The sequence below is a fragment of the Streptomyces callyspongiae genome, from assembly GCF_047200695.1.
Lineage (GTDB): Bacteria > Actinomycetota > Actinomycetes > Streptomycetales > Streptomycetaceae > Streptomyces.
Window position 1 is genome coordinate 229285 of the sequence record NZ_JBJZOM010000006.1, and the last position, 52441, is coordinate 281725.

Below are 52441 nucleotides of genomic sequence, written 5' to 3' on the forward strand. Positions count from 1 at the left end.
CGCCGCATCCTCGTTGCCGCGGTGGAGTCCGCGGTGGCCCTCGGGCAGGTCCCGCGGGCCGCGGATCTCGCGATCGAGCTGGCGAGCTTCTTCGACATGCGCGGCTACTACGACGACTGGCTGCGTACGCATCGGCTGGTCCTGGAGGCGCTGCCGGCTTCCTCGGGGGCGCGGGCCGCTGCACTGCTCCGCAATCTGGGGCAGTTGCACCTGTACCAGGACCGGTACGGCGACGCCCTCGCGGCCTTCGAGCGGGCACGCGCGGTCTTCGCCGGTCTCGGGCACCGCCACGGCGAGGCCGTGTCCGCGCTGGGAACCGGCTCGGTCCACCGGGTGACCGGTGAACTCGACGCGGCTCTCGACGCGTTCGACGACGCGTTGCGGTGTTTCGGAACGGCCGAGGACCGGCACGGCGAAGCGGTCGCGCACAACGCCCTGGCCTCGGTGTGGCTGGAGCGGAACGATCCGGAGTCGGCGGCGCCGTGGCTCGACGGCGCGCTCGCGCTGTCCCGGGAGGTGGGCGACCGGCACCGGGAGGCGCAGGTGCTGCGGCGGCTCGCGGTGCTGCACGAGCTGCGCGGCGACCCGGGTGGGGCGCAGGCGGAACTGGATCGGGCGCTGGCCATCTTCGACGACCTCGCGGACACGCACTGCGCCGCCTACGTGCAGCAGAGCATCGGGGAGCTGTGCCTGCGGCAGGGCAGGGCGGGAGAGGCGTCGGCGCTGCTGGCGGGGGCACTCGTGGTGCAGCGGCAACTGGGCGACCGGCGCGCGGAGGCACGGGTCGCCTGTCTGCTGGGGGAGCTGCACCACGCGACCGGCCGGAAGCAGACGGCGCGCCGGTACTTCCACAGTTCGCTCTCGACCTGGCGGCGCCTCGAGGTGCGCGATCAGGCCGAGTTGGTGAACGCGAAGCTGCTGTCGCTGCGATGACCCCCGGGACGCCGGAGGGCCGGACGGCGCGCCCGGGTCAGGCGATGCGCCGCTCCTGAGCGTCGCCGGCGGCGGCGCGGCGGCGGCGTGCGAGGACGACGCGACGCTCGGCGGCCGTCAGACCGCCCCAGACACCGTACGGTTCGGGCTGGAGCAGGGCGTGTTCCCGGCAGTCGACGAGCACCGGGCAGCGGGCGCACATGCGTTTCGCCTCCTGCTCCCGTGCGAGGCGCGCCGCGGTGGGCTCCTTCGAGGGGGCGAAGAAGAGTCCCGCTTCGTCCCGGTGGCAGACCGCCTCGGCGTGCCAGGGGCCCGCGTCGTCGTCACGGGTGGACACCCGGGGTGGGGGGACGGCGGCCTGCACGGACTGATGCGGCGTTCGCAGCACGGTCTGACTCCTGACGAGACGACAACGGCGGGGTCTGCTGTGCACCTGTACACGCCCCTGTGCGCACGGCAGTTCGCGCTGTCCGCCGTGCGTGGGTCGATGCCCGAGCCTTACCCGCTGTGCGTACGCTTATGCACGCGTGGTCACTCGCCCGGGAGTGCGGGCGGCCCGCCCGTGTCGCGGTCCGTCGCGGTCAGTCCTGGTCGTGGAAGTCGCGCACGCGCTTGCCCCGCTTGAGACGTGCGGAGACGCCGCCGAAGAGGGCGAGCCCCTTCACCGTGACCACGGGGGCGCCTGGGTCGGGGGATTCGGTGGAGCGGACGTCGAAGCCGCCGAAGATGCCGGTGCCGCGCCCGTGCAGCGTGACGTTCTCGGGCACGCGGACGTCGACGCCGCCGAAGATCACGACGGCGTGGATGACGACCTCGCGCTGCGCGAAGACGGCCCGGGTGAGGTCGATGTCGACGCCGCCGAAGCAGGCGAACGCCTTCACCCGGCCGGGGACCCGCCAACGGCCCTTGCGGGTGGCCCCGCTGAAGACGGCCACGGCGACGTCGGCCGGCTGCGGGGCCCGGCCGCTTTCCGGCGCCGGGGCCGGCGCCGGCCGGGTGCCGGTCTGCGGGAGGTCCCTGACCAGGGGTTCCAGCTGGCCCATCGTCTTGGCCTCGTAGAGGGCGTCGAGCCGTTCGGAGTGCTCCTGGGCGTCGAGCCGGCCCTCCGCGAGCGCTTCGCGCAGGATGTCCGCGACCCGGTCGCGGTCGGCGTCCGAGGCGCGCACGTCGGCTTCGGCGGCCGGTCGGGCGGCGGGCTGGTTTCCGGACGAGGGGCGCTTCTCGAGCGGGGAATCGGTCACGTCCTCAGCGTAACCGGACGCGATAGATCGCGACGAGGGCCGGGACGGTCCCCGCATCCCCGGATTCCGGTGCCGGGCAGGGGGCGTTCTACGCTGTGGAGCGCGCTCACCGTCGAGAGGAAGATCCCATGGCCGCCACCCCGGAGTTCAGCTACACGGACCTGCTGCCGCTGAGCGAGGACGACACGCCGTACCGCCTGGTCACGGCGGAGGGCGTGCGCGCGTTCGAGGCGAACGGTCGGACGTTCCTCTCCGTGGAGCCGGAGGCGCTGCGTGCGCTGGCCGCGGAGGCCATGCGTGACATCGCGCACTACCTGCGCCCGGACCACCTGGCGCAGCTGCGGCGCATTCTGGACGACCCGGAGGCCAGTGCGAACGACCGGTTCGTGGCGCTGGACCTGCTGAAGAACGCCAACATCGCCGCGGCGGGTGTGCTGCCGATGTGCCAGGACACGGGCACCGCCATCGTGATGGGGAAGCGCGGCCAGCAGGTCCTGACGGAGGGCGGCGACGAGGAGGCCCTCTCCCGCGGTATCCACGACGCCTACACCCAGCTGAACCTGCGCTACTCGCAGATGGCGCCGCTGACCATGTGGGACGAGAAGAACACCGGGAACAACCTGCCGGCCCAGATCGAGCTGTACGCGACGGATGGCGACGCCTACCGGTTCCTGTTCATGGCCAAGGGCGGCGGCAGCGCCAACAAGTCGTTCCTTTTCCAGGAGACGAAGGCGGTGCTCAACGAGGAGCGGATGATGTCCTTCCTCGAGGAGAAGATCCGCGGCCTGGGCACGGCCGCCTGTCCGCCGTACCACCTGGCGATCGTGGTGGGCGGCACCAGCGCCGAGTACGCCCTGAAGACCGCGAAGTACGCCTCCGCGCACTACCTGGACGAGCTGCCGGAGGAGGGCTCCCCGGCCGGTCACGGCTTCCGCGACCGGGAGCTGGAGGAGAAGGTCTTCGAGCTGACGCAGCGGATCGGCATCGGGGCGCAGTTCGGCGGCAAGTACTTCTGTCACGACGTCCGCGTGGTGCGCCTGCCGCGGCACGGCGCGTCCTGCCCCGTCGCGATCGCGGTGTCGTGTTCGGCGGACCGCCAGGCGAAGGCGAAGATCACTGCGGAGGGCGTGTTCCTGGAGCAGCTGGAGACGGACCCGGCCCGGTTCCTGCCCGAGACCACCGGTGAGGAACTCGCGGGCGGCGAGGAGGAGGTCGTGAGGATCGACCTGAACCGCCCCATGGACGAGATCCGGGCGGAGCTGACCCGGCACCCGGTGAAGACCCGCCTGTCCCTGACCGGCCCGCTGGTGGTCGCCCGCGACATCGCGCACGCGAAGATCAAGGAGCGGCTGGACGCGGGTGAGGAGATGCCGCAGTACCTGCGGGACCACGCGGTGTACTACGCGGGGCCCGCGAAGACGCCGGAGGGCTACGCGTCCGGCTCCTTCGGTCCGACGACCGCGGGACGGATGGACGCGTACGTGGAGCAGTTCCAGGCGGCCGGCGGGTCGATGGTGATGCTGGCGAAGGGGAACCGGAGCAAGCAGGTCACCGATGCCTGCGCGGCGCACGGGGGCTTCTACCTCGGCTCGATCGGCGGGCCGGCGGCGCGCCTGGCGCAGGACTGCATCAAGAAGGTGGAGGTCCTGGAGTACGAGGAGCTGGGCATGGAGGCGGTCTGGCGGATCGAGGTCGAGGACTTCCCCGCGTTCGTCGTGGTCGACGACAAGGGGAACGACTTCTTCACCGACCCCGGTCCCGCCCAGCCGTTCGTGACGTCGATCCCCGTGGGCGGCCCGTCACGCTGACCCTGCCGACCGCTCCGGTCCGGTGACGTGCGGGCCGCCCCTCGGGGCGGTGCCGCCGCACCCGGGGACTGCCCGCACGCGGCGTTATGTTCGGGAGCATGAGCGATCACGTCGAGGACAGCAGTGCGGGATTCCGTGTCGAGTACGACTCGATGGGCGAGGTGCGGGTGCCCGCGGACGCCAAGTGGCGGGCCCAGACGCAGCGGGCTGTGCAGAACTTCCCGGTGAGCGGCCGGCGTCTGGAGCGCCCGCACATCGAGGCGCTCGCCCTGATCAAGGCGGCGGCCGCCACGGTCAACGCGGAACTCGGGGTGCTGGAGCCGGAGCTCGCGACCGCGGTGCGGGAGGCGGCGGAGGAGGTAGCCCGGGGCGACTGGGACGAGCACTTCCCCGTCGACGTCTTCCAGACCGGCTCGGGCACCTCCTCGAACATGAACATGAACGAGGTGCTCGCCACCCTGGCGGCCGAGCGCCTCGGCGACGACGGCTCGGTGCACCCGAACGACCACGTCAACGCGAGCCAGTCGTCGAACGACGTCTTCCCCTCGTCGGTGCACATCGCGGCGACGGCGGCCGTGCTCCAGGATCTGGTGCCCTCGCTGGAGCACCTGGCCGCGTCGCTGGGCCGCAAGGGCGAGGAATTCGCCGACGTGGTCAAGTCCGGCCGCACGCACCTGATGGACGCCACGCCGGTGACCCTCGGCCAGGAGTTCGACGGCTACGCGGCCCAGATGCGGCACGGCGTCGAGCGGCTGCGGGCCTCGCTCCCGCGGCTGGCCGAGCTGCCGCTCGGCGGGACGGCCGTCGGTACCGGCATCAACACGCCTCCGGGCTTCGCCGCCGCCGTGATCGCCGAGGTGGCGCGGGCGACGGGCCTGCCGCTGACCGAGGCGCGGGACCACTTCGAGGCGCAGGGTGCCCGCGACGGCCTGGTGGAGATGTCGGGACAGCTGCGCACCGTGGCGGTCGGCCTGACCAAGATCTGCAACGACCTGCGCTGGATGGCCTCCGGCCCGCGCACGGGCCTGGCGGAGATCGTGCTGCCCGACCTCCAGCCCGGCTCGTCGATCATGCCGGGGAAGGTGAACCCCGTGATCCCGGAGGCCGTCCTGATGGTCTGCGCCCAGGTGGTCGGCAACGACGCGGCCGTCGCCACCGCGGGCGCCTCGGGCAACTTCGAGCTGAACGTGATGCTGCCCGTCATGGCCCGGAACCTGCTGGAGTCCGTGGGCCTGCTGTCGCGGGCGGCGCGCCTGCTGGCCGACCGCACGGTCGACGGGATCGCCGCGGACGCCGAGCAGGCCCGCAGGTACGCGGAGTCCTCGCCCTCGGTGGTGACGCCGCTGAACCGGTACATCGGCTACGAGCAGGCCGCCGCGGTGGCGAAGCGGGCCCTGGCGGAGCGGAAGACGATCCGGCAGGCGGTGCTGGACGGCGGCTACGTGGAACGGGGCGAGATCACGCTGGAGCAGTTGGACGAGGCGCTGGACGTGCTGCGCATGGCCAGGCCCTGAGGCTGCTCCGCCGGGCCCGGGGCCGGCCTGGCGGTGCAGCCGAACGGGTGCCCTCCGTCACAGGCCGCCCGCGCGCTGTGAGGTTCTGGCTACGCTTTGCCCATGACAGCGCGAACGGTGGATTCCCGGCACGGCGGCCGGGACGAGGCGTCTCCCTCGACCGGGCCGGCTTCGGGCCCGCGCTGGTCGCCGGGTGACCACATCCTGTGGCGGTACCGCGCGAACGGCGGGGAGCATCCGCACATCTGCCGTCCGGTGACGGTCGTGCGGGACACCGGCGAGCTGCTCGCGGTGTGGGTGGCTCCGGGCACGCTCTGTGTGAAGCCGCAGCTTGCGGACGGTACGCCGCTGCACCGGGAGCCGCTCGCCACCCGGTACACCAAGCCGCGGAAGACCGCGGTGTGCCGCTGGTCCGGCACGGGCGTCCTCAAGATCGCCCACGGCCGCCGTCCCTGGTCGGTGTGGCTCTTCTGGCATCGGGGGTGGCGTTTCAAGAACTGGTACGTGAACCTGGAAGAACCACGTCATCGCTGGAACGGCGGGATCGACTCGGAGGACCACTTCCTCGATATCACGGTCCGTCCCGACCGCACCTGGGAGTGGCGCGACGAGGACGAGTTCGCCCAGGCGCAACGGGCCGGACTCATGGGCACGGAGAAGGCCGGACACGTACGGGAGGCCGGACTTGCTGCCGTCGACGAGATCCGCGCGTGGGGGTCGCCGTTCCGGGACGGCTGGGAGCGCTGGCGCCCGGATCCGCGGTGGACGGTGCCCTCTCTGCCGGAGGACTGGGACCGGGCTCCGGAGCCTCCGGTGCCGGGTCCCGGGCGGCCCGGCGGGAGCGGGGGACGGCCCGTGTCCGCGGACGGCGGATGATCACGTGCTCGGCACAACCTGCCTCAACCTCTTGTTGCACCCCCCCGCTGCGACCGTAGGATCAACCTCCGGTAGACGCGGCACTGTTCAACTGGCCCCGCTCCCAGGGGATTTGGCAGGCAACGCGAGAGGAGAGGGCAGGTGAGCGGTTCTGAGGCGTTCGGCGCGTACGCCGCCTTCGACCGTGCCCTCGCGGACCGTACCGGGCAGGCGGAGGCATTCGACGCCATAGGCGATCGCTACGACGAGGCGTTCCCCCACAAGGAGGGCCAGATCGCCGGCGGCGCCTGGCTCGCCGAGCAGCTCCCACCGGGTGCCCACGTGCTCGACGTGGCGTGCGGTACGGGCCTGCCCACGGCTCGCCAGCTGACCGATGCGGGTATGAAGGTCACGGGGATCGACCTGTCCGCCGGCATGATCGGCCTGGCCCGGCGGAACGTGCCGGAGGGGGAGTTCCTGCAGCTCGATCTCGCCGACCTGGAGGCCTCGGGGCTCGGGCCGTTCGACGGCGCCGTCGCGTTCTTCGCGCTGCTGATGCTGCCCCGCGCGGAGATCCCGGTGGCGCTGCGGATGCTGCACGGCATGCTCGTCCCGGGAGCGCCGCTGGCACTGTCGATGGTGGAGGCGGACGTGGACGACTTCTCCATCCCCTTCCTGGGGAACACGATCCGCGTCTCCGGATATCTACGAGAGGAGCTGTACGAGGTCGTCACCGATGCGGGGTTCGAGATCGCCGGGGAGGACTCCTACGTCTACGCACCGGCGAGCACGGACGTCCCGCCCGAGACCCAGATCTTCCTCAACTGCCGACGACGCCCGTAGACCGACGGACCCGGCTGCGAGCAGCGAGCGCTGGCGTGTACGACGCACAGCCCGGACGGATGGAAACCGAACGCGTGACGGAGCACGAACCGCCTGCGGCGAGCAGGTCGGAAAGCGAGACGGCGCCCGACAGGGCCGCCTCCGAGGAGGCGCATGCCCCGGTGCCGGACCCTCGTGAACGGGCCGGCGGGCCGCTGCACGGTCCTGCCCCGCTCTCCGGGGCCCGGCAGCGGCCGCAGCACGACGCCGTCGACGCCCCGGACACGCCGGACGACGCCACGCCGCCCCCTCCTCCGGCACCGGGCGGGCCCGCGCCGGCACCGGAGACGGACGCCGAGGCCGCGGAGCGGGCCGAACGGGAGCGCCGTGGCGGCGACCGGCTGCGCTTCGTCGGCGCGGCCACCCGCCGCATCGCGCGGGGCGTGGACCTGGACGAAACGGTTCTCGGCCTGTGCCGCGCCAGTGTGCCCGCCTACTGCGACGCGATCCTGGTCTACCTGCGGGACCCGCTGCCCGTGGGCGACGAGCGCCCGGCGAACCCGGTGGTGCTGCGGCTGCGGCGCAGCGACCGCATCCCCCACGAGCACCCCGGCGAGCAGCTGCCGCTGCTCAGTGCTCCTCCGGCCGAGGGCGCCGGTGACGGCGCAGCCGAACGGGCCGAGGTGCGTCCGGGAAGTCCGCTGTCGGAAGTGCTGCGGGGAGTCCGCCCCGTTCTGGCGTCCGCCGCGGCGACCCGTGAGGCGCTGCCCGAGCTGCTCGGCGAGGAGTGCGCGCTGCCGGACGGCAACCGGGCCGTCCTCGCGCCGCTGCGCGGGAGGCGCCGGGTGATCGGGGCCGCGGTGTTCCTCCGCCGGGCGTCGCGGCCGGCCTTCGAACCCGACGATCTGCTGATCGCCGCGCAGCTCGCGACGCACACCGCGCTGGGCGTGGACAAGGCTGTGCTGTACGGCCGCGAGGCGTACATCGCGGACGAGTTGCAGCGCACCATGCTGCCCGACGAGCTGCCGCAGCCCACCGGATGCACGCTCGCCAGCCGCTATCTGCCCGCCGCGGAGACGGCTCGGGTGGGCGGCGACTGGTACGACGCGATCCCGCTGCCCGGCAGCCGGGTCGCGCTGGTGGTCGGGGATGTCATGGGGCATTCGATGACCTCTGCGGCGATCATGGGTCAGCTCCGCACCACCGCCCAGACCCTCGCGCAGCTCGACCTGCCGCCGCAAGAGGTGCTGCACCACCTGGACGAGCAGGCGCAGCGTCTGGGCAGCGACCGGATGGCGACGTGCCTGTACGCGGTCTACGACCCGGTCGCGCACCGCATCATGGTGGCGAACGCCGGGCATCCGCCGCCGGTGCTGCTGCACCGCGGGGGCGGCGCCGAGGTGCTGCGGATACCCGCGGGCGCGCCGATCGGCGTGGGCGGGGTCGACTTCGAGGTCGTGGAGTTGGACGCCCCGGCGGGCGCGACGCTGCTGCTGTACACCGACGGCCTGGTGGAGTCGCGGCAGCGGGACGTGTGGACGGGGATCGAGTTCCTGCGGGAGAGGCTCGCCGAGACGGCGCGGCTGACCCGGCCGGGCACCGCGCCGCCGCTGGAGCCGCTGTGCGACGAGGTTCTGGACATCCTGGGTCCCGGGGACCGCGACGACGACATCGCGCTCCTCGCGGCGCGTTTCGACGGCATCGCCTCGAACGACGTGGCCTACTGGTTTCTCGATCCGCGGGCGCAGACCGCCGGGCAGGCCCGGAGGCTGGTGCGCCGCGCGCTGTCCCGTTGGGGGCTGGACGATCTCAGCGATGCGGTCGAGCTGCTGGTCAGCGAGGTCGTCACGAACGCGGTGCGGTACGCGGAACGCCCGATCACGCTCCGGTTGCTGCGCACCGACCGGTTGCGGGTCGAGGTGGGGGACGACGTGCCGCAGCTGCCGCGGCTGCGGCAGGCGCGGGCGACGGACGAGGGAGGCCGCGGGCTGTACCTGGTCAACCGCATCGCGCGGCGGTGGGGCGCGACGCGGCTCTCCACCGGCAAGGTGGTCTGGTTCGAGGTGGGGCTGAAGGCCGCGCCCCCGCCTCCCGGCCCGGCGGTGCCGATCATGCTCCCGGACGACATGGGCATGATCTGAAGGCCCGCGGCCCGGGCATGGGCCGGGCCCCTTCGGCTCTTCGCGCAGCACCGGCCGCCCGGTGTCCCGCACGGTGCCGCGTGACGCGTCCGGCCCCCGCGCCGGTCGGTGCGGGGGCCGGATGCGTCACGCCGTCCTGAAGGGGCGCGGGAGGTCAGGCGGTCTGCAGTGCCGCCTCGGCGTCGACAGTGGTGGCGACGGCCTGGACCACGGCGGCGATCTTGAAGGCCTCCTGGACGGTCTCCCGGTCCACGTCGGCCTTCCGGAGCACCTGCTCGTGCGAGTCGAGGCACTGGCCGCAGCCGTTGATCGCGGACACGGCCAGGGACCACAGCTCGAAGTCGGTCTTCTCCACGCCCGGGTTGCCGATGACGTTCATCCGCAGGCCCGCGCGCAGCGTGCCGTACTCCGGGTCGGAGATCAGGTGCCGGGTGCGGTAGAAGACGTTGTTCATGGCCATCACCGCGGCGGCCGACTTCGCGGCTCCGTACGCCTCGGGGCTCAGGTTCTCCTTGGCCTCGGGCTCCAGCTCGCGCAGCACGATCGGCGAACGGGAGGCGATCGCGCAGGCCAGCACGGTGCCCCACAGCTGCTGTTCGGGAAGCTGCGAGTTGCCGATGACCGAGCCGAGGTTGAGCCTGAGGTCCTTGGCGTAGTCGGGCAGGGCCGACTTCAGGTCAGCGAGCGCCATGGTTCTCACTCACCTGCCAGCAGCTTCGCGGCGTCGAGGGTCTCCTCGCCCTTGCTCCAGTTGCAGGGGCACAGCTCGTCGGTCTGCAGCGCGTCGAGGACCCGCAGGACCTCCTTGGGGTTACGGCCGACGGAGCCGGCGGTCACCATGGAGAACTGGATCTCGTTGTTCTGGTCCACGATGAACACCGCACGCTGGGCGAAGCCGTCCTCGCCCTCGACGCCGCAGTCCTGCATGAGCTCGTGCTTGGAGTCGGCGAGCATCGGGAAGGGCAGGTCGCGCAGGTCGTCGTGGTCCTTGCGCCATGCGTGGTGGACGAACTCGCTGTCGCCGGAGACGCCGAGGATCTGGGCGTCGCGGTCGGCGAAGTCCTCGTTCAGCTTGCCGAAGGCCGCGATCTCCGTCGGGCAGACGAAGGTGAAGTCCTTGGGCCAGAAGAAGACGATCTTCCACTTGCCCTCGTAGGTCTTGTGGTCGATCTGCTCGAACTCCTGCCCCTTCTCCAGGGACACGCAGGCGGTCAGGTCGAACTCGGGGAACTTGTCACCGACAGTGAGCACGCGCTCTCCTTGCACAGCGGAACACCCCCTGGTCGAGGCGTTCCATGGGTTGGACGATCACTACGCTGCCACACCACCCATTGATCGCAGAAATAAGGCGATCAACGTCACGCTGATCGTTTCACCTTATCTATCCTGGTGGGAGCGGTGCCGTCATCCGCACGGAGGCGGCTGTGATGCACTCCACGCGCCCGTGCGTTCTGCTCGTGGGGGACCGAACGCCTACTCGCAGGAGTCACCATGCGTATACGGACCTCCCTGGCTTCCCTGGCAGCAGCCGCGCTCGCCGTCGCCGGCGTGGCCGGTGCCGCCGGCACCGCCTCCGCCGACAGCATCGCCGGGGGCCACGCCTCCGGCTCGCCGGGCGTGCTCTCCGGCAACCTCGTCCAGACCCCGATCCACGTTCCGGTGAACGTCTGCGGCAACAGCGTCTCGCTGATCGGGCTGCTCAACCCGTCGTTCGGCAACGTCTGCGTCAACAGGTGACCCGGGCGGCCCGGCGATGAAGCGCGGCTGACGCGCCGCACTCCGACCGGTCTCCCCGGCTACAGTCGGCGGAGACCGATCGGAGGCCGTGATCAGTACCCCGAGGCGCAGTGCCGCGCGCCGGCCCACTCTCTCCCAGCTCCGTGCTTTCGCCGCCGTCGCCGAACACCTCCACTTCCGCGACGCGGCGGCCGCCATCGGCATGAGCCAGCCCGCCCTGTCCGGTGCCGTCGCCGCCCTGGAGGACGTCCTGGGTGTGCGGCTGCTGGAGCGCACCACCCGCAAGGTGCTGCTCTCCCCCGCCGGCGAACGGCTGGCACGTCGCACCCAGCGGGTGCTCGACTGCTTCGCGGAACTGCTGGACGAGGCGGAGGCCGCCCGCGCGCCCTTCACCGGCGTGCTGCGGCTCGGCGTGATCCCCACCTGCGCCCCGTACCTGCTGCCGACCGTGCTGCGCCTGGTCCACGAGCGGTACCCGGAGCTTGACCTCCAGGTCCACGAGGAGCAGACCGCCTCCCTGCTGAACGGCCTCACGGGCGGCCGCCTCGACGTGCTCCTCCTCGCCGGCCCCCTCGCCACGGCGGGCGTCACGGAGATCCCGCTGTTCGACGAGGACTTCGTCCTCGTCGCGCCCGACGGGCACCCCTGTGCGGGGCGCGACGACCTGCCGCGCACGGCGCTGCGCGAACTCGACCTGCTGCTGCTGGACGAGGGGCACTGCCTGCGGGACCAGACCCTCGACATCTGCCGGGAGGCGGGGCGGCCTCCCGGCGGCTCGCTCGCCACAAGCGCCGCGGGCCTGTCGACCCTGGTGCAGCTCGTCGCGGGCGGGATGGGTGTCACCCTGCTGCCGCGCACCGCGCTACGCGTGGAGACCGCCCGCGGTGAACACCTGGCGACCGTGGACTTCGCCGCCCCGGCACCCCGCCGCCGGATCGTGCTGGCGATGCGGACCGGCGCCGCGCGCGGCGGTGAGTTCTCCGCGCTCGCGGACGCGCTGCGAGAGGCGCTCTCCGCACTCCCCGTGACTCCCGTGGCGGACTGAGCACTCGGGCGGAGCCGCCACCCGCACGGCCGTACGGGCACCGGTGGGTTGCGTGACGATCCCGCTCACGCGGGTACCCGTAGAACCTCACGGGTCCGGCCCGGTGGTCCCCTCGGACCACCGGCCTCCTGCTGCCCGCCGCGCGTCCGCATGGCGGCGGGGGCCGGAAGCGGGTCGGCCCGTGGCCACGGAACTCCACACCTCTGCGACAGGAGGCTTCCCCATGACCGGCCCTACGACCACCAACGCCGGCATCCCGGTGGAGAGCGACGCTCACTCGCTCACCGTCGGCTCCGACGGCCCGATCCTGCTCCAGGACCACTACCTGATCGAGAAGATGGCGCAGTTCAACCGGGAGCGGGTGCCCGAACGGGTGGTGCACGCCAAGGGCGGGGGCGCGTACGGCTTCTTCGAGGTGACGAACGACGTCAGCCAGTACACCAAGGCCGACCTGTTCCAGCCGGGCAGGCGGACGGAGATGCTCGCACGGTTCTCGACGGTCGCCGGCGAGCAGGGCAGTCCGGACACCTGGCGGGATCCGCGGGGCTTCGCGCTCAAGTTCTACACCGAGCACGGCAACTACGACCTGGTCGGCAACAACACCCCGGTGTTCTTCGTGCGCGACCCGCAGAAGTTCCAGGACTTCATCCGCAGTCAGAAGCGGCGCCCGGACAGCGGGCTGCGGGACCACGACATGCAGTGGGACTTCTGGACCCTCTCGCCGGAATCGGCGCACCAGGTCACCTGGCTCATGGGCGACCGGGGCATCCCGAAGTCCTGGCGGCACATGAACGGCTACGGCTCCCACACCTACATGTGGATCAACGGCGGTGGCGAACGGTTCTGGGTCAAGTACCACTTCAAGACCGACCAGGGCATCGGCTTCCTCACCCAGGAGGAGGCGGACCGGCTGGCCGGCGAGGACAGCGACGCACACCGCCGCGACCTGTTCGACGCCGTCGCGCGCGGCGAGACGCCGTCCTGGACGCTCTACGTGCAGGTCATGCCGTTCGACGACGCTCCGGACTACCGCTTCAACCCGTTCGACCTGACCAAGGTGTGGCCGCACGGCGACTACCCGCTGATCGAGGTCGGCCGCATGGTCCTCGACCGCAACCCGGAGGACTTCTTCGTCCACATCGAGCAGGCGGCGTTCGAACCGTCGAACCTGGTGCCCGGCATCGGCCCCTCGCCGGACAAGATGCTGCTCGGACGGCTGTTCTCCTACCCCGACACGCACCGGTACCGGATCGGTCCGAACTACTCCCAGCTCCCGCCGAACCGGCCGCAGGCCCCGGTGCGTTCGTACGCCAAGGACGGCCCGATGCGCTACGAGCCCCCGCACACCGCCCGGCCGTACGCGCCGAACTCGTACGGCGGCCCGGAGGCCGACACCGCACGGTTCGGGGAGCCTGCGGGCTGGTCCACGGCCGGCGAGATGGTGCGGGAGGCGTACGCGCTGCGCAGCGAGGACGACGACTGGGGCCAACCGGGCACCATGGTGCGCCAGGTGCTGGACGACGCGGCACGCGACCGTCTGGTGCACAACGTCGCGGGGCACCTGCTCGACGGGGTCAGCCGTCCGGTGCTGGACCGTGCGCTGCAGTACTGGCGCAACATCGACAAGAAGGTCGGCGACCGCATCGCCGCCGAGGTCAACGGCGGCTGAGCCACCGCCCCGGCAGCATCGGGGAGAGTCCCGCCGCGCGTCAGCGTGGCGGGTCCTCCCCCTCGGGACGGTCCGCGGAACGGTCCTCCGGCGCTCCGGGGGTCTCCGGCGTCCCGGGGGCGCTGTCCGTGGCGCCGGTGCCGGGCGCACCGTTCCCGGGCGCGGGCGGCGCGGTGTCCGCGCCGCCTTCCGCTGCCCTGACCGTCGGAGCCACCGCGGCGACCGTCGCACCGTGCGGGCCGGGCCCGCGGCCCGCCGTGGAGCGGCGCACCGCCTCCTCGTGCGCGTACGCCCGCAGGTAGCCGACCGCCGTGTTGGTGACGGCCACCAGCGGCACGGCGACCACCGCGCCGGGGATGCCGGCGATGAGGCCGCCGGCCGTGACCGCGAGGACCACGCCCAGCGGGTGCACCCGCACCAGCCTGCCGAGGATGAACGGCTGCAGGATGTGGCTCTCGATCTGCTGCACGGCGAGAACGACGGCGAGCACCATCAGGGCGGTGAACACGCCGTTGGTCACCACCGCCACCAGCACGGCGAGCGCGCCGGAGGTCACCGCACCGACGATGGGAACGAAGGAGAACAGGAAGATCAGTACGGCCAGCGGGACGGCCATCGGCACGTCCAGGAAGTACAGGCCGATGCCGATGAAGAGGCCGTCGATCAGGGCCACGATGACGGTGCCGCGCACGTAGCCGGTGAGCGTGACCCACGCCCGGGGTCCGGCACCGGCGACGCCCTCGCGGGCGGACGCGGGCACGAAGTTGAGCGTCCATTCCCACACCCTGCGTCCGTCGTAGAGCAGGAACAGCGTCACGAACATGGTGAGCAGGGCGCCGGAGAGGAATTCCAGGACCACGGTGACGCCGGTGATGCTGGCGCTGGTGATGGTCTTGCTGTTGTTCTCGATCCAGTCGCTGACCGTGCCGGCGATATTGTTGATCTGTTCTTCGGACACGTGGAACGGACCGTTGATCGCCCAGCGCTTCAGTTCCTCGATGCCGTCCTGCAGCCGGTCGGTGAGGTTCGGCAGGTTCTCCATGATCTGCCAGGCCACGAACCAGCCGATCAGACCGATGAAGGCGCTGCCCATCACGAAGGTGAGGAGGGTCGCCAGGCCGCGGGCCAGGCCGAGCCGGCGGAGGCGCGCGACGGTGGGCTGCAGCAGCGCGGTGACGAGCAGCCCCGCGGAGAAGGCGATGACCAGCAGGCTGACCGTGGCGACGATCTTCGTCAGCACCCAGACGACGCCGGCGAGGATCAGCAGGCGCCAGCCGGCCTCGGCCGCTACGCGCATCCCCCACGGTATTGCCGCTGCCGGTTCGGGCTGGGCGACGACGGCGGGCGCGTAGTCCGGCGGGGGAGGCACCCTCCCGGCCCCGGTCCGCGGGCCGGACGCGGCATGCGGGGCGGGCGCGGGGGCCGCCTCACCGGCCTCCCCCGCTGCCGGCTCGGTCCGTTCCGCGAACTCCGGCTCGTCCCGGGCGGTGGCGCGTGCGCGCCGCTCGGCCATGCGCGCCGCCCAGCGCTGCACGCCGTCCAGGAGCCTGTCGACCCTGCGTTCCATCCGGACCTCTGCTCCCTTCCCGCGGCCTGTTCCGTGGGGCCGCCCCCGGCGCGGGGTCGCGTCCGGTGTGTGCCCGTGGCCTGAGAGACGACGTTACCGGGACGGAAGGTTGCCTTCCGTGCCCCACGCCACCCCGACCCGCGCACGCGCGCCGCCCCCGACCGGATTCCCGGTCGGGGGCGGCGGAAGCATGTGCGGGTCCGGGCGCCGGAACAGGGCGCCCGGTGCCCTCAGTACCAGCTGTTGGCCTGCCAGAAGTCCCAGGCGCCGCAGGGGCTGCCGTAGCGGTCGTTCATGTAGTTCAGGCCCCATTCGATCTGGGTGGCGGGGTTGGTGCGCCAGTCGGCACCGGCCGTGGCCATCTTGCTGCCCGGCAGCGCCTGCACGAGTCCGTAGGCACCGGACGAGGGGTTGCTCGCCGTGTAGTCCCAGCCCGACTCGTGGTCCACGATGTTCGAGAAGCACTGGAACTGGTCGGCACCGACGATCTGCCGTGCCATCGACTGAACCTCGGAGACGCTGTACGAGGCCTGGATGGCGAAGTCGCTCCGCTCGGCGGCGCGGCTCGCTGCCTCCTCGGCCTCACGGCGCTCCTCCGCCTCGCGGGCCGCCTCCTCGGCGGCCTCCTTCTTCGCAGCGGCGTCGTCGGCTGCCTGTTTGCGGGCGGCCTCCTGAGCAGACTTCTTCGCGGCATCGTGCGCCGCGCTGGTCTGCGCGTCGGCCTGCTGCGTCAGGGAGACGGTCTGAACCTGGGTGTTGCCACCCGCGGGTATGTCGGCGAGGAGCGTGGCGTCGGCAGCGGTTGCCTCGACATCGTTCGAGACGGGCTGCTCGCTGCCCGAAGCCACACCGACGACGGCGCCGACAGTGGTGACCGCGGTGGCAGAGGCCACGGCGAATCCCCGGACCGAAATCCGGCTCACACGGTTTCCTTCCCACATCGCCCACGGTGGAACCCGCGGGCGCAATCGTGCCCCTGGCACTGGCCTTTCCCGTACTCCTGTGTGCGGGAAAGGCGCGGGCCCGGTCGAGCTCCCTCCTTCGGGAGCCCGCATGGTTCCTCGGGCGGCATGCGGCTGTCTGCTGTTGACTTGTGTGGTGCTGTGCGCCCAGGAGGACGCAAGGTGCCGCATGCGGGGCCTGACAGGAACCACACCCTGCCGGACGCGGCCGGGTTGAGGCAATTCTGCACCGAGTGGGAAAGTTCACAAGGGGTTTGACGGGTGTGTTTTCCGGAAACGTGGGTGCGGCCGGACCGCGCGCGAGTAAGCTCCTTCGCTTTCCTCGCACCCGGTCCGGCCGCGAACGGCCGCCGGCGGCGGCTAAATCCGGCCTTCCTCCAGCATTTCGGTCACCAGGGCGGCGATCGGCGAGCGTTCCGAACGTGTGAGCGTGATGTGCGAGAAGAGCGGGTGCCCCTTCAGCCGCTCCACCACCGCGACCACGCCGTCGTACCGCCCGACGCGGAGATTGTCCCGCTGTGCGACGTCATGGGTGAGTACGACCCGTGAGTCCTGTCCGATGCGCGAAAGCACCGTCAGCAGCACGTTCCGCTCGAGGGACTGGGCCTCGTCGACGATGACGAACGCGTCGTGCAGCGAACGGCCCCGGATGTGCGTCAGCGGCAGCACCTCGAGCATGCCGCGGGCCACGACCTCCTCGATGACGTCCCGGCTGGTGACGGCGGACAGGGTGTCGAACACCGCCTGGGCCCAGGGGTTCATCTTCTCGTCGTGGGTGCCCGGCAAATAGCCGAGGTCCTGCCCGCCGACGGCGTACAGCGGCCGGAAGACCATGACCTTGCGGTGCTGGCGTCTCTCCAGCACGGCCTCCAGCCCGGCGCACAGCGCGAGAGCGCTCTTGCCGGTACCGGCCCGGCCCCCCATCGAGAGGATGCCGATCTCCTCGTCGAGCAGCAGGTCCAGGGCGATGCGCTGTTCGGCGCTGCGCCCCTTGATGCCGAAGGCCTCGCGGTCGCCACGGACCAGCCTGATGCGCTTGTCCGGCGTCACCCGGCCCAGCGCCTTGCCCTTCTCCGACTGGAGCACCAGGCCGGTGTGCACCGGCAGCTCGGCGGCTTCGGGGACGTGCACGCTCTCGGCGGCGAACAGTTCGTCGATGTGCTCGCCGGGCAGCGTCAGCTCGGCCATGCCGGTCCAGCCGGAGTCGGTGATGGCCAGTTCGGCCCGGTACTCCTCCGCCAGCAGCCCGACCGAGGACGCCTTGATCCGCAGCGGCAGGTCCTTGGAGACCACCGTGACGTCGAAGCCCTCCGCCTGCAGATTGCGCGCCACCGCCAGGATGCGGGTGTCGTTGTCGTCGAGCCGGAACCCGGCGGGCAGCACCGCGACGTCGGTGTTGTTCAGTTCCACCCGCATCGTGCCGCCCAGGTCCCCGACGGGTACGGGTGCGTCCAGCCGGCCGTACCGCACGCGGTACTCGTCGAGCAGCCGGAGCGCCTGGCGTGCGAAGTACCCGAGTTCCGGATGGTGCCGTTTGGCCTCCAGTTCGGTCACCACGACCACCGGGAGCACGACCTCGTGCTCCTCGAAGCGGGTCATGGCCGCCGGGTCGGCCAGCAGGACGCTGGTGTCGACCACGTAGGTGCGCCGGTCGGGAGTGATGCGCTTCTTGCTGTTCGCCACGAGTGGACGTACCCCCTCGGATGAGGTCGGAAGCGACGGCGTCGCGGGGGAAGAGACCGGGTCGGGCCGCGGTGCGCGGGCCGGACTCCGGCCCTTTCCCGACGGTTGCCGCACTCCGGGTGCGGTGGGTCCGTGGTCGCTCAAGCGGGCCTCCCGGCGGCCGGCCCGTGCTCGGGGCGCGGCCACCTGAGGTATTCCCTGGCGGGCGAAAAGCCATGCAACGGGCGGTGACGTCACACGGAAGGGCGAACGGCGGCCGGGTGACGGGCCGCGGTGAGGAGCGGAGGGGGGGGAGATCAGCCGCCGAAGCGGCGGTTGCGGACGGCGTAGTCGCGCAGCGCCCGCAGGAAGTCGACCTTGCGGAAGGCGGGCCAGAAGACGTCGCAGAAGTAGTACTCGGAGTGAGCGCTCTGCCACAGCATGAAACCGGAGAGCCGCTGCTCGCCGCTGGTGCGGATCACCAGGTCCGGGTCCGGCTGGCCGCTGGTGTACAGGTGCTCGGCGATGTCCTCGACGGTGAGCGACTCGGCCAGGTCCTCCAGGCGCTTCCCCTGTGCGGCGCGATCGGCGAGGAGGGAGCGGACGGCGTCGGTGATCTCCTGGCGGCCGCCGTAGCCGACCGCGACGTTGACGAGTATCCCGTCCACGTCGCCGGCCTTCTCCTCGGCCTCCTTCAGCACCTGCTGGGTGCGGCCGGGCAGCAGGTCGAGCTGCCCGACGTGGTGGACGCGCCAGCGGCCGTCGGCGGCGAGGTCGCGGACGGTGTCCTCGATGATGCCGAGGAGCGGGAGCAGCTCGTCGTCCGGCCGGCTGAGGTTGTCCGTGGACAGCAGCCACAGCGTGACGACCTCGACGTCGGTCTCGGCGCACCAGCCGAGCATCTCCTGGATCTTGCTGGCCCCGGCCTTGTGCCCCTGCTCCGGGCTGCCGCCGGAGGCCCGCGCCCAGCGGCGGTTGCCGTCGAGGATCACGCCGATGTGCCCCGGGACGCGGGCGAAGTCCAGGCGGTCCTCCACACGGCGCGCATACAGCCTGTACACCAGGTCGCGAAGCTTCATGGGATGACCAGCCCTCCGTGCCGAGTCCGGGAATTCCAGAACCCTACTGCCGGTCCCCCGTTCGGGCGAATCGGTACGACTGGGTCCACCGACGCTCCACCGGGGCACCACTCCCCCGTCATTCCGCCCCTTGTTCCGCCCGCTTTCCCTCCGCAATCCGTTCGTCGTTCCGGCCACGCGCCCCGGCCGCAGGAAGGTCCCGGGAGACGCGGAGGCCCGCGCGGCACACACCTTGATAGGACAGTCCCATGAACGACGCACCCCACTACCGCGCAGCCGACACGCGGTACGACACCATGCAGTACCGCCGCTCGGGCCGCAGCGGCCTCAAGCTTCCGGGCGTCTCCCTCGGACTCTGGCACAACTTCGGCGACGATCGCGCGCTGGACACCCAGCGCGCCATCCTCCGCCGGGCCTTCGACCTGGGGGTCACCCATTTCGACCTGGCCAACAACTACGGGCCGCCGCCCGGTTCGGCCGAGCTGAACTTCGGCAAACTGCTCGCCCAGGACTTCCGCCCCTACCGGGACGAGCTGATCGTCTCCACGAAGGCGGGCTACGACATGCACCCCGGCCCGTACGGCGAGTGGGGCTCCCGCAAGTACCTGCTGTCCTCGCTCGACGCCTCGCTGCAACGCATGGGCCTCGACTACGTCGACATCTTCTACTCGCACCGTTTCGATCCGGACACCCCGCTCGAGGAGACGATGGGAGCTCTGGCGTCCGCGGTGCACCAGGGCAAGGCGCTGTACGTCGGCGTGTCGTCCTACAACTCCTCCCGCACCCGGGAGGCGGCCCGGCTGCTGCGGGAGATGGGCGTCCGCCCGCTGATCCACCAGCCCTCGTACTCGATGATCAACCGGTGGACCGAGGACGACGGCCTCCTCGACACGCTGGAGGAGGAGGGCATGGGCTGCATCTCCTTCGCGCCGCTCCAGCAGGGCATGCTCACCGACAAGTACCTCGACGGCGTGCCGCAGGGGTCGCGGGCCACACAGGGCAAGTCCTTCAACCCCGAGTGGCTGACGGACGAGGTGCGGCGCCGGCTGAACGGCCTGAACGCGCTCGCGCGGCGGCGCGGGCAGTCGCTCGCCCAGCTCGCCCTCTCCTGGGTGCTGCGGGACCCGCGGATGACCTCCGCCCTGATCGGCGCGAGCAGCGTCGCGCAGCTGGAGGCCAACGTCGCCGCGCTCCGGGGCCCGGAGCTGACCGACGGCGAGCTCGCCGAGATCGACGAGCTCGCCACCACGGAGCCGGGCGTGAACATCTGGTCGCGCAGCAGCGACAGCTGAGACGTGCCCGGCGCGGCGGGCGGTCCCGGCAGGGGCCGCCCGTTGCGGGCGCACGGCCCCGAACGCAAAGCGGGCCGGTCCGAGGGGGGAGTCGGACCGGCCCGAGGGGGGGTTTCCACCATAGCCCCTCGTACCGCGGACTCGGAGCAACCGTGCGGCGTTTTCCCCGCCGATCCGCCGCCGCTCCCGCCCGGACGGCAGCGGCACCCGCGCCACCGGCCGGGTCCGCCGCACGCCGTCACGGCCTCGGGCCCGGGGCGGCCGGGGCCGGCTTCCGCCCCGGCGCGAGGGCGTTCTCGCAGGACAGCGGAGGGGCAGCCGGCCGGGCGCGGCGCTCCGCGGCCGACGGACCTGCACCGATGCCGCCTCCTCGGAGCCTCCCGCCCCGGACGCGGGTTCCCGCTCCGCCTGTGCAGTTGAATGAGAAACAACACACCGGCTCCGGGTGCCGCCGGGCTGGACGGGGCGGCTCGTGTCCCGAACCGGACGGCCACTCTCGCCCGTACGGCGGAAGGGTGAGCGGCGCGACGGGCCGTTGACACGGCGGGACGTCGCACGTCCCGGCCCGCGACGAACGCGGCGCGAAGGCCCCGCTACGCCCCGAGAAGCAGTCCGGCCCAGGCGCCCAGCACCATGAACGGCCCGAAGGCCAGCGCCGAACGGCGACCGAGGCGCCGGAGGACGACCAGCGACAGCCCGTAGACCGAGCCCAGCAGGAACCCCAGAAAGGCACCGGCGAACAGCACCGTCCAGCCGTACCACCCGAGGACGGCCCCCACGGTGAGGGCGAGCTTCACATCACCCAGCCCCATCCCCCGGGGGTTCAGGAGGAAGAGGAGCAGGTACGCGGCCCCCAGGACGGCCGCGCCGAGCAGCGCCCCGGTCCAGGTCCCGCCCGCACCGGGCAGCAGGACGACCACGCCGAGCAGCACGATCGTGCCGGCCGCGAGGGGGAGGGTGAGGACGTCGGGGAGGCGGTGGACGAGCAGATCCACACCGGCGAGCACCAGGGCCGCGGGAAGCAGCAGCAGCCACACGGCGAGTTCGGGCCGGGGCCCCACGGCGAGTGCGAGAGAGGCGGCGCCGCATGCCGCGAGCACGCAGGGCACGACGGGCCGCCCGCCGTAACGCCTCCCGCCGCACGCCACGCACCGGTTGCGTCCGGTGCGGCCCGGCAGCAGGTGCCCGGCGGGGCAGGCGGTGCGCCGAAACTCCTCCGCCGGAACGGCGAGTTGGTAGACGGCGCGCGGGACGAACAGTCCGACCACAGCTCCGTACAGAGCGGCGACGGCGGCGAGGGCGAGCAGCACCCGTCGAGCGTAGAGCGCCGGGCGGACCGGTGCATGGGCCCGAGGGCCCATGTGCGGGGGCAGCGGCGCGCGTAGGGTGCGTCGGCATGACGGGAACACCGCGATGGCGGGACGGCCGGGGCACGCTGCATCTCGGCGAGGAAAGCGGCGGGGTGACGATCCCTCTGGAGATCGCGGCGTCCTACCGGGCGCGCACCCGGGGGCTGCTGAAGCGCGACGGCGTGGAGGGCGCGATGCTCCTGACACCGGCGGCGAGCGTGCACACCTTCCGGATGCGGTTCGCGATCGACGTGGTGTACCTGGACCGGGCGTTGCGGGTGCTGGCGGTGCGCACCATGCGGCCGGGCCGAATGGGCGCACCGCGCCCGAGAGCACGTCACGTGCTGGAGGCGGAGGCGGGCGCCGCCGCCCGCTGGGGGCTGCGGCCGGGAGCGGTCCTGCGTATCGAGCCCACCGCGGGCTGAGAAGGGGCCGGGCGGTGCCCGGCCCGTTCCGGGTGGAGAGTGCGCCTCCTACTCGGTGCGGGGGAAGGAGACCTCGACCCGCCGGTTCTTCTTCCGGCCCTCCTCGGTGGAGTTGTCGGCGATCGGATAGTCCTCGCTGTAGCCCCGGATGTTGTAGCGGACGCCGGAGCCGAGCCGCGCGGCAAGTTCCTTCTGCACGGCCTGGGCACGGGCCTTCGAGAGCACGACGCCGTGCTGGTAGGAACCGAGGTTGTCGGTGAAGCCGAAGACGTTGACCTCGTCGGCGCCCTGGCTCTCGATCTGCCGGGCGATGTCGGCGATCCGGGTATCCGCCCGCGAGTTCAGCCGCGAGCTGTCCTTGTCGAAGAGGACCTCGGCCTGCAGGGCGACCTTGATCTGGTCGTTGCTCGTCTCCTTGCGTTCCTCGCCGCCGTCCGTCTCGACGATGAACTTGATGTCGAGAACCTTCGGTTCGGCGAGGGTGGCACCGTCGGGCAGCTCGAGGTCGGGATCGCTCCCGTCGATCGCGGCGACGGAGTCCGAGTCGTCCTGGAACGAGCCGGGCGGGTCCTGCGCGTCCCCGTCGTCGGCGAGAGCGGTGGGCGTCCAGGTGACGGTCAGGGCCAGCGCCGCGACGGCGGCCGCACCGGCCCGCCGTACGCGGCGGCGGGGCGTGTTCGGGTGGGTCACAGCGGTCACTCCGCGATCTCGACGGTGGCGGAGGGCCATCCGGGGAGCTGGAAGTCGATCTTCTTCGTGTCCTTCGGGGGTGCCGGGAACTGGGCGTAGATGGGGAGAGTCTTGCCGGCCGACAGGCCGTTGGGGAGCATCGTGCACAGCGGGCGCCCCTCGGTGTCGCGCAGCACGTAGTAGCGCTTCTTGCCCTGCGTGTCGACGAGCTTGGCGCCGCCCAGCGAACTGCCGTGCTCGACAACCTCCGGCTCGTCCCCGGACCAAGGGCTCATTTGGTAGAAGTCCTCGTCGCCGGTGTTCTCCAGCTCGCCGCGCACGGTGAGGAAGCCGCCGGAGTCCCGCTCCGGCGCGTAGAGCCGTATCAGGATCCCGCTGGGCCCCTCCACCTCGACCTGCACCTCCTTCTCGGCACCGCCCTCCGGGGCGCTGTCGCCCTCCCCGGAGCCCTGCGCCTGGGAACTGGAACCGCCGTTCCGCGACGGCCCGTCCTCGCCGCTGCAGCCGCTCAGGGTGAGGACCAGCCCGGTGGCGAGGGCCACGGCCACGGCCCCCGTGCGGGAGGACCTCGTGCGCCGAGTGCTCATGAATCAGACTCCTTTTCGGGGGTGCGTCGCGGTCAGCCCGTGAGGCGGACGGAGAACAGGTCTGCCGGATCCAGGAACAGATCCTCGTCCTCCGGGTCGAGGACGAGGTCGCGGCCGCCGTGGCAGCGCAGTTCGAGAAGCTTCGGCTTCTTCTCCTTCTCGTCACCGCCCGGAGGCCTCCCGCCGGGCGGCGGACTCTTCAGCCGGCAGCGGGGTTCGAGGACCGCGGTGGCGGCTGCCTCGGCATGGTCGTTCTCGGTGCCCGGCACGATGGAGTCGCCGACCGGGTTCCGCGACCGCACCTCCACCGTGAAGCCGGCGTCCGGCCGGTCCACGCGCCGGCACGCGAGGCCGTCGCCGTCCGTGTCGTGCAGCTCGGCATCGTTCTGCGCGGCGAACCGCTGGGCCGCCGCACAGGCACGGGTGGTGCCGAAGCCCCGGCCCGCCAGCAGGTCCTCCCAGGAGTCCGGGTCGAGCAGACTGTCGAGCAGGCCCTCGCCGAGTTGGCCCCGGGCGTCCTTCACCGCCGCGAGCGCGGCGGCGTCCGCCGCGCTCCGGGCGCCGTCGCGGGCCACCGCGGCCTGCCCCACCGCGAAATACGCCAACGCGAGGAAGAGCACACCCACCACCACCGTCAGGTAGATGGGGAGGGTCTGCCCCGCCTCGCGTCGCGGAACCGCTGGGGTCACTCGCCGCCGCCGGTGACCTTGCCGATCTGGGCCTTGATGGCATCGAAAATCTGCTGTCCGATGCTGGTTCCCGCGATCGCGCCGACGATCAGCACGACCACCGCGATGATGCCCAGGTACTCCACCGCCGTCTGCCCCCGGTCGCGCGGCTGCGCGTAGCGGCGGCGGAGCTTCTGCACGCCCGCCTCGGCCCAGGAGCGGCCGTGGACCTCGGCGTTGGCGCAGGCGGTACGGACCAGGTCGGCCGGCTTCGTCATCAGGTCGCTCATCGTGCTCTCCTCCGTCCCGGCCCGCTGCCTTGCGGGCCGACAGCAACGTCTCCGTGGCGTCGTCCGCGTCTTCGCCCCCGATACGGCGGGAGTCGACTGCGACGAGCGCACGGTACGCCGCCGCCGCGTCCCGGAACATGGGCCCCCGGACCCAGAACCGGGCCCAAAGAAGGACCGGGCGTGCGGTTGCCGCCTCCCGGGCCTGCCTCGTGCTCCGCGGCGTGCGGTGGTCAGCCACGACCGCCTCCCGGGCCGGAGGAGGTGCCGAGCCAGATCGCGACCGCTTCGCTGCGGCTGGTGGCGTGGAGCTTGGCGAAGATGCGGTTGATGTGGTTCTTCACCGTCTTCTCGCTGATGAAGCAGGTGGCGGCGATCTGCGTGTTGTTCAGTCCCGTCGCGATCAGCTCCATCACCTCCCCCTCCCTGGCGCTCAGCTCGCACGGCACGCCGTCTCCCCCTGCCGGGCGCCTCAGCTCCGGTCCTGGGACAGACGCACCGTGCACCCTGTGCGGTTCCGCCGGTGACGCTCCGTGAGGTGCGTCCGGCCTGTCCCCTGCGCCACGACGGGCCGGTGTTTCCGCCACCGGGGCCGCGGGCTCCCGCAGGTGGGAGAGCAGCACCTGCGAGGCCGTGGGGGTGAAGTACGGCCGGCCCGCCTGCACCTCCTGCACGGCGGCGACGAGTTGGTCCGCGGTGAACTCCCCGTGCACCAGGTAGCCGCCCGCGCCCCGGCGCAGTGCTTCCTGGACCACCTCGTCCTCGCGGCTGTAGGTGAGCATCATGACGGGGGCGAGGCCGGTCAGATGGGGCAGCGCGGCGAGGCCGTCGACTCCGGGCATGCGCACGTCCAGCAGGACCACGTCGGGGTGGCTGCGGCGTGCTGCCTCGTAGGCCTCCCGCCCGTCCGCCGCCTCGGCCACGACCTGGATGTCCCGGCGGCCGGAGAGCAGCGCGGTGAGGCCGGCGCGCACCACCGGGTTGTCGTCCGCGACGACGACCCGCAGCGGTGCCGGGCCGTCAGGACCGTGGTGTGCGACGTCGGGGAACGGGCCGCGGTGCGGATCCGGCCCTTCGGGCGCCTCGTCGAACATGGCGGAGCCTCCTCTCACCGTCCTGCTGCCTGCGATGCGACGCCGGCCGGTGCCGTGACGCCCGTGCCGTCGCCCACCGGGCCGGGGGACGGCGCGAAAGCGGCCAGCGGCAGGTCGACGCGGACCTCGGTGCCGCGCACCGCCCGTCCGCGGCCGATACGGATCCGGGCGCCGATACCGGCGGCGCGTTCGATCATGCCGACGAGTCCGAAGTGCCCTGCCTTCCGTGCCTCGTCGAGCGTGAGGTCGGTGGGAAGTCCCGCCCCGTCGTCGATGACCGAGATGCGGAGGTTCTGCCGGGTGACGGAGGCCGTGACGGTCAACCGGGTGCACTCCGCATGGCGATGGGCGTTCTCCATGGCCTCGGCGGCGATGGCCGTCAACTGGCGGGCGAGTGCCTGCGGAACCGGGGGCAGCGGCATCGCCCCGTACGTCCGGTAGGAGGTCTCCATCTTCGTGCGGCGCGCGACGTCCCGTACGCGGGCGGCGAGTTCCCCGGCGATGTCGGTGGTGGCGCCCAGTCCCGCCTCCTGCCGCAGATCGGTGAGGAGTTCCCGCGACTCCGCCGCCGCACGGCGGGCCGAGCGGGACACGAGCTCGGCCTGCTGTCTCACCTCGAAGGGGTCGAGGCGATCGGCGGACTCCGCCAGTCCGTCGGCGGCCAGTGCCACGCCGTGCAGCGTCTTGGCGAGCGAATCGTGCATGTCCCGCGCCAGGCGCGCTCGTTCGTTCTCCACGGCGTCCCGCACCGCGAGGCGGGAGCGGGCCTCGGTGAGGGCCTCGCCCGCGACGCCGAAGCGCAGCATCAGGTTCCGCAGGCTGACGCCGATCGCTCCAGCGATCACGCAGAAGCCGGGCAGCAGCAGCACGCCGGTGGATCCGTCGGGGTGACCCGGTTCGGCGGCGTAGGCGGCGACGAGAATGAACGACTGGACCAGGGCGAATCCGGCGGCGCTCCGCCAGCCGTAGGCGAGACCGGCCAGCAGCGGCCCGCACACGCTGACGTAGGCGAGCGGCGACTCCGTGGTGGCGGTGACCAGCAGCAGACCGCTCAGCAGCATGTCCGCCACCAGCAGCGTCCGGTAGCGCAGCAGCAGCGGCCCGAAGCGTTCCCAGTCGCGGAACAGCACGTAGGAGGCCATGAAGGTCACCACGACCGCCCCGCACACCAGCCACCGGGGCAGCCCGGGGCGGGCGCCGTAGATGGCGAACGGACTGGCGAGCGCGATCATCGCGAGGCGGAACCCGAACACCTGCCGGCAGAGCGCCTGCAGGGCGTTGACCTGCAGGTGGAGCGAGGGCTGCCGGCCGGGACGGGGCGGCGCGTGCAGGTTCGTCTCCGGCCCGCCGTGCAGGGCCGGGCGCGTCAGGCGGCGCAGCATCGTCGGTCACCTCTTCCGGTCGGCGGTGTCCCCGTCATGGCTCAGTCCCCCACCACTGCCCCGAAGTCGGCGCCCGATCCGAAGACGAAGCCCGCGACGAGGAGGATCATGGTCGCGGGCACCATGAGGGTCGTGATGACGGCGGTGGCCTTCGGGACGGCCCGTGCCGCGCGGCGCCGCGCGTTCTGGGCGTCGGTACGGCGCATGTCGGTGGCGATCTGGATCAGGGTGTCCACGATGGGGGCGCCGAGTTCCTCGCCCTGCTGGAGCGCGGTGACGAACATGGCGACCTGCTCGGAGTCGTTGCGCCGCCGCAGGTCGGCGAAGGCCTCACGGCGGCTGACACCCATGTCCATCTGGCGCAGGGTGATGCGCAGTTCGTCGGCCCACGGGCCCTGGTACCGCTCGGCGACCCGGTCGAGGGCCTGCCGGAATCCGAGCCCGGCACTGACGACGACGGCCAGCACGTCGAGGAAGTCCGGCAGCGTGCGGTCGATGACGTCCTTGCGCTGCCGGACGGAGGCGGCGATGCCGACGTCGATCCACCAGATGCCGAAGGCGACGAGGACGACGGCGACGAACGGGTTGCCCTTGTCCACCATCACCAGTGCGCCGGTCGCCCCGAGGATGCCGTAGACCGCACGGCGGGCGGCGTAGCGGTCCACGGTGAGGCCGCCCGGGTTTCCGGCGAGATCGAGTCGGCGCCGCACCCTGTCCACCCGGCGGGGCCCCATCATCCGCAGCACGAGCGGCGCGAACCGCATCCCGAGGCGGTCGATCAAGGAGCCGGCGGCGGAGGTGCGGGTCGCGCCCACCTCCAGGGCGAGCGCCAGGTCGTCGGGGAGCCTGGCCTCCTCCCGATACTGGCTGATGCCGCGGAAGATGCCGAGGACGCTCAGGCCCATGACGGCGGCGAGCAGCAGTCCCATGCGTGGCCCCCTCTCAGACGTCGATCTTGGACAGTCGGCGGATCAGGAAGAAGCCCAGGCCGTACAGCCCGAACGCCACCAGCACGGATGTCTGGCCCAGGACGTGCGAGGTCATCCTCTCCAGTGCACCGGGCATGACCTGGTTCATCAGCAGCAGCGCCCCCAGTCCGAGGACGGGCACGGCGAACGCGGTCATGGTGACCTGCGAGAGCTGGGTTCGGACCTCGCGGCGGGTCTCCTTCCGTTCGTCGAGGGTGCGCGTGAGGTTCCGCAGCGACTCCACGACGGTGCCGCCCGCGCGGTGCGAGAGGATCAGCGTGGTCACGAGGACGACCAGTTCCCGGGAGGGCAGGCGTTCGGTGAGTTCGCCGAGTGCGTCCTCGACGGAGTGCCCGACTGCCAGCTTGTCCGCGACGCGGGCCAGTTCGTCACCCGCGGGAGCCTCCAGTTCGTCCGCCGCCATCCCGATGGCGGTGCGCAGCGCCAGTCCCGCACGGGTCGCGTTGGCCAGGATGCGCGAGAGTTCCGGCAGCTGGTTGACGAACTTCTCGTTGCGCTTGCCGCGCTGCCAGTTGAGGAAGGCGAAGGCGCCCCAGAATCCGCACAGTCCGACGAGGGGCCCGAAGAAGGGCGCGAAGAGCCAGGCCCCCATGAGCCACAGCGCGGCGACGAGCGCGACCAGGTAGGTGACGAACTCCCCCACCGAGAGGTCGAGTCCGGTGGCCGCGAGCCGCATGTCGATTTTTCGGCCCGCCCGGGTGCCGCGAACGCGGCGGTCCACGCCGTGGAAGCGCCGGCCTCCCTCGCGTGCGACGGGTCCGGTGTCCGACATGCGGGCGACGAGGTCCTGCTGCTGCGACCGCCCGGAGGTGAAGAAGTGGACTCCCACCACCGCGCACACGCCGCACAGCAGCGCCGCGCCGATCGTGGGCAGCGAGAGCGTCATCGTGTCTACCTGGCCTCTCGGACGGCGAGTTGGTCGGGCGCATCGGCGACCCCGAAGGCGGGTGGCACGCCCTCGCCCGCGAGGGTGAGCCGGTCGCCGATGTGGCGGGGCATCGGAAAGTAGCGGAACCGTCCCCGCACGCGGCGGTCGGCACCCATGGGTTCGGCCTCGAACCGGCAGACGGACGCGATCTCGTACGTCTGCCGGCCGCGTCCGGCGAGCATGGCGATCTCGCTGATCTTGCGGCTGCCGTCGGCGGCCCGGGACAGCTGGACGACGCAGTCCACCGCGCTGTTGATCTGGTCCCGCAGCGCCTCGAAGGGGATCTTCACCTCCGACATCGACGCGAGTGTCTGGAGGCGGAGCATGGCGTCCTCGGCGCTGTTCGCGTGCACGGTCGCCAGGGAGCCGTCGTGCCCCGTGGACATGGCCTGCAGCATGTCGAGGGTCTCCCCGCCGCGGACCTCGCCGACGACGATGCGGTCGGGCCGCATCCGCAGGGAGTTGCGGACCAGGTCGCGGATGGTGATCTGCCCCTTGCCCTCGACGTTCGGCGGGCGGGTCTCCAGCCGGATGACGTGGGACTGCTGCAGTTGGAGTTCGGCGGCGTCCTCGACGGTGATGATGCGCTCGCCGTCGGGGATGAGCGCCGACAGCGCGTTGAGGAGCGTCGTCTTGCCGGAGCCGGTGCCGCCGGAGACGATCACGTTCATCTTGGCGCGGACCATGCCGGCGAGGAGCGTCACCATCTGCTCGTCCATCGAGCCGAGTTCGACGAGCTCGGGGAGGGTGAAGGCGCGCGGGAAGCGCCGGATGGTGAGGGTGGCACCGGTCAGGGACAGCGGCGGGATGATGACGTTGACGCGCTCGCCGGAGGGAAGGCGGGCGTCGACCATCGGGTTCGACTCGTCCACCCGGCGATTCACCGTGGAGACGATCCGCTCGATGGTCTGCATGAGCTGCTCGTGCGAGGCGAAGCGCAGCGGGAGCTGCTCCACCCGGCCGCCGCGTTCGACGTAGATCCGCTCGGGGCCGTTCACCATGATCTCGGTGATGGAGGCGTCCTCCAGGAGCGGTTCCAGGATGCCCAGCCCGAGGGCCTCGTCGACGACCCGGCGGATGAGCAGCGCGCGCTCGTGCGTGGACAGTACGGGCCCCTCGCGGCTGATGATGTGGCCCAGGACCCTCTCCAGACGGGCGCGGCGGTCGGCCGCGGCGAGGGAGGACATCTCCGCGAGGTCGATCTCCTCCAGCAGCTTGGCACGGTAGACCGCGACAAGGTGGCTCTCCTCGTGCCCCTGGCCAGCCTCGGGAGCGTTGACGCGCGCTCTCAGGCCCATTCCGTGACTCCTCTGCTCGGTCGGTGGCGGTCGCGCGGCTGCGGACGCCGTGCTGCGGTCAGTCGCGCGGCATGGTGGAGGACTTCTCGGCGTGGCCGAAGTCGACGCCGGGGACGACGGAGGGGATCGTCACCCGGGCGGTCACGGTGACGCCGTCGCCCGCGGCGCTGCGGGTGAAGGTGGTGTCGTCGGCGAGCCAGTCGCTCATCGCCGCGCGGCCCGCCCGGTCGTACCCGATCCGCGGGGCCGAGTGCGAGGCGGTGCGGGCCGCGGCGCGGGCGGCCGTTCCGGCCTGGAGCGAGGCGTAGACGGCCAGGCCGAGCTGGACCGAGGCGAGCGCCAGCGCCAGCAGTATCGGGAGGAACCCCAGGAACTCGATGGAGGCCTGGCCGCGTTGGTCGCGGAACCGGCGGGAGTGCGGGTGCGTCATGGCTCAGTCCTCCGAGGCGGCGCCGGCTTCGCCGGTGACGCTGAACGGGAAGGCGGCGAACCCGGGGAACAGCACGGGCACCTTCAGGCGGACGGAGGCGGTGACGACGCCGGCCGGGGCTCCCGCGTCGCAACGGGCGGTGGCGGCGGACTCCCAGGCGTCGGGCAGGTCCTCCTCGGCCGCGGCGGTGCAGGCCGCGGCGCGGCCCCAGGGTTCGGTGACCGCCGCCGCGCGGGCGGCTTCGGACGCGGCGTGCCCGGCGAGCGTGAAGGTGTAGCCGACGAGCACGAACTGCCAGACCACCACCAGGGCCACCAGCACCCACGGGAGGGTGCCGAGGAACTCCACGGACACCTGCCCGGAGTCCCGTCCCGCCGCGCGGGGTCGCGCGGGCTTCGGCCTCATGCCTCGCCCCGGCGGCGCGGCACGAGGGAGCCGCGGTCGCTCCGGCCCTTGCCGCGCCGTCCGGGCGGCTGATCGGCGCCGGTCCCGGCCAGGCCCAGTTCGGCGGCGAGGGCCCACAGCGCCTGCCGGACCGGGCCGCGGCCGTCGAGGTCCTGCAAGCGGCCGGCGTCCACGGCGGGCTGGAGTTCCTTGAACCCGGCGGGCACCGCGGTGCGGGCGAGGCGGGTGCCGACGATGCGCTCGACGAGCGGCGGCTGGATCTCCGTGCTGCGGACGGAGCGGTTGACGACGGTGACGATCTCCTCCGTCTTGCGGGCCTGGAGGCGGTCCCACATCCGGGAGGTCCGCTTGGCGGCCCGCACCGCGACGACGTCGGGGGTGACGACGAGGAGGGCGGTGTCCGCCATTTCGATGGCCGTGGCTCCGACGCTGCTGAGCTGCGCCCCGCAGTCGATGACGACGGTGTCGTAGCGGGCGCGGAGGGCGCCCACGATCTGGCGGGCGGCGGTGTCGTCGAGTTCCTCCCCCCGCTCCCCCTCGGCGGGGGCGAGGAGCAGTCCGAGGCCGCTGTCGTGGGTGAACACGGCGTCCTGGAGGACGCGTGGCGAGATGTCGCGTATGCCTGCGAGGTCGACGACGGACCTGCGGTACTGCACGTCCAGGTAGGACGCGACGTCGCCGCTGAGCAGGTCCATGTCGCACAGGGCGGTCGTGTTGCCTGCCGCCTGTGCGGCCAGGGCCAGTTGGACCGCGATGAGGGTGGCTCCGACGCCTCCCTTGGCTCCGGCCACGGTCACCACGGTGCCGCCGGGACCGGAGGTGGTGTCGGTGCCGCCGAGGTGCCGCCGCACGCCGGTGGCCCACTCGGAGGCGGCCTGGACTCGGGTGGCGACCTCCTCGTAGGAGAGGGGCAGCGCGACCAGGCCGCGTGCCCCGGCGTCCATGGCGGCGGAGAACAGGGCCGGGCTGCTGTCGGAGGTCATCAGCACCACGGCGACGGCGGGGAAGCGCAGGCCCACGTCCCGGACGAGTTCCAGCGCGGGTGCGGGGCCGATCCGCTCGTGGACGAGGACGACCTCGGGCAGGTCGTCGACCGACTCGCCGGCCAGTTGGGCGAGGGTGTCCAGGAGCTGGGTGGAGTGTCCGACCGGCTGGGCCGGTTCGGCGTCGGGCAGTTGACCGAGAAGTGTCGAGACCGAGCGGGCCGCGTCGGCGTCGCCCACGGCCGGAAGGATTCTGACGACCATCCGCCTACCTCACTTGTCCCCGGCCAGCGTGTACGTGCGGTCCTCCGGTCGAACGGTGGTGTCACTCCCCGGCGCGACCAGGGCGAGCCGTACGTGGGTGGCGAAGGACTCGGCGTAGGCCAGGCGTTGGGCGTCCTCCGTCTTCAGCGCGAAGGTGATCGGCACGGCCTCGTTGCCCGCCGGGCTGCTGTCGTCGCGGTCCGGCTGGAGCGCGGTGATCTCGCCGACGTCGATCACCCGGGCGTTGTCGATGAGGAGGCGCGAGGTCGAGGTGGCGTCCTGCTCGGTGCCGTCGAACGTGGCGTAGACGTTCACGGTGGCCCCCGGCGTGATCTTCCCCGCCACCCCTGTCGCGGCGTCGATCATGATGGCGATCTCCTGCTGTCCGGGTTCCAGGTCCGGACGGTCGGTGAGCATGTCGGTCTGCAGCAGCGAACCGGTGCGCAGCCGGTTGGTGGCGATCTTCCCCCGGACCTCCCCGAGGTCCGTCACCGCCGTCCGGGGCAGCCAGCGTTCGGGCATGGATATTCTCCGGAACTGGTCCTTGCGCAGCTCGGTGTACGGCTCCACGTCGGACGTCAGCTCGTAGGCCGTGGTCTCGGGGCCGACCTTGGACCGGACGTCGCTGATCACCGAGACGACTCCCGCGAACGCGGCGAACGCGAGGAGCGTGGAGACCAGCAGCAGGATCACACCGCGGCGTTGCCGTGAATTCATGAGCGCAGACTCTCCCGTCGGCGGTCGGTGACGTGGTCGTACGTGGTGCTCCCGCGCGGTCGCGACGGCAGGCGGCGGGCGGGTTCGCGCCGGGCGCGGTGCGGTGGGCTCACCGCTGACCCGCCCCGGGCGGGGTTCCGTCCCGTCGGGCGACGCCGGGACGGGACGTCGGGTTCCCGTGCGGGAGGACCGGGGCGTCGCAGAACACGCAACGCTCACCAATGAGTTCGAGCGCGCACCAGGGACAGCGCTGCCGCTGCACCGAGTTCACGAGCTGGCACAGGGTGCCCACGTCCGGGATGGCCGCCGCGAACTCCACGAGCTTCGACGTCCCCCACCACAGCGGGGATTCCTCCGGCAGCCGGCGTTCCTCCAGCGCCTGCACGGGCCACTGCGACGCCGGGCCCCGGCGCACCCAGTCGGAGCTGATGCGGTCTCCGGCGAGGACCATGTGCGTGGGGTAGGAGGGGCCGGGCAGGCTCGCCCGGTCGTCGATGTCGACGAGCCGCGGCACCGGGTTCGCCAGCACGCCGAACTGGGCCCCGGGCACCCACGACCGGGCGTGGGACCTCAGGCTCACCGCCACCCGGTCGAGCTTGGCCACCGAGTCGAGCAGCGCCCCCGCGTAGATGTAGTGGGGCAGCAGCAGCGCCGCGGACGCCAGCACCCCGGGCCCGAAGTCGTACACCGACAGCTGCCGCAGCTGGTGCGCCAGCACACCCGTCGCGAGCGGGGGCAGTTCGGTGCGCAGCACGGCGATGCGGTCGGTCTCCAGCACGGAGCGGACCGTGCGCAGGCGCTGCGGGATTCCGGCGTCGGTGGAGGAGGAGTGCAGGAACACCACGTGGTCGTGCTGTTCGAGGAGGAGCTGCACGGCGGCCAGCATCGCGTCGAGCGACCGCCCGCCGGGCGGGGCGGGCAGGTGCACCGGCGGCAGCCGGGTCTCGTGCGGCGCCAGCACGAAGTCAGGGCTCGGCACTGCAAGCGCGGTCGGCAAATCGGGTCCCCGTTCACGAGTGATCCGCTGTCTCGTGCTGTGGTCCGCATCGTCCCGAGGTCACGGCCACTCTGCGCAGCACTCTAACGGCGATTGCCCCTCCGGTGAACAGCCGCGATCGCCACGAACCGCCGTACTGGGCGGGCGAATCCGGGAGGAGTGGGCCCGATTCTGGGTCCGTGGGCCCAAGCCGGGCGGGTCCGGGCTGCCTACTGTCGTGAATCCAGCGCGGCGCCCTCGTGGCGCCGCGGTCGGGCAGTCCATGCCGGGCGGACGAGACCGGGCGGGAGACGGAGACGATGACGGGGATGGCCGTGCCGAGGAAGCGTCCGGGTCACACGGGGGACCGCGGGCGCGGTCCGGAGCACGCGTCGTTCCTGCAGTTGGTGAGGTGCTGGGCCGTTGCCCTCGTCGTGCTGCACGGGATCGGATGGGCCTTCACGACGGGCCTGTTCGCGCCCCTCGCCTCCGTCGACCGCCTGGAATCGTTCGGCTGGCGTCTGCTCCTGCTGCATCTGCCGATGCTGCTGGCATTCACCGCCGCGGTGCTGGTGGCAGCCCGTCTGCACCGGCCGCCGGGCCGCCGTTCCACGGCGCGGCACCTCTTCGCCTGCCTGACCGTGCCCGTCGCCAGTCTGGGCGTCGGCCTGGCGACGACCTGGGGCACGGTCACCGCGGAGGGCGTCGGGATGCCCCTCGCGTGCTTCGGCGCGGGAGCGGCCGTGGCACTCGCTCTCGACCGGGTGCGGGAATCGGACGGGGACTCCCCTCCGTTCGGCGTGCCGGCCGGCGGGGCGCGTTTCCACGGGGACCGGGGGGCCACCGCCAGTGAGTACCTCGGGGTGATCGTCGTGGTGACGGCTCTGGTGGCGGGGGTCGCGGGCACGCAGCTCGGCGGCCGCATCGGCACCGCGATCCGCTGCGAGGTCGCGAAGCTGACGTCCGGCGGCAGCTGCGACAGCGGCGGTACCGAGGACGCGCCGCGGACGGACGCCTTCTACGAACCTGCGCTGTGCAGCGTGTCGACCGTCTCGGACCGGGCCGGCAGCGAGGTGAAGGTCGCCTTCTTCACCCTCGGGAACGAGTACGGCTTCCGGGAGCAGGTGAAGCAGTCCAACCGGGACGAGAACGGCGACGGTACCGTCGACGAGGACGACAAGCTGGTCTACCTGACGTTCACCGACTCCGCCTCCGTCGGCGCGGAGGCCACCGCGGGGAAGTTCCGGCTCGGCGACTGGGGGGAGGGCGAGGTCTCCCTGGGCGGCGGCGTGAAGGTCACCAACGGCGACACCTGGGTGTTCGGCAGCGAGGAGGAGGCCGCGCAGTTCCGCGACGACATCGAGGAGATGAAGGTCTGGGAGACCTCGATGAAGTACGGCGGCGCCGGGATGGGCGGCGGCAACTGGTACGCCGCCAACCAGTGGGCGGAGAAGCACGAGGAGGTCACCGAGAAGCTCGGTGACCAGCACATCAGCTACGGCTCCGGGAGCGTCTACGGCACGGGTTCCGCCGGCATCGACGTGACGGCGGGCGACGAGGAGTGGCTCTCGGGCAAGTTGGGCGGCTCGGTGTCCATCGAGCCGAAGGTGATCCGGGCCGAGGACAACCGGTCCGGCAACGAGTCCTACACCTACTCCGTGTCCTTCACGGGTGAGCTGGGTGCCGGAGTGGAAGCCGGAGGCGCCGGCCGCGGCACCTCCGGGGAGGTGAGCCGCAGCGGCTCCGTCACCGTCACCCGCGACCAGGAGACCGGCGCGCTCGTCCGCATCGACATGACGCAGACGACGGAGACCGGGTCCCGTTCGGAGGAAGCCTCGGTGGGGGACGGGGACAACAGCGGCAGCGTCACGAACCCCTCCGGCGCCTCCGACATCACGGTCCGGACGAACACCCTCTACTTCGGCAAGGACGACGACCCGGAGACCGAGCAGAACCGGCGGATCGCCGAGGACTGGCTGGACGGGTCCGGTGACAACACCACGCCCTTCGAGTACCTCATCGCACACGACGCGCCGACCGAGAGGCCCGGAGGGGACAGCGCGTTCGACCGGCTCATGTTCGAGGAGGGCAGGTCCAGCAGGTTGAGCTACGACGCCGTCACCGACGCGCAGGAGTTCGGCGCGGAACTCTCTCTGGGCATCGGCCTCGGGTTCAACGTGTCCTTCGAGCGGAAGGACCAGAACATCCGGGAGGCGGAGTTCCTGGGAGCGCCGGACCACGGGAAGCGGTCCTACGTACCCTACAGCTACTGCGCAGCGTGACCGGGCCGTTCGGAGGGCCGGGAGAGGGAGTACCGATGACGCACCACCGTCGCACCGCCGCCACGACAGCCCTTCTCGCCTGCACCGCCCTGCTCACCGCCTGCGGCGGGGACGGCGCCGGCTCCACCCCGGAGGGCTGGGGCACGCTGCGGACCTCCCACGTCTCCGTCGCCTTCCCCCGCGACGCCGGCTTCGCGCAGCGGCCCCCGACGTCCTTCGGCCGCCACGTGGACGCCGGTGCCCGGCGGGTGGAGGACGGCGTGCGGACGGGGGCGATCACCGTGCTCAGCGGCTACGCGACCAACATCCAGGATCCGGCGGACGCCGCCTCCTGGATCGCCGCGGGCGTCGAACTCGGCGGGAAGCGCGGTGAGTCCCGGGACATCACCGTCCACGGCCCGGAGGAGGTCAGCGTCATGCGCCGGATCGACTTCACGACGGAGTCGACCGGCAGGAACCACGCGCCGGAGGCGGGTACCCCGGTGGAGGGCGTCATCCTCGGCGGCGTGGACTCGCAGGGTGAGGGTTTCGCGGTACGCATCGACACGGTCGAGGACTCTCTCCCGGCCGCGGATCTGCGGCGCATCATCGACAGCGTGACGGTCGATTAGCGACGGTCCCGCACGCACGCGTACCGGAAAGCGCAGCGAAAGGAGCACGCGTCCCCCATGGTGATTCTGCTCGGTGTCCTGTGGCTGGTCCTCGCCGCCGTGGCCGTGCGGGTCGCGGCACGCCTACTGACGGTGCTGCGCCTGGTGCGGGGCGGCGCCCGCGCCGAGGGCGTGTGCACGCAACGCAGCGTGGAGCGGCGGGCCGGGCCGCCCGGCCGCGGCCACCGGGCCCTGTTCGCGTTCCGCTTCCGGACGGCCGACGGCACCGAGGTCGTGTTCGAGGACAGGGCGGGCGTCGCGGGCCTCGCCGAGGGCGTCCCGGTCGAGGTGCGGTACGACCCGCGGGCCCCGGAGCGGCGCGCGACGATCGCCGGTCCGGGGCGTTGGGGCCCGGTGTACGTGAACGGGCTGCTGCTGGCCGGCCTGGCCGTGTTCACGATCCTTCCGCCGCTGCTGATCGCTTTGGCCGCGGCCTGACGGTCCACGGCGCACGCGGTGCCGGCCCTTCGGGCCGCCGCACGGCTCTCCGCGTCCGGCGGCCCGTTGCGCCTACAGCAGCGAGCGGATCTTCTCCACGCAGAGCACGAAGAACAGCAGCCCGGCCACCACGAGCATCCCGTTGCTGACGATGCCGTTGCGCCACACCTCCGGGACGCGGCGCGAGTTGAGCAGCCACAGCAGGGTGGCGGCGAGGAAGGGCAGGAAGAAGGCGCCCAGCACGCCGTAGGCGATGGCCAGTCCGAAGGGCTGGTCCAGCCAGAGCAGGGTCATCGGCGGGAACGTCAGCCAGAGCATGTAGGCGCGGAACGGGACGGACCGCTCGCGCGCGCCGCGCGAGACCTGCTCCGCGCTCTCCTCGGCCTGCTCGCCGCCCTGCGTCCGGGCCGCCCTCACCCGCTCCACGAAGTCGGCGAACAGCAGGCTCACGCCGTGCCAGACACCGACGAGGGAGGAGAAGGAGGCGGCGAAGAAGCCGACGAGGAAGAGCACGGCCGTGACGGAGCCGAACCGCTGCTCCAGCACGTCGCCGAGGTCGAGCAGGCCCTGGCTGTCGTCGGCGAGGGCGATGTTCGCGGCGTGCAGCAGTTCCGCGCCGACGACGAGCATCGCGACGACGAAGATGCCGGTGGTGAGGTAGGCGACGCGGTTGTCGAACCGCATCATCCGCATCCAGCCGGAGTCGGTCCAGCCCTTGGCGTTCACCCAGTAGCCGTACGCGGCCATGGTGATGGTGCCGCCCACGCCGCCGACCAGGCCCAGGGTGTAGAGGACGGAGCCTTCCGGCAGGGTCGGCACCAGTCCTCCGAGTGCCGCCGGGACGTCCGGCGAGACCCGGATCGCCAGGTACACCACGACGACGAACATCAGGCCGACGAAGGCCATCATGATCTTCTCGACGACGGCGTAGCGGTTGAACCACACCACGACGAGGCCGAGCAGACCGGTCGCGATCGCCCAGAACTTCAGCCCGGGTCCGTCGGGGAACAGCGCCTGGAGCGGGAGACCGCTGGTGGTCATGGCCGTGGCGCCGTAGACGAAGCCCCACACCACCACGTAGACGGCGAAGTAGACCGTGGTCCAGGGGCCGAGGGAGCGCCAGCCGTCGAAGAGGGTGCGGCCGGTGGCCAGGTGCCAGCGGCCGACCGCCTCGGCCAGTGCGATCTTGACGATGCAGCCGACGACGGCGGCCCACAGCAGGGTGTAGCCGAACGTGCTTCCGGCCAGCAGGGTGGAGATCAGGTCGCCCGCGCCGACACCGGTGGCGGCGACCACGATGCCCGGCCCGACGTGGCGCCAGTTGGTTCTGCGTTCCGGGACGTCCTTCGCGACGCCGTGCCCGGTGGTCCGACTCTCTTCCGAGGTCATGTGCGCCCTCCACGTTCGTCCCCAGGGGTGTGGGCGCATGAAACAGGCCGGGGCCGATCGGCACAAGAGGTCCGCGCCCGTCGTCACGCGACGGGCGCGGACCCTCTGCCTGCGGCACACATGGTGCGGCGGCGGTGCTACGGCCTGGGCAGCTCGCAGCCCGCCAGGTCCAGGTCTATCTGGTTGCCGGCGCCGAGGCACTCGGTGATCAGGTAGGTCTGCTGGCCGTAGTTGATGCCCTCGCGGACGGTGACGTTGCCGTTCTCGTCGACCTCGCACGGGTTGTTCAGGGTGCAGGTCCGGCCGTCGTTGTTGCCGGTGTTGTTGACACCGACGACCTCACCGGTGGCGTCGTTCACGATCGGCGAGCCCGAGGTGCCGCCGATGGTCTCGCACTCGGGGGTGTAGCGGATGGAGTCCTTGAACACCCAGCCGGCCTCGTGGAGTTCGTACACGAAGTCGTCGATGCTGCAGCTGTAGGTGTTCTTCCAGTAGCCGGAGACGACGGTGATGTCGGTCCCCGCGGTGGGGTGGTTCGGGGAGAGGTCCAGCGCCTGGATCCCGTACTGCGACTCGATCTCCTGGTAGGTGGAGTCGAGCTGGTAGACCGAGATGTCGGTGTCGGTCATGGTCGCGTACTGCATCTCGCTGGCATGCAGTGTGGCCACGTCGTTCGCGTTCGCGTCCAGCAGGGTGAAGCTGCGGTTGGACGGCTGGTCGACGACGACCTCGCCCGGGTCCGGCATGCCGGTCTGGAGGCAGTGGCCGTTGGAGAGCACCAGGGCGGGGTCGGTCGGCTGCGACTGGGGGGCGCGCACGACGGAGCCGGAGCAGTTGCTCAGCGCGACGGTGCCCGCGAAGTCGGGCGTCGCCGTGGGCGAGGGGTGCTTCTTCTTCGCGGGGGCGGGGGTGGACGCGGACACCGACTTGCCGAAGGCGTGGGTGTCCGGGGCGTCGGCCAGTGCGGGCGCCGCGGTGAGGCCGGTGACGGCGGCCGCACCGAAGAGGGCGGCGGCCAGGGCGCCGACGAGAGGTCTGGTCATGTGGGGGTTCCTCTCCGTACCGAAGGAGCATTGCGGATCCCCGCATTCTTCGGTGTTGCCATGCTCACCACAAGAGGGCGTCCCCGATCCGGGGCCCCGCCCGGGGGCGGCGTGCGGCGACGCGGGCCGTCCGCCGCCGAAGATGCTGGACAACCGCGGGCGGCTCGTGAAACGAACGACACACACGATGTCGCACCACGGGACGTCCCCAGCACCACGGAGCCACCGCCTTGTCCATCCCCTCCGCGACCCCCGCCGCCCTCGCCGCACTGGGCGGCGAAATCGTCGACCACCGCTTCAAGGGCCTGCCTCCCGACGCGGCCGGGCTGACCGTGGCCGAACTCGCGGCCGAGCGCCGCAACCTCTTCACCGGCGGCTTCCTCACCCCCGTACTGGCGCTCTCCGCCGAGGACATCACGCACAACGTACGGCAGTTGGCCTCGTTCGCCGAGCGGCACGGCCTCGCCCTCGCTCCGCACGGCAAGACCTCGATGGCACCGCGCCTGTTCCAGCAGCAGCTCGACCACGGGGCGTGGGGCATCACGGTGGCGGTGCCGCACCAGGCACGGGTGTGCCGCGCCCACGGCGTGCAGCGCGTGTTCCTCGCCAACCAACTCGTCGACACGGCAGCGCTGCGCTGGCTGGCCGCCGAGCTCGACGCGGACCCGGAGTTCCGTTTCCTGTGCTACGTGGACTCCGCGCGCGGCGTGGAACTCATGGAAGCGGCCCTCGCCGAGGCCGGCGCCGCACGGCCGGTGGACGTCGTCCTCGAACTCGCCACCGGCGACAGCGCACGCACCGGCCTCCGCACCGAGGAGGAGTGCCTGCGCCTGGCCGGGGCGGTCGCGGCGACCGAACGGCTGCGCCTGGTCGGCGTCGCCGGGTACGAGGGCGAGGTGCAACAGGCCGACGGCGAACGCGTACGGGCCTGGCTGCGGCGGCTCACGGGCCTCGCACAGGCACTCGACGAGGCCGGGCACTTCGGCGGGGACGTCGAGGAGATCGTGGTCAGCGCGGGCGGCAGCGCCTGGTTCGACGCGGTCGCGGACGTGTTCGCGGAGCTCCCGGAACTCTCCCGGCCGGTGCTGCGGTTGCTGCGGTCGGGGGCCTACATCTCCCACGACGACCGGCAGTACCGGGACCTGACACCGTTCAACCGGATGCCGGAGGAGGACGGGCTGCGGGCGGCGTTCACGCTGTGGACGCAGGTGGTCTCCCGGCCGAACGCCGAGCAGGCCTTCGTGAACGCCGGCAAGCGGGACGCGGCCCACGACCTGCACCTGCCGGTGGCCCGCTCGGTGCGCTCCGCACGGGACGGCAGCGTGCGGCCCGCCGCGGGCATCGAGGTCGTCAAGCTGTCAGACCAGCACCTCTGGCTCGCCACGTCGCCGGAGGCGGAAGGGCTGGAGGTCGGCGACTGGGTGGGGCTGGGCATGTCGCACCCCTGCACGATCTTCGACAAGTGGCAGCTCATCCCGCTCGTCACGGCCGACGGCACGGTCACGGACTACATCCGCACCTTCTTCTGACGCCGGCGAGCACCGGCCGGTGGAACGGCCCGACTCTCCCCCGCACCGGAGCGCTGTGGGAGGCCGACCGCCGTCGGCCTCCCACGGTGCGGACACTCCTCAGCGCGTGGTCCTGAGTTCACCCACGAACGCCGACCAGGACGCGGCCGGCAGAACCAGTACGGGACCGCGGGGTCGCTTGCTGTCACGCACGGGGACCACGCCGGGCAACCCGTCCGCCACCTCCACGCAGTCGCCGCCGGCCTGATTGCTGTAGCTGCTCCTGCGCCAAGCGGCGTCGAGCAGCGCGGGACGGGACACTCGCTCCACGGTACTTCCCCTCCAAGGTGGACCGGATGGCCTCCAGCGACATGTCCGGAGGCAGGGCCGTTGCCCGGAGTCGATCGTAGATGAGCGTGTGCCGCCTCACCTCCGGCGGTTCTTCGAGCAGGAACCCGTACTCGGAGCCCTCCTTGTAGGCGACCTCCGTCGCGTCGGGCATCGTCAGCAGAGTGAGGGAGCCGCCGAGGGAACCGTGCTCGCCCTGCTCGAACGGAAGCACCTGCAGCGTCAGCCGCCCCTCCCGGACCGCCTCCACCAGCCGTCTCAACTGTGCGCGCATCACGGCCTGCCCGCCCACCGGGCGCAGCAGCACCGCTTCGTCGAGAACGACCCACAGCTCGGTCCGGCCCCCGGCAGCGAACTGACGCTGGCGTTCCATACGTGCGGTCAGGCGTTGCTGCAGCTTCGCCTCGTCCTCGTGTTCGGGGTAGACCCTCAGCAGAGCCCGCGCGTAGTCCTCGGTCTGCAGCAGGCCGGGCACGACATGGGCGGCGTACTGGCGCATGCCGACCGCCCGTGCCGAGTACTCCATGAACCGCCGCGACCAGTCGGGGAACGCCTCCCGGTGGACGTACGGCCACAGATCGATCAGCAACTCGTCCGCGCCCAGCACCTCGTCCAGCGCGCGGGCGAGTTCCTGGGTCGGCCTGGCACCGGAGCAGCGCTCGACCTGGGTGATGCGCGTGCCGACGACGTGGGTCCTCGCGCCGAGTTCCGCCTGCGTGAGTCCGGCTGCGGTGCGCAGCCTGCGCACCCGGCTGCCGAACAGCGCGGCCATCGATGACGTGGGGTCGATGTCCTTGGCCATGGGCTGACTTCGACTCCTTACAGCCGGAAGGTTAAGCACTGACCGTCTTCCGAGCATACGTCCCCGCAGCGATTCTTGAGCACGGAATGTCGCGATCCGCTCACGCTGAGGCATCGCGCATCGGATCGACCCGCCCCACGAATGGACGACACCGTGCTGAAGGCCATCCCCATGCCCGACGAAGACCCGAGCGACGCCGACAACAAGTACTCCCGCGCCGAACGGCACACGTTCTCGATGCGGTTCACCTCGTCGCCCCGCGGCGCCCAGCTCGCCCGCCACCTGGCGGTGAAGCGGATGGACCACTGGGGCCACCCTCCGCAGTCCGACGCCACCTGCACCGTCTCGCTGGTCGTCGGCGAGCTCACCGCCAACGCGGTGCGCCACGGCCTCGTACCGGGACACGAGTTCGCGCTGCAACTGACGTACGAACCCGGGGCGGAGCTGCTCCGCGTCGAGGTGGCCGACGCCGACCCGGCGCGTCCTCCGCTCCGTCCGGCGCAGGCCGCGGGCGAGGACGAGTCGGGCCGAGGCCTGTTCCTGGTCGACCTCCTCGCCGACCGGTGGGGCTGCGCACCGCGCAGCCCTCTCGGCAAGACGGTCTGGGCCGAGCTGACGGTCGGAGCCTGACGTCGTTCCACGACTCAAGTGGCCGCCGATGAGGACGGGGCCGACTGGGACGGAGTCCAGCTCGCCGACCTCCATGCCGGTCCACTCCACGCAACCCTCAGCGGCGACGCAGCGGACGAGTCGTGCGCCGACGACCGTGCGGTGGCGATCGACCGCGGGCGCGCGCAGGGCCCCGGCCCGCCGGAACCTGCCCTCCGAGAGGCCAGCCGCGCTCCCGCCGCGCTCAGGCGTGCTGGTAGGCGACCAGCGAGATGCCCACGTAGTGCACCACGAACGCGGCGAGCGTGAGCGTGTGGAACACCTCGTGGAAGCCGAACCAGCGGGGCGAGGGGTTCGGGCGCTTGATGCCGTAGACCACGCCGCCCGCGCTGTAGAGCAGGCCGCCGACGACCACCAGCACCAGCACCGCGATGCCGCCGGTGCGGAGGAAGTCCGGCAGGAAGAAGACCGCGGCCCACCCCATGGCGAGGTAGCAGGGCGTGTAGAGCCAGCGCGGGGCGCCGACCCAGAAGACGCGGAAGGCGATGCCGCACAGTGCGGCGATCCAGATGCCCCAGAGCAGCAGATCCCTGCGGCCGTCCTCCAGCAGCAGGATCGTCAGCGGCGTGTAGGTGCCGGCGATGATCAGGAAGATGTTTGCGTGGTCCAGGCGCCGCAGCACCGCGGTGGTCCGCGGCCCCCAGTTCCCCCGGTGGTAGAGCGCGCTGGTGCCGAAGAGGAGGCAGGCGGTGAGGGTGTAGACGGCGCAGGCGAGCCGGCCTCGGCTGCTGTCGGCGAGGGCGGTGAGGAAAGTACCGGCGACGAGGACTGCCGGGAACATCGCGGCGTGCAGCCAGCCGCGGAGCAGCGGCTTGAGCGGGATGTGCGCCGGCCGGGGGCCGCCGGCGGCCGCGGCCGTCGGCTGTTCGGAGGGTCTGCCGGCGGCGGACGCGCCACCGGGTTCGGACACGACGTCGGTGGGGGCAGCAGTCATGACGGTCAGGCTACCTACGGGCCCGTAGGGTTCCCCACGCGCCGCGACCAGGAGTGGGGAGGGTCACTTCCGCTCACCTGAGCGCCCCTCTGGACACATGAAGCCCGAGGCGCCATGATCAGATGAGCACAATCGGCACCGGATGAGCGTAGCCACGAATGCATCCGGGTCGAAGCCCCCAAGGGGCCACATCTGCACAGCAGTGGAAGACGGACACTCCGCGGAGTCGGTCCGCGACCCGAAACATCCCTCACATCGTCTGGAGCGATCGTGGCGCGCACTATTGCGGCTCCCAGCAGCCTTCCGACCGACCACCAGGAACTCGTCGCGTGGGTCGACGAGATCGCCTCCCTCACCGAGCCCGACCGCGTCGTGTGGTGCGACGGTTCCGAGGCCGAGTACGAGCGGCTGGCCGAGGAACTCGTCGAGAAGGGGACCTTCAAGAAGCTCGACCCGATCAAGCGTCCGAACTCCTACTACGCGGCGTCCGACCCGAGCGACGTGGCCCGCGTGGAGGGCCGGACCTACATCTGCTCCGCGAAGGAGGAGGACGCCGGCCCGACCAACAACTGGAAGGACCCCGCCGAGATGCGGGAGATCTTCCAGGGCGCGAACGGCAGGGGCGGCCTGTTCCGCGGTGCGATGCGCGGCCGCACGATGTACGTCGTCCCGTTCTGCATGGGCCCGCTGGGGTCCCCGCTCTCCGCGCTCGGCGTGGAGATCACCGACTCCGCCTACGTGGCCGTCGCCATGCGCACCATGACGCGGATGGGGCAGCCGGTGCTGGACGAGCTCGGCTCGGACGGCTTCTTCGTCAAGGCCGTGCACACCCTGGGCGCCCCGCTCGCCGAGGGCGAGCAGGACGTGCCGTGGCCGTGCAACGACACCAAGTACATCTCGCACTTCCCCGAGGACCGCGAGATCTGGTCGTACGGCTCCGGGTACGGCGGCAACGCCCTGCTGGGCAAGAAGTGCTACGCGCTGCGCATCGCCTCGGTGATGGCCCGCGACGAGGGCTGGCTCGCCGAGCACATGCTCGTCCTCAAGCTGACCCCGCCGCGCGGCGAGTCCAAGTACGTCGCGGCGGCGTTCCCCAGCGCCTGCGGCAAGACCAACCTGGCCATGCTGGAGCCGACGATCTCCGGCTGGACGGTGGAGACCATCGGCGACGACATCGCCTGGATGCGCTTCGGCGAGGACGGCCGCCTCTACGCGATCAACCCGGAGGCCGGCTTCTTCGGCGTCGCCCCGGGCACCGGCGAGCACACCAACGCGAACGCCATGAAGACCCTCTGGGGCAACTCGGTCTTCACCAACGTCGCCCTCACCGACGACAACGACGTCTGGTGGGAGGGCATGACGGAGGAGACCCCCTCCCACCTCATCGACTGGAAGGGCAACGACTGGACGCCGGAGTCCGGGACCCCGGCCGCGCACCCCAACGCCCGCTTCACCACCCCGGCGGGGCAGTGCCCGATCATCGCACCCGAGTGGGAGGACCCGCGGGGCGTGCCGATCTCCGCCATCCTCTTCGGCGGCCGGCGGGCGACGGCCGTGCCGCTGGTGACGGAGTCCTTCAGCTGGCAGCACGGCGTCTTCCTGGGTGCCAACGTCGCCAGCGAGAAGACGGCCGCCGCCGAGGGCAAGGCCGGTGAGCTGCGCCGCGACCCGTTCGCGATGCTGCCCTTCTGCGGCTACAACATGGGCGACTACTTCGCCCACTGGGTGAGGATGGGCGCCGAGGCACCGGACCCGTCGAAGCTGCCGGCGATCTACTACGTCAACTGGTTCAAGAAGAACGACGAGGGCAAGATCGTCTGGCCCGGCTTCGGAGAGAACAGCCGCGTCCTGAAGTGGATCGTCGGCCGTCTGAACGGCGAGGCGGAGGGCGTCGAGACGCCGATCGGCGTGCTCCCCGCCAAGGACGCCCTGGACCGCGACGGCCTGGACCTGTCCGACGAGGACCTGGACTTCCTGCTGGCCGTCGACAAGAAGGTCTGGCGCGACGAGGCCGCACTGGTGCCCGAACACCTCAACACCTTCGGCGAGCACACCCCGAAGGAGCTGTGGGACGAGTACCACGCCCTGGTCGAGCGCCTGGGCTGATCACGGCAACGCGCAGGGGGCGGCCCCCGGTCCACGTCCGGTCCGGGGGCCGCCCCCTGCGCCGTCGGTCCGCGTGCGGCCCGCCGGGGCCTGCTGAGAGGCAGGCGTGGGCGCCGTGGACACCGAGGTCGCAGGCGTGGAGTCGCGCCGCTGCTACCGTGCGTGCACGGCATAGGTCAGGTGCGTCGCCCGCGACGACGGCTCCGAACGGACCTGCTCCAGCGCGACCCTGGACGCGTCCACGCCCTCGAACAGGCGGATTCCGGAGCCGAACAGCACGGGCGACAGCGCGACCGAGAACTCGTCGACCAGCCCGGCGTTCACGTACTCCAGGATCGTCGCGCCCCCGCCCGCGATGCGGACGTCGCGGTCGCCGGCGGCCTCGCGGGCGAGGTCGAGCGCGGTCTCGATGCCGTCGTTGACGAAGTGGAACGTAGTCCCGCCCGGCCGCTCCCACGGATCACGCTCGGTGTGCGTCACGACGAAGACCGGCGTGTGGAACGGCGCCTCCTCCGGCCACATCTGCTCGCCGGCGTCGAACATGCGCTTGCCCATGACGCTCGCGCCGGTGCGCTGGAACGTCTCCCGCACGATGTCGTTGTCGCGCCCCTCCTCGCCGCCCCCGCCCAGCTTCAGGTTCTCCCGGAAGAACCGCTGCGGGAAGATCCACTGCTGCAGTTCCCTCCACTGCTGCCCCATCAAGTCCCCCAGGGACTCGGGCGCGATGAACCCGTCCAGCGACATCGACACGCTGAAGAACACCTTCCCGGCCATCAGCCCTGCGCCCCCTTCCGAAGGATCTCGGTGACGTAGGCCGCCAGGCTGCCCAGGGTCTGCCGGCCGCCCTCGATCGCGTGGTACTTCTCGACCGCCCGGTCGCGCAGTTCCTTGGTGGGGAACACCGTGCGCATCACGATCCGGGTCGCCGCGCCGTCCGGCGCGAAGGTCAGGACCGTCTCGAAGGCGTTCGGGTCGTCGCGGGACTCACCATGCAGCAGCGCGATGCGCTCCGGCGGGACGATCCGCAGCCAGCGGATCCACTCGGAGTAGTCGGTCCCGTCCGGCCCGTGCAGCACGAAGACCCACTCCCCGCCCTCGCGGAACTCGAAGGACCGCGTGGTGGTGGTGAACCCCTCCGGACCCCACCACCGCGACAGGTGCCGGACCTCGGTGAATGCCTCGAACACCAACTCTCGCGGGGCGTCGACGACCCGCGAGATCACGATCTCCCGGCCGGCCGTCACCGGCTCCGTCCCCGCTTCCTGCCTCGCCCCTGCCATCGGTCATTCCTCCTGCCGTGTCCGCGTGAGGTCCTGCACGTAGGTGTCCAGCCGGTCGAAGCTCTCGTTCCAGAACCTCTCGAATCCGCCGACCCACTCGTGGACCGGCCGCAACCCGCGTGCGTCCAAGCCGTAGAGGCGCTGCTTGCCCGCCCCGCGGACCCGCACCAGCCCCACCTCCCTGAGCACCCTCAGGTGCTTGGACGCCCCCGGCTGGCTCATCCCCAGCTCCTGGGCCACGTCGCTCACCGGCCGCTCACCCGCCCGCAGCAGCGCCAGGATGGCCCTGCGCTGCGGCTCAGCGATCGCGTTGAACGCGTCCGACGTCGTCGCTGTTCGTGCCATAGCAGTCAACATATTCCCATACGGGAATACGTCAAGCCGGGACGAGGAGCGTGCGCGTCGTGTCGGATGACGCCGGAGCGGCCGCCTCGGCATCACCCCGAGGCCGCTCGGCAGGAGGAATCGACTCCCGCTCGCGGGCGGGTCACGGACAGCGGAACCGGCAGGCCGCCGGAACCGGACCGCCTGACGACCTACGGCACGGACAGCAGCCGCAGACCGGCACGAGTGCCCGAAGCATCACTCAGACCAGAACCGGGACCGTGAATTCACCGTGCGCGTCACTCGCGGCTCCGGGGCGTTCGTCGCTCAGGCCGCACCGGCCGGGCCCAGTACCTCCGCGTGCCGCTCCAGGCACTCCGCCGCCAGCTCCGCAGCCGCTTCGTCCTCCCGGGAGGTGGCGATGACCAGGGCCATGCCGGCGAGGGTGTGCGCCCGCTGGTGCAGGGCGGTCAGACGGTCCTGCCCGGCATCCCGGGCGGAGGGAGCGGCACGCTGCGGCTCGCGCCCGCCCCGCAGCCTCGCCGCCGTGCCCGCGAGGCGCTCGGCCGAGTCGTCGAGCGCAGGACTCCCGCCGAGGGCGCGGAGTTCATCGGTCACGGTGAGCAGCGCCGTGAGATGCCCTGCGAGCCGGATGTCCAGCTCCTCCTCGCGGGAGCGGTGAGGCATGTCGGTCTCCGCGGCCATGGCGTGGACCGACTTGTTGCGGATCGGTTCGTACATGGGTGGCTCCCCTGGCAAGGTACTCAGGAAGCCATCCTACCTTGGACAAAGTCCAAAGTTGACTGCTCTCGCAGAAGTGGGGACGGAAGTCCCACAGGTCACGGCTGTCCGTAGCCGTCCAGGAACGTACCGATACGGGTGACCGCATCGGCCAGCTCCTGCGCCGGCGGCAGCGTCACGATGCGGAAGTGGTCGGGCTCCGGCCAGTTGAAGCCCGTGCCGTGGACCACCATGATCTGCTCGGAGCGCAGCAGGTCCAGCACCATCTGCCGGTCGTCCTTGACCTTGTAGACCTTCGGGTCGAGCCGGGGGAACAGATACAGCGCGCCCTTCGGCTTGACGCAGGTGACACCGGGGATCTGCGTCAGCAGGTCGTAGGCGACGTCGCGCTGTTCGAGCATCCGGCCGCCCGGGAGCACGAGTTCCTCGATGGACTGCCGGCCGCCCAGCGCGGTCGCCACGGCGTACTGCGCCGGCATATTGGCGCACAGCCGCATGTTGGCGAGGATCGACAGGCCCTCGATGTAGCTCTGGGCATGGCCCTTCGGGCCGCACACCGCGAGCCAGCCGCTGCGGTAGCCCGCCACACGGTAGTTCTTCGACAGGCCGTTGAAGGTGAGAGTGAGCAGGTCGGGCGCGATCACGGCGGTCGGCGTGTGAACGGCACCGTCGTAGAGGATGCGGTCGTAGATCTCGTCACTGCACACGATCAGGCCGTGTCGCCGCGCGATGTCGGTGAGACCGCGCAGCATCTCCTCGTCGTAGACCGCACCGGTCGGGTTGTTCGGGTTGATGATCACCAGCGCCTTGGTGCGGTCGGTGATCTTCCGTTCCACGTCGGCGAGGTCCGGCATCCAGTCGGCCTGCTCGTCGCACCGGTAGTGCACGGCCGTGCCACCCGAGAGCGAGACCGCAGCCGTCCACAGCGGGTAGTCCGGCGCGGGCACGAGGACCTCGTCGCCGTCGTCCAGCAGGCCCTGCATGGCCATCTGGATCAGCTCGGAGACACCGTTGCCGAGATAGACGTCGTCGACCGACAGCTCGACGCCCTTGGTCTGGTAGTGCTGCATCACGGCGCGGCGCGCGGTCAGCAGGCCCTTGGCGTCGCCGTACCCGTGGGCGTCGCCCACGTTCCGCAGCATGTCCTCGAGAATCTCCGGCGGGCACTCGAAGCCGAACGCCGCCGGGTTGCCGGTGTTCAGCTTGAGGATCCGCTGACCGGCCGCCTCCAGCCGCGTCGCCTCCTCGAGCACCGGCCCGCGGATCTCGTAGCAGACGTTGGCGAGTTTGGTCGACTGGATCACCTGCATACGGAAACCATACGGGCGTGATCCGCAGGACGCCCGGTGTTTTGCGTCACGGCAGGACCGGCCGGGTGAACGGCGGGCTCACGCGGTGGCGTTGCGGAGAACCCCCCTTGCTGCGGAACGAGGCCGGACCGGACCCTCCTCCGAAACGGATGTCCACGACCGTCCCGAGGGCACGGGCACTCGGCTGCTTCCCTCGCCGAACAGCAGGCTCGGCTTCGGCGCTCGGCGGGAGCGTCCGATCGCCCGCGACGACCCCGGGCACCGCGCTTCCCGGCAGGAGCCCCGGTCCGTCTCCGGCGGCGTCGCCGAGGTGGGAGTCAGGATTCGCAGGCGACGCCGTCGCCGTCACGATCCAGGTGGGAACCGTAGCCAGGATCGCCGCGACGCACGGGGGCAGCGCCTGCGGCTCGCGCGGCGTCGCAGTTCTCGTAGTAGACCGACGTGCCGCCCGACGTGGACGACGTACCGCCGCTGCTCGAACCACCCGAAGCGGACGACGTACCGCCGCTGCTCGAGCCGCCCGCGCCTGACGCCGTTCCGCTGCTGCCGTCGTAGGACGGCTCGCAGGCGACACCGTCACCGTCACCGTCCAGGTGGGAACCGTAGCCGGCCTCACCGCGGTGGAGCGGGAGCGCACCGGCCGCCCGGGCTTGCGAGCAGCTGCTGTAGTACACAGAGGTGCCTTCGCCGTCGCGCGATCCGCCGCTCGTACCGCTCTCACGCTTCTTCGCGGACTTCGACGGTGCGGGGGTCTCCGGGGCGTGCGACGTCGGCTGCTTCTTCTCGTCCGACGGCTCGGGGGACGGCGAGGACGCGGAGACCGAGGGAGAGGCACTCCCGTGGGCGGAAGGCGTCGTGGTCACCGACGACGATTGCGGGGCGGTCGCTTGCCGACTCTCGGGATCACTCACCGCGCCGATGAGTGTCCCGCAGGCGGACAAGGAGACCAGACAGGCGAACGGAACGCCCAGCGCCAGGGCCAGGTTCCTCTTCCAGGTACTGCGCGGTGTCTGCGGGCCGTGTGACGGCGGGTAGGACCCGCTGCTGCCTTCCGGACGGGCGTACGGGTTGGTCATGACTCTCCTTGCCCGGCGGGCGGTGTACAGGCAGGTTCGGCGATCCGGGCAGCCTCGCGGGACACCGGAAAGGCGCCTCGCTCGAGACGCCTCTCAGCGATGGACGTGGCGGTTGATCTGCCGGAGACATCCGATGTGTACAGCAAGCCCGTGTACAAGAAAAGCGGAAACATGCCGAAAGTCCGGAACGGAGGGATGGTTGCGGCTCGTTTCGGACAGACCGCGTCGGCTCTCCGGCTTCGCCCGACCAGGAGCACAACACGTGCACAGTTCCGGGTCGATCGGACTCCGCAGCTGCCAACTGCACGGCAGGCGGCGGAAGTACACCCACGTGTCCTACCGAAACCGCCGACGACCCGACACCGGCCCGCAGCCGCTTCGCCGACCCTTCATCCGGCCCGGACCTGGCCTGTTTCGCAGGATGGGGCCGTGCCGTCACCGCGTCCCGGGAGCGGCCGGGAGGGTCACTCCCCCGCCGGGGCGATGCCCACCGGGCAGCTGACCCCCGTACCCCCGATGCCGCAGTACCCGGCAGGGTTCTTGTCCAGGTACTGCTGGTGATAAGCCTCGGCCGGGTAGAAGGGCCGGGAGTCCGCCGGCACGATCGCCGTGGTGATCCCGCCGTGGCCCGCCCCGGTGAGCACCTTCTGGTAGGCGTCCCGCGAGGCCTCGGCCGCGGCCTGCTGCGCGGGCGAGTGGGTGTAGATCGCCGAGCGGTACTGAGTCCCGACGTCGTTGCCCTGACGGAAGCCCTGCGTGGGGTCGTGCGCCTCCCAGAACACCCGGAGCAGCTGCTCGTAGGAAACCTTCGCCGGGTCGAAGACGACGCGCACGGCCTCGGCGTGCCCGGTCAGGCCCGAGCAGGCCTCCTCGTAGCTGGGGTGCGGGGTGTGACCGCCCTGGTAGCCGACGAGCGTCGTCCAGACGCCTTCGGTCTGCCAGAACGTGCGCTCCGCCCCCCAGAAGCAGCCGAGCGCGAAGTCGGCGATCTCCAGACCCTCGGGGTACGGGCCGCCCAGCGGGTTGCCGAGCACGGTGTGCGTTTCCGGCAGGGCGAAGGCCGGCTCGTCACGGCCCGGCAGGGCCTCCTCCGCGGACGGCAGTCGGTTCGGATGACGACCGAAGAGCATGCGTGCCTCCAAGGGGACGGACGGGGCGGACGGGAACGGGCGGGTCGGTCAGGCGTCCTCGGGTTGCCTCTCCGCGGAGGCGCCGGGCTCGGGTGCGGGGCTCTCGGTGAAGTGGACCCGGTTCATGTGCCGGTTCATCGACTTCATCAGCATCCAGACGCCGAGAGCCATCACCGCGAAGACGATGAAGCCCAGGACGCCGGGGGACACGGTGGCGTCGTTCAGTTCCTTCGCCAGCGGAAGGAGCTGGGTCGTGGTGGTGTGCAGCGCGCTCATGGCCTCAATTCTCCCGGATGCCCGCGAAGAGGTCGTCCTCGGGGAGCGAGGTCTCCACGAGGGACGTGGCGAGCTCGTACTCCTCGGTCGGCCAGATCTCCCGCTGGATCTCCAGCGGGACGCGGAACCAGCCGCCGTCCGGATCGATCTGCGTCGCGTGGGCGATCAGTGCCTTGTCGCGGATCTCGAAGAAGTCGCCGCACGGCACGTACGTGGTGAGTTCGCGCTCCTTGCGCTGGAACTGCTTGAAGCGCTCCAGCCACTCGGCGTAGGGGGACTCCAGGCCGCGTTCGAGCAGGGCCTCGTGCAGGGCGCGGGTGCGCTGCGGGTTGAAGC

53 protein-coding genes and 1 pseudogene (1 of these 54 cut by a window edge) are annotated in these 52441 nt (G+C 71.6%); 17 read left to right on the forward strand and 37 right to left on the reverse strand.

Features of this window, described 5'->3' with window-relative positions; translation table 11 throughout:
* On the forward strand, nucleotides 1–933 hold the final stretch of the coding sequence (locus tag ACL06G_RS07995; RefSeq protein WP_412835630.1) for an AfsR/SARP family transcriptional regulator. 1950 nt of this gene lie to the left of the window's left edge; only the last 933 of its 2883 coding nucleotides appear in the window; its start codon lies off the left edge, out of view; it ends in the stop codon at nucleotides 931–933.
* Nucleotides 934–970: 37 nt separating this feature from the next.
* On the opposite strand, the gene ACL06G_RS08000 is transcribed toward ACL06G_RS07995, so the two are convergent.
* Nucleotides 971–1321, reverse strand: coding sequence for a WhiB family transcriptional regulator (locus ACL06G_RS08000; RefSeq protein WP_412784600.1), 351 nt, complete (start codon nucleotides 1319–1321; stop codon nucleotides 971–973).
* Nucleotides 1322–1514: 193 nt separating this feature from the next.
* Complete coding sequence (locus ACL06G_RS08005) at nucleotides 1515–2174, reverse strand: DUF1707 SHOCT-like domain-containing protein (RefSeq protein ID WP_412784601.1); 660 nt, start codon at nucleotides 2172–2174, stop codon at nucleotides 1515–1517.
* A gap of 128 nt (nucleotides 2175–2302) precedes the next feature.
* On the opposite strand from ACL06G_RS08005, the gene ACL06G_RS08010 reads away from it, so the two are divergent.
* From ACL06G_RS08010 to ACL06G_RS08030, 5 genes are all read left to right on the forward strand, one after another.
* Entirely contained in the window at nucleotides 2303–3982 is a 1680-nt protein-coding gene (locus ACL06G_RS08010) for a fumarate hydratase (protein WP_412835631.1), read from the forward strand.
* Nucleotides 3983–4080: 98 nt separating this feature from the next.
* Nucleotides 4081–5496, forward strand: a complete 1416-nt coding sequence (locus ACL06G_RS08015; RefSeq protein ID WP_412835632.1) for a class II fumarate hydratase — start codon at nucleotides 4081–4083, stop codon at nucleotides 5494–5496.
* A gap of 102 nt (nucleotides 5497–5598) precedes the next feature.
* Nucleotides 5599–6372: a cytidylyl-2-hydroxypropylphosphonate hydrolase gene (gene fomD, locus ACL06G_RS08020; RefSeq protein WP_412835633.1), complete on the forward strand. Its 774-nt coding sequence runs from the start codon at nucleotides 5599–5601 to the stop codon at nucleotides 6370–6372.
* Between the two features lie 141 nt (nucleotides 6373–6513).
* Nucleotides 6514–7194, forward strand: coding sequence for a class I SAM-dependent DNA methyltransferase (locus tag ACL06G_RS08025; RefSeq protein ID WP_412835634.1), 681 nt, complete (start codon nucleotides 6514–6516; stop codon nucleotides 7192–7194).
* Nucleotides 7195–7253: 59 nt separating this feature from the next.
* Nucleotides 7254–9314: an ATP-binding SpoIIE family protein phosphatase gene (locus tag ACL06G_RS08030; RefSeq protein ID WP_412784606.1), complete on the forward strand. Its 2061-nt coding sequence runs from the start codon at nucleotides 7254–7256 to the stop codon at nucleotides 9312–9314.
* A 154-nt stretch (nucleotides 9315–9468) separates the two neighbouring features.
* Here ACL06G_RS08030 and ACL06G_RS08035 read toward each other — a convergent pair whose 3' ends face one another.
* Together ACL06G_RS08035 and ACL06G_RS08040 are read right to left on the reverse strand one after the other, a co-directional pair.
* Entirely contained in the window at nucleotides 9469–10005 is a 537-nt protein-coding gene (locus tag ACL06G_RS08035; RefSeq protein ID WP_412784607.1) for an alkyl hydroperoxide reductase, read from the reverse strand.
* Nucleotides 10006–10010: 5 nt separating this feature from the next.
* Nucleotides 10011–10565, reverse strand: coding sequence for a peroxiredoxin (locus ACL06G_RS08040; protein WP_412784608.1), 555 nt, complete (start codon nucleotides 10563–10565; stop codon nucleotides 10011–10013).
* A gap of 240 nt (nucleotides 10566–10805) precedes the next feature.
* Between ACL06G_RS08040 and ACL06G_RS08045 the strand changes: the two genes are divergently transcribed.
* The 3 genes from ACL06G_RS08045 to ACL06G_RS08055 all read left to right on the forward strand — a co-directional run bounded on the left by ACL06G_RS08045 (nucleotide 10806) and on the right by ACL06G_RS08055 (nucleotide 13765).
* Complete coding sequence (locus ACL06G_RS08045) at nucleotides 10806–11051, forward strand: chaplin (protein ID WP_412784609.1); 246 nt, start codon at nucleotides 10806–10808, stop codon at nucleotides 11049–11051.
* A gap of 88 nt (nucleotides 11052–11139) precedes the next feature.
* Nucleotides 11140–12096 (forward strand): hydrogen peroxide-inducible genes activator, encoded by a 957-nt coding sequence (locus ACL06G_RS08050; protein WP_412835635.1) that lies wholly within the window; start codon nucleotides 11140–11142, stop codon nucleotides 12094–12096.
* A gap of 223 nt (nucleotides 12097–12319) precedes the next feature.
* Nucleotides 12320–13765: a catalase gene (locus tag ACL06G_RS08055; RefSeq protein ID WP_412784611.1), complete on the forward strand. Its 1446-nt coding sequence runs from the start codon at nucleotides 12320–12322 to the stop codon at nucleotides 13763–13765.
* Between the two features lie 40 nt (nucleotides 13766–13805).
* Here the strand turns inward: ACL06G_RS08055 and ACL06G_RS08060 are convergent, their stop codons facing one another.
* The 4 genes from ACL06G_RS08060 to ACL06G_RS08075 all read right to left on the reverse strand — a co-directional run bounded on the left by ACL06G_RS08060 (nucleotide 13806) and on the right by ACL06G_RS08075 (nucleotide 19035).
* Nucleotides 13806–15332, reverse strand: coding sequence for an AI-2E family transporter (locus ACL06G_RS08060; protein WP_412835636.1), 1527 nt, complete (start codon nucleotides 15330–15332; stop codon nucleotides 13806–13808).
* A 230-nt stretch (nucleotides 15333–15562) separates the two neighbouring features.
* The gene (locus ACL06G_RS08065; RefSeq protein ID WP_503167816.1) at nucleotides 15563–16255 is read right to left on the reverse strand and encodes an aggregation-promoting factor C-terminal-like domain-containing protein; all 693 of its coding nucleotides are present in this window, start codon (nucleotides 16253–16255) and stop codon (nucleotides 15563–15565) included.
* Between the two features lie 399 nt (nucleotides 16256–16654).
* Nucleotides 16655–17977 carry an RNA 5'-3' helicase PhoH2 gene (phoH2, locus tag ACL06G_RS08070; protein WP_412784614.1) on the reverse strand — a complete coding sequence of 441 codons (1323 nt, stop codon included), beginning with the start codon at nucleotides 17975–17977 and terminating at the stop codon, nucleotides 16655–16657.
* A 296-nt stretch (nucleotides 17978–18273) separates the two neighbouring features.
* Nucleotides 18274–19035 carry an isoprenyl transferase gene (locus ACL06G_RS08075; RefSeq protein WP_412784615.1) on the reverse strand — a complete coding sequence of 254 codons (762 nt, stop codon included), beginning with the start codon at nucleotides 19033–19035 and terminating at the stop codon, nucleotides 18274–18276.
* A gap of 248 nt (nucleotides 19036–19283) precedes the next feature.
* Here ACL06G_RS08075 and mgrA point away from each other — a divergent pair, with 248 nt between their 5' ends.
* Entirely contained in the window at nucleotides 19284–20327 is a 1044-nt protein-coding gene (gene mgrA / locus ACL06G_RS08080; RefSeq protein ID WP_412784616.1) for an L-glyceraldehyde 3-phosphate reductase, read from the forward strand.
* Nucleotides 20328–20920: 593 nt separating this feature from the next.
* Here mgrA and ACL06G_RS08085 read toward each other — a convergent pair.
* Nucleotides 20921–21637 carry a prepilin peptidase gene (locus ACL06G_RS08085; RefSeq protein ID WP_412835637.1) on the reverse strand — a complete coding sequence of 239 codons (717 nt, stop codon included), beginning with the start codon at nucleotides 21635–21637 and terminating at the stop codon, nucleotides 20921–20923.
* An 86-nt stretch (nucleotides 21638–21723) separates the two neighbouring features.
* Between ACL06G_RS08085 and ACL06G_RS08090 the strand changes: the two genes are divergently transcribed.
* Nucleotides 21724–22101: a DUF192 domain-containing protein gene (locus ACL06G_RS08090; protein ID WP_412835638.1), complete on the forward strand. Its 378-nt coding sequence runs from the start codon at nucleotides 21724–21726 to the stop codon at nucleotides 22099–22101.
* A gap of 48 nt (nucleotides 22102–22149) precedes the next feature.
* Here ACL06G_RS08090 and ACL06G_RS08095 read toward each other — a convergent pair whose 3' ends face one another.
* The 14 genes from ACL06G_RS08095 to ACL06G_RS08160 form a co-directional block, all read right to left on the reverse strand.
* Nucleotides 22150–22791 (reverse strand): OmpA family protein, encoded by a 642-nt coding sequence (locus ACL06G_RS08095; protein WP_412835639.1) that lies wholly within the window; start codon nucleotides 22789–22791, stop codon nucleotides 22150–22152.
* 5 nt (nucleotides 22792–22796) lie between these two features.
* Nucleotides 22797–23378, reverse strand: a complete 582-nt coding sequence (locus ACL06G_RS08100) for a hypothetical protein (RefSeq protein ID WP_412835640.1) — start codon at nucleotides 23376–23378, stop codon at nucleotides 22797–22799.
* 32 nt (nucleotides 23379–23410) lie between these two features.
* Entirely contained in the window at nucleotides 23411–24067 is a 657-nt protein-coding gene (locus tag ACL06G_RS08105) for a pilus assembly protein TadG-related protein (protein ID WP_412835641.1), read from the reverse strand.
* Nucleotides 24064–24324: a Flp family type IVb pilin gene (locus ACL06G_RS08110; protein WP_412835649.1), complete on the reverse strand. Its 261-nt coding sequence runs from the start codon at nucleotides 24322–24324 to the stop codon at nucleotides 24064–24066. The genes ACL06G_RS08105 and ACL06G_RS08110 overlap by 4 nt, the downstream gene beginning before the upstream one ends.
* Before the next feature lie 242 nt (nucleotides 24325–24566).
* Nucleotides 24567–25427, reverse strand: coding sequence for a response regulator (locus ACL06G_RS08115; RefSeq protein WP_412835642.1), 861 nt, complete (start codon nucleotides 25425–25427; stop codon nucleotides 24567–24569).
* Between the two features lie 14 nt (nucleotides 25428–25441).
* Nucleotides 25442–26809 carry a sensor histidine kinase gene (locus ACL06G_RS08120; protein WP_412784629.1) on the reverse strand — a complete coding sequence of 456 codons (1368 nt, stop codon included), beginning with the start codon at nucleotides 26807–26809 and terminating at the stop codon, nucleotides 25442–25444.
* A gap of 41 nt (nucleotides 26810–26850) precedes the next feature.
* Nucleotides 26851–27738 carry a DUF5936 domain-containing protein gene (locus ACL06G_RS08125; RefSeq protein WP_412784630.1) on the reverse strand — a complete coding sequence of 296 codons (888 nt, stop codon included), beginning with the start codon at nucleotides 27736–27738 and terminating at the stop codon, nucleotides 26851–26853.
* 13 nt (nucleotides 27739–27751) lie between these two features.
* The gene (locus tag ACL06G_RS08130) at nucleotides 27752–28684 is read right to left on the reverse strand and encodes a type II secretion system F family protein (RefSeq protein WP_412784631.1); all 933 of its coding nucleotides are present in this window, start codon (nucleotides 28682–28684) and stop codon (nucleotides 27752–27754) included.
* Between the two features lie 5 nt (nucleotides 28685–28689).
* Nucleotides 28690–30024, reverse strand: coding sequence for a TadA family conjugal transfer-associated ATPase (locus ACL06G_RS08135; protein ID WP_412784632.1), 1335 nt, complete (start codon nucleotides 30022–30024; stop codon nucleotides 28690–28692).
* Nucleotides 30025–30082: 58 nt separating this feature from the next.
* The gene (locus ACL06G_RS08140; RefSeq protein WP_412784633.1) at nucleotides 30083–30454 is read right to left on the reverse strand and encodes a TadE/TadG family type IV pilus assembly protein; all 372 of its coding nucleotides are present in this window, start codon (nucleotides 30452–30454) and stop codon (nucleotides 30083–30085) included.
* A gap of 3 nt (nucleotides 30455–30457) precedes the next feature.
* Nucleotides 30458–30859 (reverse strand): TadE/TadG family type IV pilus assembly protein, encoded by a 402-nt coding sequence (locus ACL06G_RS08145; RefSeq protein WP_412784634.1) that lies wholly within the window; start codon nucleotides 30857–30859, stop codon nucleotides 30458–30460.
* Entirely contained in the window at nucleotides 30856–32106 is a 1251-nt protein-coding gene (locus ACL06G_RS08150) for a CpaE/TadZ family protein (RefSeq protein WP_412784635.1), read from the reverse strand. Before ACL06G_RS08150 ends, ACL06G_RS08145 begins: the two co-directional genes overlap by 4 nt.
* Nucleotides 32107–32115: 9 nt before the next feature.
* Entirely contained in the window at nucleotides 32116–32823 is a 708-nt protein-coding gene (cpaB, locus tag ACL06G_RS08155) for a Flp pilus assembly protein CpaB (protein ID WP_412784636.1), read from the reverse strand.
* Nucleotides 32824–32932: 109 nt separating this feature from the next.
* Nucleotides 32933–33802, reverse strand: coding sequence for a hypothetical protein (locus ACL06G_RS08160; RefSeq protein ID WP_412835643.1), 870 nt, complete (start codon nucleotides 33800–33802; stop codon nucleotides 32933–32935).
* A 326-nt stretch (nucleotides 33803–34128) separates the two neighbouring features.
* Between ACL06G_RS08160 and ACL06G_RS08165 the strand changes: the two genes are divergently transcribed.
* The 3 genes from ACL06G_RS08165 to ACL06G_RS08175 are packed head-to-tail and all read left to right on the forward strand — an operon-like array spanning nucleotide 34129 to nucleotide 37169.
* Nucleotides 34129–36081: a hypothetical protein gene (locus tag ACL06G_RS08165; protein ID WP_412835644.1), complete on the forward strand. Its 1953-nt coding sequence runs from the start codon at nucleotides 34129–34131 to the stop codon at nucleotides 36079–36081.
* Between the two features lie 35 nt (nucleotides 36082–36116).
* Nucleotides 36117–36692, forward strand: a complete 576-nt coding sequence (locus tag ACL06G_RS08170) for a hypothetical protein (protein ID WP_412784639.1) — start codon at nucleotides 36117–36119, stop codon at nucleotides 36690–36692.
* A gap of 57 nt (nucleotides 36693–36749) precedes the next feature.
* Nucleotides 36750–37169: a DUF3592 domain-containing protein gene (locus tag ACL06G_RS08175; RefSeq protein ID WP_412784640.1), complete on the forward strand. Its 420-nt coding sequence runs from the start codon at nucleotides 36750–36752 to the stop codon at nucleotides 37167–37169.
* 72 nt (nucleotides 37170–37241) lie between these two features.
* Here ACL06G_RS08175 and ACL06G_RS08180 read toward each other — a convergent pair whose 3' ends face one another.
* Together ACL06G_RS08180 and ACL06G_RS08185 are read right to left on the reverse strand one after the other, a co-directional pair.
* On the reverse strand, nucleotides 37242–38558 hold the full coding sequence (locus ACL06G_RS08180; RefSeq protein WP_412784641.1) for an Nramp family divalent metal transporter: 1317 nt from the start codon (nucleotides 38556–38558) through the stop codon (nucleotides 37242–37244).
* Nucleotides 38559–38695: 137 nt separating this feature from the next.
* Entirely contained in the window at nucleotides 38696–39601 is a 906-nt protein-coding gene (locus tag ACL06G_RS08185; RefSeq protein WP_412784642.1) for a S1 family peptidase, read from the reverse strand.
* Between the two features lie 230 nt (nucleotides 39602–39831).
* Between ACL06G_RS08185 and ACL06G_RS08190 the strand changes: the two genes are divergently transcribed.
* Nucleotides 39832–41130 carry an alanine racemase gene (locus ACL06G_RS08190; RefSeq protein WP_412784643.1) on the forward strand — a complete coding sequence of 433 codons (1299 nt, stop codon included), beginning with the start codon at nucleotides 39832–39834 and terminating at the stop codon, nucleotides 41128–41130.
* A 99-nt stretch (nucleotides 41131–41229) separates the two neighbouring features.
* On the opposite strand, the gene ACL06G_RS08195 is transcribed toward ACL06G_RS08190, so the two are convergent.
* On the reverse strand, nucleotides 41230–41358 hold the full coding sequence (locus ACL06G_RS08195) for a DUF397 domain-containing protein (RefSeq protein ID WP_412784644.1): 129 nt from the start codon (nucleotides 41356–41358) through the stop codon (nucleotides 41230–41232).
* Nucleotides 41315–42229 carry a helix-turn-helix domain-containing protein gene (locus tag ACL06G_RS08200; RefSeq protein WP_412835650.1) on the reverse strand — a complete coding sequence of 305 codons (915 nt, stop codon included), beginning with the start codon at nucleotides 42227–42229 and terminating at the stop codon, nucleotides 41315–41317. Before ACL06G_RS08200 ends, ACL06G_RS08195 begins: the two co-directional genes overlap by 44 nt.
* Before the next feature lie 171 nt (nucleotides 42230–42400).
* Here ACL06G_RS08200 and ACL06G_RS08205 point away from each other — a divergent pair, with 171 nt between their 5' ends.
* Complete coding sequence (locus tag ACL06G_RS08205) at nucleotides 42401–42889, forward strand: ATP-binding protein (protein ID WP_412784645.1); 489 nt, start codon at nucleotides 42401–42403, stop codon at nucleotides 42887–42889.
* A gap of 223 nt (nucleotides 42890–43112) precedes the next feature.
* On the opposite strand, the gene trhA is transcribed toward ACL06G_RS08205, so the two are convergent.
* The gene (gene trhA, locus ACL06G_RS08210) at nucleotides 43113–43862 is read right to left on the reverse strand and encodes a PAQR family membrane homeostasis protein TrhA (protein ID WP_412784646.1); all 750 of its coding nucleotides are present in this window, start codon (nucleotides 43860–43862) and stop codon (nucleotides 43113–43115) included.
* Nucleotides 43863–44132: 270 nt separating this feature from the next.
* Here trhA and ACL06G_RS08215 point away from each other — a divergent pair, with 270 nt between their 5' ends.
* A complete protein-coding gene (locus tag ACL06G_RS08215; RefSeq protein ID WP_412784647.1) occupies nucleotides 44133–45968 on the forward strand; it encodes a phosphoenolpyruvate carboxykinase (GTP) in 1836 nt (611 codons plus the stop codon).
* Between the two features lie 153 nt (nucleotides 45969–46121).
* Here ACL06G_RS08215 and ACL06G_RS08220 read toward each other — a convergent pair whose 3' ends face one another.
* The 9 genes and pseudogenes from ACL06G_RS08220 to ACL06G_RS08260 form a co-directional block, all read right to left on the reverse strand.
* Entirely contained in the window at nucleotides 46122–46742 is a 621-nt protein-coding gene (locus ACL06G_RS08220) for a dihydrofolate reductase family protein (RefSeq protein ID WP_412835645.1), read from the reverse strand.
* Nucleotides 46742–47248: an SRPBCC family protein gene (locus ACL06G_RS08225; protein WP_412835646.1), complete on the reverse strand. Its 507-nt coding sequence runs from the start codon at nucleotides 47246–47248 to the stop codon at nucleotides 46742–46744. The genes ACL06G_RS08220 and ACL06G_RS08225 overlap by 1 nt, the downstream gene beginning before the upstream one ends.
* Nucleotides 47249–47251: 3 nt before the next feature.
* Entirely contained in the window at nucleotides 47252–47593 is a 342-nt protein-coding gene (locus ACL06G_RS08230; RefSeq protein ID WP_412784650.1) for an ArsR/SmtB family transcription factor, read from the reverse strand.
* Nucleotides 47594–47899: 306 nt separating this feature from the next.
* Nucleotides 47900–48313, reverse strand: coding sequence for an SCO4983 family protein (locus tag ACL06G_RS08235; protein WP_412784651.1), 414 nt, complete (start codon nucleotides 48311–48313; stop codon nucleotides 47900–47902).
* A 98-nt stretch (nucleotides 48314–48411) separates the two neighbouring features.
* Nucleotides 48412–49623, reverse strand: coding sequence for a pyridoxal phosphate-dependent aminotransferase (locus ACL06G_RS08240; RefSeq protein WP_412784652.1), 1212 nt, complete (start codon nucleotides 49621–49623; stop codon nucleotides 48412–48414).
* A gap of 317 nt (nucleotides 49624–49940) precedes the next feature.
* Nucleotides 49941–50699: an excalibur calcium-binding domain-containing protein gene (locus tag ACL06G_RS08245; RefSeq protein WP_412835647.1), complete on the reverse strand. Its 759-nt coding sequence runs from the start codon at nucleotides 50697–50699 to the stop codon at nucleotides 49941–49943.
* Nucleotides 50700–51163: 464 nt separating this feature from the next.
* Complete coding sequence (msrA, locus tag ACL06G_RS08250; RefSeq protein WP_412784654.1) at nucleotides 51164–51829, reverse strand: peptide-methionine (S)-S-oxide reductase MsrA; 666 nt, start codon at nucleotides 51827–51829, stop codon at nucleotides 51164–51166.
* Nucleotides 51830–51877: 48 nt separating this feature from the next.
* Nucleotides 51878–52105 carry a hypothetical protein gene (locus tag ACL06G_RS08255; RefSeq protein ID WP_412784655.1) on the reverse strand — a complete coding sequence of 76 codons (228 nt, stop codon included), beginning with the start codon at nucleotides 52103–52105 and terminating at the stop codon, nucleotides 51878–51880.
* Between the two features lie 4 nt (nucleotides 52106–52109).
* Nucleotides 52110–52441: pseudogene (locus tag ACL06G_RS08260) on the reverse strand (mycothiol conjugate amidase Mca); the annotation flags it as partial.

What these genes read in the sequence shown, in the direction of transcription:
- ACL06G_RS08010 (WP_412835631.1), top strand. Translation starts at nt 2,303, where the DNA reads ATGGCCGCCACCCCGGAGTTCAGCTACACGGACCTGCTGCCGCTGAGC.
- ACL06G_RS08015 (WP_412835632.1), top strand. Translation starts at nt 4,081, where the DNA reads ATGAGCGATCACGTCGAGGACAGCAGTGCGGGATTCCGTGTCGAGTAC.
- fomD (WP_412835633.1), top strand. Translation starts at nt 5,599, where the DNA reads ATGACAGCGCGAACGGTGGATTCCCGGCACGGCGGCCGGGACGAGGCG.
- ACL06G_RS08030 (WP_412784606.1), top strand. Translation starts at nt 7,254, where the DNA reads ATGGAAACCGAACGCGTGACGGAGCACGAACCGCCTGCGGCGAGCAGG.
- ACL06G_RS08035 (WP_412784607.1), bottom strand. Translation starts at nt 10,005, where the DNA reads ATGGCGCTCGCTGACCTGAAGTCGGCCCTGCCCGACTACGCCAAGGAC.
- ACL06G_RS08045 (WP_412784609.1), top strand. Translation starts at nt 10,806, where the DNA reads ATGCGTATACGGACCTCCCTGGCTTCCCTGGCAGCAGCCGCGCTCGCC.
- ACL06G_RS08055 (WP_412784611.1), top strand. Translation starts at nt 12,320, where the DNA reads ATGACCGGCCCTACGACCACCAACGCCGGCATCCCGGTGGAGAGCGAC.
- ACL06G_RS08060 (WP_412835636.1), bottom strand. Translation starts at nt 15,332, where the DNA reads ATGGAACGCAGGGTCGACAGGCTCCTGGACGGCGTGCAGCGCTGGGCG.
- ACL06G_RS08075 (WP_412784615.1), bottom strand. Translation starts at nt 19,035, where the DNA reads ATGAAGCTTCGCGACCTGGTGTACAGGCTGTATGCGCGCCGTGTGGAG.
- mgrA (WP_412784616.1), top strand. Translation starts at nt 19,284, where the DNA reads ATGAACGACGCACCCCACTACCGCGCAGCCGACACGCGGTACGACACC.
- ACL06G_RS08090 (WP_412835638.1), top strand. Translation starts at nt 21,724, where the DNA reads ATGACGGGAACACCGCGATGGCGGGACGGCCGGGGCACGCTGCATCTC.
- ACL06G_RS08100 (WP_412835640.1), bottom strand. Translation starts at nt 23,378, where the DNA reads ATGAGCACTCGGCGCACGAGGTCCTCCCGCACGGGGGCCGTGGCCGTG.
- ACL06G_RS08110 (WP_412835649.1), bottom strand. Translation starts at nt 24,324, where the DNA reads ATGACGAAGCCGGCCGACCTGGTCCGTACCGCCTGCGCCAACGCCGAG.
- ACL06G_RS08115 (WP_412835642.1), bottom strand. Translation starts at nt 25,427, where the DNA reads ATGTTCGACGAGGCGCCCGAAGGGCCGGATCCGCACCGCGGCCCGTTC.
- ACL06G_RS08120 (WP_412784629.1), bottom strand. Translation starts at nt 26,809, where the DNA reads ATGCTGCGCCGCCTGACGCGCCCGGCCCTGCACGGCGGGCCGGAGACG.
- ACL06G_RS08125 (WP_412784630.1), bottom strand. Translation starts at nt 27,738, where the DNA reads ATGGGACTGCTGCTCGCCGCCGTCATGGGCCTGAGCGTCCTCGGCATC.
- ACL06G_RS08130 (WP_412784631.1), bottom strand. Translation starts at nt 28,684, where the DNA reads ATGACGCTCTCGCTGCCCACGATCGGCGCGGCGCTGCTGTGCGGCGTG.
- ACL06G_RS08135 (WP_412784632.1), bottom strand. Translation starts at nt 30,024, where the DNA reads ATGGGCCTGAGAGCGCGCGTCAACGCTCCCGAGGCTGGCCAGGGGCAC.
- ACL06G_RS08140 (WP_412784633.1), bottom strand. Translation starts at nt 30,454, where the DNA reads ATGACGCACCCGCACTCCCGCCGGTTCCGCGACCAACGCGGCCAGGCC.
- ACL06G_RS08145 (WP_412784634.1), bottom strand. Translation starts at nt 30,859, where the DNA reads ATGAGGCCGAAGCCCGCGCGACCCCGCGCGGCGGGACGGGACTCCGGG.
- ACL06G_RS08150 (WP_412784635.1), bottom strand. Translation starts at nt 32,106, where the DNA reads ATGGTCGTCAGAATCCTTCCGGCCGTGGGCGACGCCGACGCGGCCCGC.
- cpaB (WP_412784636.1), bottom strand. Translation starts at nt 32,823, where the DNA reads ATGAATTCACGGCAACGCCGCGGTGTGATCCTGCTGCTGGTCTCCACG.
- ACL06G_RS08165 (WP_412835644.1), top strand. Translation starts at nt 34,129, where the DNA reads ATGGCCGTGCCGAGGAAGCGTCCGGGTCACACGGGGGACCGCGGGCGC.
- ACL06G_RS08170 (WP_412784639.1), top strand. Translation starts at nt 36,117, where the DNA reads ATGACGCACCACCGTCGCACCGCCGCCACGACAGCCCTTCTCGCCTGC.
- ACL06G_RS08175 (WP_412784640.1), top strand. Translation starts at nt 36,750, where the DNA reads ATGGTGATTCTGCTCGGTGTCCTGTGGCTGGTCCTCGCCGCCGTGGCC.
- ACL06G_RS08180 (WP_412784641.1), bottom strand. Translation starts at nt 38,558, where the DNA reads ATGACCTCGGAAGAGAGTCGGACCACCGGGCACGGCGTCGCGAAGGAC.
- ACL06G_RS08185 (WP_412784642.1), bottom strand. Translation starts at nt 39,601, where the DNA reads ATGACCAGACCTCTCGTCGGCGCCCTGGCCGCCGCCCTCTTCGGTGCG.
- ACL06G_RS08200 (WP_412835650.1), bottom strand. Translation starts at nt 42,229, where the DNA reads ATGGCCGCGCTGTTCGGCAGCCGGGTGCGCAGGCTGCGCACCGCAGCC.
- ACL06G_RS08205 (WP_412784645.1), top strand. Translation starts at nt 42,401, where the DNA reads ATGGACGACACCGTGCTGAAGGCCATCCCCATGCCCGACGAAGACCCG.
- trhA (WP_412784646.1), bottom strand. Translation starts at nt 43,862, where the DNA reads ATGACTGCTGCCCCCACCGACGTCGTGTCCGAACCCGGTGGCGCGTCC.
- ACL06G_RS08220 (WP_412835645.1), bottom strand. Translation starts at nt 46,742, where the DNA reads ATGGCCGGGAAGGTGTTCTTCAGCGTGTCGATGTCGCTGGACGGGTTC.
- ACL06G_RS08225 (WP_412835646.1), bottom strand. Translation starts at nt 47,248, where the DNA reads ATGGCAGGGGCGAGGCAGGAAGCGGGGACGGAGCCGGTGACGGCCGGC.
- ACL06G_RS08230 (WP_412784650.1), bottom strand. Translation starts at nt 47,593, where the DNA reads ATGGCACGAACAGCGACGACGTCGGACGCGTTCAACGCGATCGCTGAG.
- ACL06G_RS08235 (WP_412784651.1), bottom strand. Translation starts at nt 48,313, where the DNA reads ATGTACGAACCGATCCGCAACAAGTCGGTCCACGCCATGGCCGCGGAG.
- ACL06G_RS08240 (WP_412784652.1), bottom strand. Translation starts at nt 49,623, where the DNA reads ATGCAGGTGATCCAGTCGACCAAACTCGCCAACGTCTGCTACGAGATC.
- ACL06G_RS08245 (WP_412835647.1), bottom strand. Translation starts at nt 50,699, where the DNA reads ATGACCAACCCGTACGCCCGTCCGGAAGGCAGCAGCGGGTCCTACCCG.
- msrA (WP_412784654.1), bottom strand. Translation starts at nt 51,829, where the DNA reads ATGCTCTTCGGTCGTCATCCGAACCGACTGCCGTCCGCGGAGGAGGCC.
- ACL06G_RS08255 (WP_412784655.1), bottom strand. Translation starts at nt 52,105, where the DNA reads ATGAGCGCGCTGCACACCACCACGACCCAGCTCCTTCCGCTGGCGAAG.